53 protein-coding genes, 7 tRNA genes and 1 pseudogene (2 of these 61 running past the window's edge) are annotated in these 56,206 nt (G+C 60.4%); 29 read left to right on the top strand and 32 right to left on the bottom strand.

The window, feature by feature from the left end:
• Together amt and R2E40_RS19360 are read right to left on the bottom strand one after the other, a co-directional pair.
• Window positions 1-910: the 5' portion of an ammonium transporter gene (gene amt, locus R2E40_RS19355; protein ID WP_016351995.1), read on the bottom strand. The gene continues 527 nt to the left of window position 1, outside the view; the window shows 910 of its 1,437 coding nt (coding positions 1-910); the start codon lies at window positions 908-910; its stop codon lies off the left edge, out of view.
• Window positions 911-1,363: 453 nt separating this feature from the next.
• Window positions 1,364-1,449: transfer RNA gene (locus R2E40_RS19360), tRNA-Leu, on the bottom strand.
• Between the two features lie 143 nt (window positions 1,450-1,592).
• Between R2E40_RS19360 and R2E40_RS19365 the strand changes: the two genes are divergently transcribed.
• Window positions 1,593-2,114, top strand: coding sequence for an RDD family protein (locus tag R2E40_RS19365; protein ID WP_016352039.1), 522 nt, complete (start codon window positions 1,593-1,595; stop codon window positions 2,112-2,114).
• Between the two features lie 166 nt (window positions 2,115-2,280).
• On the opposite strand, the gene lptG is transcribed toward R2E40_RS19365, so the two are convergent.
• Window positions 2,281-3,351 (bottom strand): LPS export ABC transporter permease LptG, encoded by a 1,071-nt coding sequence (gene lptG, locus R2E40_RS19370; RefSeq protein ID WP_318164166.1) that lies wholly within the window; start codon window positions 3,349-3,351, stop codon window positions 2,281-2,283.
• Window positions 3,352-3,492: 141 nt separating this feature from the next.
• Window positions 3,493-4,605, bottom strand: coding sequence for an LPS export ABC transporter permease LptF (gene lptF / locus R2E40_RS19375; RefSeq protein ID WP_318164167.1), 1,113 nt, complete (start codon window positions 4,603-4,605; stop codon window positions 3,493-3,495).
• A 172-nt stretch (window positions 4,606-4,777) separates the two neighbouring features.
• Here lptF and pepA point away from each other — a divergent pair, with 172 nt between their 5' ends.
• From pepA to pbpG, 6 genes are all read left to right on the top strand, one after another.
• Complete coding sequence (pepA, locus tag R2E40_RS19380) at window positions 4,778-6,286, top strand: leucyl aminopeptidase (protein WP_011707422.1); 1,509 nt, start codon at window positions 4,778-4,780, stop codon at window positions 6,284-6,286.
• Between the two features lie 162 nt (window positions 6,287-6,448).
• Complete coding sequence (locus R2E40_RS19385) at window positions 6,449-6,904, top strand: DNA polymerase III subunit chi (RefSeq protein ID WP_029304802.1); 456 nt, start codon at window positions 6,449-6,451, stop codon at window positions 6,902-6,904.
• A 69-nt stretch (window positions 6,905-6,973) separates the two neighbouring features.
• A complete protein-coding gene (locus R2E40_RS19390; RefSeq protein ID WP_318164168.1) occupies window positions 6,974-9,826 on the top strand; it encodes a valine--tRNA ligase in 2,853 nt (950 codons plus the stop codon).
• 186 nt (window positions 9,827-10,012) lie between these two features.
• The gene (locus tag R2E40_RS19395; protein WP_029302168.1) at window positions 10,013-11,305 is read left to right on the top strand and encodes a hemolysin family protein; all 1,293 of its coding nucleotides are present in this window, start codon (window positions 10,013-10,015) and stop codon (window positions 11,303-11,305) included.
• Between the two features lie 18 nt (window positions 11,306-11,323).
• Entirely contained in the window at window positions 11,324-11,989 is a 666-nt protein-coding gene (locus tag R2E40_RS19400) for a DedA family protein (RefSeq protein WP_016352045.1), read from the top strand.
• A gap of 139 nt (window positions 11,990-12,128) precedes the next feature.
• Window positions 12,129-12,956 (top strand): D-alanyl-D-alanine endopeptidase, encoded by an 828-nt coding sequence (pbpG, locus tag R2E40_RS19405; RefSeq protein ID WP_011707427.1) that lies wholly within the window; start codon window positions 12,129-12,131, stop codon window positions 12,954-12,956.
• 348 nt (window positions 12,957-13,304) lie between these two features.
• Here the strand turns inward: pbpG and R2E40_RS19410 are convergent.
• From R2E40_RS19410 to R2E40_RS19465, 12 genes are all read right to left on the bottom strand, one after another.
• Window positions 13,305-13,381 (bottom strand) — tRNA-Arg (locus R2E40_RS19410).
• A 28-nt stretch (window positions 13,382-13,409) separates the two neighbouring features.
• Window positions 13,410-13,486, bottom strand: a tRNA-Arg gene (locus R2E40_RS19415).
• 28 nt (window positions 13,487-13,514) lie between these two features.
• Window positions 13,515-13,591 (bottom strand) — tRNA-Arg (locus tag R2E40_RS19420).
• 26 nt (window positions 13,592-13,617) lie between these two features.
• A tRNA-Arg gene (locus tag R2E40_RS19425) sits at window positions 13,618-13,694 on the bottom strand.
• A 99-nt stretch (window positions 13,695-13,793) separates the two neighbouring features.
• A tRNA-Arg gene (locus R2E40_RS19430) sits at window positions 13,794-13,870 on the bottom strand.
• Window positions 13,871-13,873: 3 nt separating this feature from the next.
• Window positions 13,874-13,966 (bottom strand) — tRNA-Ser (locus tag R2E40_RS19435).
• 214 nt (window positions 13,967-14,180) lie between these two features.
• The gene (gene csrA / locus R2E40_RS19440; RefSeq protein ID WP_005305164.1) at window positions 14,181-14,369 is read right to left on the bottom strand and encodes a carbon storage regulator CsrA; all 189 of its coding nucleotides are present in this window, start codon (window positions 14,367-14,369) and stop codon (window positions 14,181-14,183) included.
• Between the two features lie 93 nt (window positions 14,370-14,462).
• Entirely contained in the window at window positions 14,463-15,710 is a 1,248-nt protein-coding gene (locus tag R2E40_RS19445; protein ID WP_011707428.1) for an aspartate kinase, read from the bottom strand.
• Window positions 15,711-15,726: 16 nt separating this feature from the next.
• A complete protein-coding gene (alaS, locus tag R2E40_RS19450; protein ID WP_043127213.1) occupies window positions 15,727-18,351 on the bottom strand; it encodes an alanine--tRNA ligase in 2,625 nt (874 codons plus the stop codon).
• A gap of 472 nt (window positions 18,352-18,823) precedes the next feature.
• Window positions 18,824-19,324, bottom strand: a complete 501-nt coding sequence (locus R2E40_RS19455) for a regulatory protein RecX (protein ID WP_201355295.1) — start codon at window positions 19,322-19,324, stop codon at window positions 18,824-18,826.
• 41 nt (window positions 19,325-19,365) lie between these two features.
• Window positions 19,366-20,430 carry a recombinase RecA gene (gene recA / locus R2E40_RS19460; RefSeq protein ID WP_011707431.1) on the bottom strand — a complete coding sequence of 355 codons (1,065 nt, stop codon included), beginning with the start codon at window positions 20,428-20,430 and terminating at the stop codon, window positions 19,366-19,368.
• 79 nt (window positions 20,431-20,509) lie between these two features.
• Window positions 20,510-21,001, bottom strand: coding sequence for a nicotinamide-nucleotide amidohydrolase family protein (locus R2E40_RS19465; RefSeq protein ID WP_318164169.1), 492 nt, complete (start codon window positions 20,999-21,001; stop codon window positions 20,510-20,512).
• Between the two features lie 233 nt (window positions 21,002-21,234).
• Between R2E40_RS19465 and mutS the strand changes: the two genes are divergently transcribed.
• The gene (mutS, locus tag R2E40_RS19470) at window positions 21,235-23,817 is read left to right on the top strand and encodes a DNA mismatch repair protein MutS (RefSeq protein WP_318164170.1); all 2,583 of its coding nucleotides are present in this window, start codon (window positions 21,235-21,237) and stop codon (window positions 23,815-23,817) included.
• Between the two features lie 93 nt (window positions 23,818-23,910).
• Here the strand turns inward: mutS and R2E40_RS19475 are convergent, their stop codons facing one another.
• Complete coding sequence (locus tag R2E40_RS19475; protein ID WP_318164171.1) at window positions 23,911-25,509, bottom strand: BCCT family transporter; 1,599 nt, start codon at window positions 25,507-25,509, stop codon at window positions 23,911-23,913.
• Window positions 25,510-25,518: 9 nt separating this feature from the next.
• Complete coding sequence (locus tag R2E40_RS19480; protein WP_187268889.1) at window positions 25,519-26,046, bottom strand: hypothetical protein; 528 nt, start codon at window positions 26,044-26,046, stop codon at window positions 25,519-25,521.
• 163 nt (window positions 26,047-26,209) lie between these two features.
• Here R2E40_RS19480 and R2E40_RS19485 point away from each other — a divergent pair, with 163 nt between their 5' ends.
• Entirely contained in the window at window positions 26,210-26,689 is a 480-nt protein-coding gene (locus R2E40_RS19485) for a MarR family winged helix-turn-helix transcriptional regulator (RefSeq protein WP_011707436.1), read from the top strand.
• Window positions 26,690-26,737: 48 nt separating this feature from the next.
• Here the strand turns inward: R2E40_RS19485 and R2E40_RS19490 are convergent, their stop codons facing one another.
• A complete protein-coding gene (locus tag R2E40_RS19490; protein WP_076361854.1) occupies window positions 26,738-27,319 on the bottom strand; it encodes a YjaG family protein in 582 nt (193 codons plus the stop codon).
• A gap of 162 nt (window positions 27,320-27,481) precedes the next feature.
• Here R2E40_RS19490 and R2E40_RS19495 point away from each other — a divergent pair, with 162 nt between their 5' ends.
• Entirely contained in the window at window positions 27,482-28,426 is a 945-nt protein-coding gene (locus R2E40_RS19495) for a D-2-hydroxyacid dehydrogenase (RefSeq protein ID WP_318164172.1), read from the top strand.
• Between the two features lie 66 nt (window positions 28,427-28,492).
• On the opposite strand, the gene mepM is transcribed toward R2E40_RS19495, so the two are convergent.
• Complete coding sequence (mepM, locus tag R2E40_RS19500) at window positions 28,493-29,830, bottom strand: murein DD-endopeptidase MepM (protein WP_318164173.1); 1,338 nt, start codon at window positions 29,828-29,830, stop codon at window positions 28,493-28,495.
• A gap of 260 nt (window positions 29,831-30,090) precedes the next feature.
• Here mepM and R2E40_RS19505 point away from each other — a divergent pair, with 260 nt between their 5' ends.
• Window positions 30,091-31,383 (top strand): LapD/MoxY N-terminal periplasmic domain-containing protein, encoded by a 1,293-nt coding sequence (locus R2E40_RS19505; RefSeq protein ID WP_318164174.1) that lies wholly within the window; start codon window positions 30,091-30,093, stop codon window positions 31,381-31,383.
• Window positions 31,383-32,324: a TAXI family TRAP transporter solute-binding subunit gene (locus R2E40_RS19510; protein WP_045525528.1), complete on the top strand. Its 942-nt coding sequence runs from the start codon at window positions 31,383-31,385 to the stop codon at window positions 32,322-32,324. Before R2E40_RS19505 ends, R2E40_RS19510 begins: the two co-directional genes overlap by 1 nt.
• Here R2E40_RS19510 and R2E40_RS19515 read toward each other — a convergent pair.
• Together R2E40_RS19515 and znuA are read right to left on the bottom strand one after the other, a co-directional pair.
• Window positions 32,319-32,993, bottom strand: coding sequence for a transglutaminase-like cysteine peptidase (locus R2E40_RS19515; protein ID WP_042064729.1), 675 nt, complete (start codon window positions 32,991-32,993; stop codon window positions 32,319-32,321). The two genes, R2E40_RS19510 and R2E40_RS19515, sit on opposite strands and share 6 nt — an antisense overlap.
• A gap of 85 nt (window positions 32,994-33,078) precedes the next feature.
• Entirely contained in the window at window positions 33,079-33,993 is a 915-nt protein-coding gene (gene znuA / locus R2E40_RS19520) for a zinc ABC transporter substrate-binding protein ZnuA (protein WP_318164175.1), read from the bottom strand.
• Window positions 33,994-34,087: 94 nt separating this feature from the next.
• On the opposite strand from znuA, the gene znuC reads away from it, so the two are divergent.
• Together znuC and znuB are read left to right on the top strand one after the other, a co-directional pair.
• Window positions 34,088-34,852: a zinc ABC transporter ATP-binding protein ZnuC gene (znuC, locus tag R2E40_RS19525; RefSeq protein ID WP_017411255.1), complete on the top strand. Its 765-nt coding sequence runs from the start codon at window positions 34,088-34,090 to the stop codon at window positions 34,850-34,852.
• 21 nt (window positions 34,853-34,873) lie between these two features.
• Window positions 34,874-35,653, top strand: coding sequence for a zinc ABC transporter permease subunit ZnuB (gene znuB, locus R2E40_RS19530; protein WP_318164176.1), 780 nt, complete (start codon window positions 34,874-34,876; stop codon window positions 35,651-35,653).
• A 90-nt stretch (window positions 35,654-35,743) separates the two neighbouring features.
• Here the strand turns inward: znuB and R2E40_RS19535 are convergent, their stop codons facing one another.
• Window positions 35,744-36,661 carry a LysR substrate-binding domain-containing protein gene (locus R2E40_RS19535; RefSeq protein ID WP_318164177.1) on the bottom strand — a complete coding sequence of 306 codons (918 nt, stop codon included), beginning with the start codon at window positions 36,659-36,661 and terminating at the stop codon, window positions 35,744-35,746.
• 91 nt (window positions 36,662-36,752) lie between these two features.
• Here R2E40_RS19535 and R2E40_RS19540 point away from each other — a divergent pair, with 91 nt between their 5' ends.
• The gene (locus R2E40_RS19540; RefSeq protein WP_124252060.1) at window positions 36,753-37,610 is read left to right on the top strand and encodes a DMT family transporter; all 858 of its coding nucleotides are present in this window, start codon (window positions 36,753-36,755) and stop codon (window positions 37,608-37,610) included.
• Between the two features lie 10 nt (window positions 37,611-37,620).
• On the opposite strand, the gene R2E40_RS19545 is transcribed toward R2E40_RS19540, so the two are convergent.
• Window positions 37,621-38,202 carry a uracil-DNA glycosylase family protein gene (locus R2E40_RS19545; protein WP_318164178.1) on the bottom strand — a complete coding sequence of 194 codons (582 nt, stop codon included), beginning with the start codon at window positions 38,200-38,202 and terminating at the stop codon, window positions 37,621-37,623.
• 102 nt (window positions 38,203-38,304) lie between these two features.
• On the opposite strand from R2E40_RS19545, the gene rarD reads away from it, so the two are divergent.
• Entirely contained in the window at window positions 38,305-39,213 is a 909-nt protein-coding gene (gene rarD, locus R2E40_RS19550) for an EamA family transporter RarD (RefSeq protein ID WP_201887141.1), read from the top strand.
• On the opposite strand, the gene R2E40_RS19555 is transcribed toward rarD, so the two are convergent.
• A complete protein-coding gene (locus tag R2E40_RS19555; protein WP_318164179.1) occupies window positions 39,195-39,929 on the bottom strand; it encodes an ABC transporter substrate-binding protein in 735 nt (244 codons plus the stop codon). The two genes, rarD and R2E40_RS19555, sit on opposite strands and share 19 nt — an antisense overlap.
• A gap of 44 nt (window positions 39,930-39,973) precedes the next feature.
• Between R2E40_RS19555 and R2E40_RS19560 the strand changes: the two genes are divergently transcribed.
• Window positions 39,974-40,375 (top strand): GIY-YIG nuclease family protein, encoded by a 402-nt coding sequence (locus R2E40_RS19560; protein WP_318164180.1) that lies wholly within the window; start codon window positions 39,974-39,976, stop codon window positions 40,373-40,375.
• 223 nt (window positions 40,376-40,598) lie between these two features.
• Here R2E40_RS19560 and pspG read toward each other — a convergent pair whose 3' ends face one another.
• The 4 genes from pspG to R2E40_RS19580 all read right to left on the bottom strand — a co-directional run bounded on the left by pspG (window position 40,599) and on the right by R2E40_RS19580 (window position 42,666).
• Window positions 40,599-40,817, bottom strand: a complete 219-nt coding sequence (gene pspG / locus R2E40_RS19565; protein WP_010636066.1) for an envelope stress response protein PspG — start codon at window positions 40,815-40,817, stop codon at window positions 40,599-40,601.
• Window positions 40,818-40,859: 42 nt separating this feature from the next.
• Complete coding sequence (locus tag R2E40_RS19570) at window positions 40,860-41,066, bottom strand: PspC domain-containing protein (RefSeq protein ID WP_318164181.1); 207 nt, start codon at window positions 41,064-41,066, stop codon at window positions 40,860-40,862.
• A 2-nt stretch (window positions 41,067-41,068) separates the two neighbouring features.
• Window positions 41,069-41,731, bottom strand: coding sequence for a phage shock protein PspA (gene pspA, locus R2E40_RS19575; RefSeq protein WP_017782532.1), 663 nt, complete (start codon window positions 41,729-41,731; stop codon window positions 41,069-41,071).
• 206 nt (window positions 41,732-41,937) lie between these two features.
• Window positions 41,938-42,666 carry a 1-acylglycerol-3-phosphate O-acyltransferase gene (locus tag R2E40_RS19580; protein WP_017411262.1) on the bottom strand — a complete coding sequence of 243 codons (729 nt, stop codon included), beginning with the start codon at window positions 42,664-42,666 and terminating at the stop codon, window positions 41,938-41,940.
• A 176-nt stretch (window positions 42,667-42,842) separates the two neighbouring features.
• Here R2E40_RS19580 and R2E40_RS19585 point away from each other — a divergent pair, with 176 nt between their 5' ends.
• The 12 genes from R2E40_RS19585 to R2E40_RS19640 all read left to right on the top strand — a co-directional run bounded on the left by R2E40_RS19585 (window position 42,843) and on the right by R2E40_RS19640 (window position 52,736).
• A complete protein-coding gene (locus R2E40_RS19585) occupies window positions 42,843-43,223 on the top strand; it encodes a hypothetical protein (protein WP_060390766.1) in 381 nt (126 codons plus the stop codon).
• Window positions 43,224-43,277: 54 nt separating this feature from the next.
• On the top strand, window positions 43,278-45,320 hold the full coding sequence (locus R2E40_RS19590; protein ID WP_318164182.1) for a protein-disulfide reductase DsbD family protein: 2,043 nt from the start codon (window positions 43,278-43,280) through the stop codon (window positions 45,318-45,320).
• 10 nt (window positions 45,321-45,330) lie between these two features.
• Complete coding sequence (locus R2E40_RS19595) at window positions 45,331-46,086, top strand: DsbA family protein (protein ID WP_318164183.1); 756 nt, start codon at window positions 45,331-45,333, stop codon at window positions 46,084-46,086.
• A gap of 11 nt (window positions 46,087-46,097) precedes the next feature.
• Window positions 46,098-46,250, top strand: coding sequence for a hypothetical protein (locus R2E40_RS19600; RefSeq protein ID WP_016352072.1), 153 nt, complete (start codon window positions 46,098-46,100; stop codon window positions 46,248-46,250).
• Window positions 46,251-46,253: 3 nt separating this feature from the next.
• Window positions 46,254-46,781 (top strand): protein disulfide oxidoreductase, encoded by a 528-nt coding sequence (locus R2E40_RS19605; protein ID WP_318164184.1) that lies wholly within the window; start codon window positions 46,254-46,256, stop codon window positions 46,779-46,781.
• Window positions 46,782-47,060: 279 nt separating this feature from the next.
• Entirely contained in the window at window positions 47,061-47,345 is a 285-nt protein-coding gene (locus R2E40_RS19610) for a DnaJ domain-containing protein (protein ID WP_005305278.1), read from the top strand.
• A 23-nt stretch (window positions 47,346-47,368) separates the two neighbouring features.
• Window positions 47,369-47,911: a cold adaptation protein AtcA gene (gene atcA / locus R2E40_RS19615; protein ID WP_318164185.1), complete on the top strand. Its 543-nt coding sequence runs from the start codon at window positions 47,369-47,371 to the stop codon at window positions 47,909-47,911.
• 12 nt (window positions 47,912-47,923) lie between these two features.
• Window positions 47,924-48,691, top strand: a complete 768-nt coding sequence (gene atcB / locus R2E40_RS19620) for a cold adaptation protein AtcB (RefSeq protein WP_005335887.1) — start codon at window positions 47,924-47,926, stop codon at window positions 48,689-48,691.
• Between the two features lie 11 nt (window positions 48,692-48,702).
• On the top strand, window positions 48,703-49,605 hold the full coding sequence (atcC, locus tag R2E40_RS19625; protein WP_318164186.1) for a cold adaptation protein AtcC: 903 nt from the start codon (window positions 48,703-48,705) through the stop codon (window positions 49,603-49,605).
• 236 nt (window positions 49,606-49,841) lie between these two features.
• Window positions 49,842-50,093, top strand: coding sequence for a hypothetical protein (locus R2E40_RS19630; protein ID WP_026080289.1), 252 nt, complete (start codon window positions 49,842-49,844; stop codon window positions 50,091-50,093).
• Between the two features lie 58 nt (window positions 50,094-50,151).
• On the top strand, window positions 50,152-50,526 hold the full coding sequence (locus R2E40_RS19635; protein WP_318164187.1) for a hypothetical protein: 375 nt from the start codon (window positions 50,152-50,154) through the stop codon (window positions 50,524-50,526).
• A 653-nt stretch (window positions 50,527-51,179) separates the two neighbouring features.
• Window positions 51,180-52,736 carry a HEPN domain-containing protein gene (locus R2E40_RS19640; RefSeq protein WP_318164188.1) on the top strand — a complete coding sequence of 519 codons (1,557 nt, stop codon included), beginning with the start codon at window positions 51,180-51,182 and terminating at the stop codon, window positions 52,734-52,736.
• Between the two features lie 48 nt (window positions 52,737-52,784).
• On the opposite strand, the pseudogene R2E40_RS19645 reads toward R2E40_RS19640, so the two are convergent.
• From R2E40_RS19645 to parC, 3 genes and pseudogenes are all read right to left on the bottom strand, one after another.
• Window positions 52,785-53,025, bottom strand: a pseudogene (locus tag R2E40_RS19645) (DNA topoisomerase IV subunit A); the annotation flags it as partial.
• Between the two features lie 387 nt (window positions 53,026-53,412).
• Window positions 53,413-54,180, bottom strand: a complete 768-nt coding sequence (locus tag R2E40_RS19650) for a dienelactone hydrolase (protein ID WP_318164189.1) — start codon at window positions 54,178-54,180, stop codon at window positions 53,413-53,415.
• A 122-nt stretch (window positions 54,181-54,302) separates the two neighbouring features.
• Window positions 54,303-56,206, bottom strand: the 3' portion of a protein-coding gene (parC, locus tag R2E40_RS19655; RefSeq protein ID WP_318164190.1) for a DNA topoisomerase IV subunit A. It continues 391 nt past the right edge of the window; the window shows 1,904 of its 2,295 coding nt (coding positions 392-2,295); its start codon lies beyond the right edge, outside the window — the gene reads right to left on this strand; its stop codon occupies window positions 54,303-54,305.

Raw genomic sequence — 56,206 nt, forward strand, 5'->3', positions numbered from 1 at the left:
CCGCCGGAGCCACCCAGGTATTGATGAAGGCCAATGCCGCCGTGCCGTTGGCTTCCAGCGCGGAGCCGGCGTTGAAACCGAACCAGCCGAACCAGAGCAGGGAGGCCCCGATCATGGTCATGGTGAGGCTGTGCGGGGTCATGGGGTCACGGCCATAGCCCAGGCGTTTGCCCACCAGGTAGGCACCGACCAGACCGGCCACCGCCGCGTTGATGTGCACCACTGTGCCGCCCGCAAAATCCAGCGCACCGTGCTGGAACAGATAACCGGCGGTCGCGGTGGCCGCTGCCGCGGCATCGGCCGTGGTATAGGCATCCGGACCAGCCCAGTACCACACCATGTGGGCCAGCGGGATATAGGCGAAGGTGAACCAGATCACCGAGAACAGCAGCACGGCGGCAAACTTGATGCGCTCGGCGAAGGCCCCCACGATCAGACCGCAGGTGATGGCGGCGAAGGCGCCCTGGAACACCACATAGATGAACTCGCTGATCCCGACCCCCTTGCTGAAGGTGGCAGCGATGGAATCAGGGGTGACTCCCTTGAGCAGCGCCTTGCTGAAGGAGCCATAAACGCTGTTGCCCTCGGTAAAGGCCAGTGAATAGCCGTAGAGGATCCACAGCACGCAGATGAGCGAGAACAGGGTGAACACCTGCATCAGCACGCTCAGCATGTTCTTGCTGCGCACCAGGCCGCCATAAAACAGGGCCAGGCCCGGAATGGACATCAGGATCACCAGGGCTGCCGACAGCAGCATCCAGGTATTGTCCCCCTTGTTGATGGTCACTACTGCCGGGGCCGCAGCCTGCACGACCTCGGCCGAGGCGGCCACTACCTCTTCAGCCCAACTGGGGGCGGCCAGCAAGGCGGCAAGCGCCAACAGGCCAGTCATCACGAGTCTCTTGAGCATACAGCCATCTCCTTCCCTGTCGTCCCGGCTCCCGGCCGGGTCCATTTCCTGATATGAACATCGAAACCGACGATTCACGCACATCCACATTCGCTACACACTGGTGACCGCCCCGCCCATCATTCCTCGGATGAGCGGCATCATGGCGACATAAGTGCTTCAAAGCACAAAGCAGGCCAACTTAATAAATAGTTTTAAATCATTGAGTTATGCTTACCTCAGCGAAGTAATGCACCAGATTGGCGCACGAGACGCGCTAACTTGAGCAAGTGCGCACTTCCGCTGTGCACACACATACTGCCGCACCGAAATAGCGCAGAAGGACCCCATGCGGGACATAGACGAGCAGCCGGCTTGTCGATATCAGCCAGAAAACGGAAGAGCGATGAGAAAGGGGAAAAGCGGAAAAACAAAAGGCCATCATTGCTGATGGCCTTTTGTCTTGGAATTTGATGGTGCCCGGGGTCGGACTCGAACCGACACGGTTATTCACCGGCGGATTTTGAATCCGCTGCGTCTACCGATTTCGCCACCCGGGCAACTGCGAGGGATTATACGAATGGCGCTTGGGCATGCAAGGTGTTTTTCTTGCTCTCACAGTTGTTTGCTCATTTATTCAACGCCTTGCCGATGCTGGGTCAGTTACATAGAATGCCCGCATCATATTAATGGAATAAAAACGATGGCCAAGCGTAAATCCGTCCAACCGACACCGACCCCTCCCGCGACTGCGCGCTACCCTTCTGCCGGCCTGCTGCGCCGGCTCGGCGCCCTGCTCTATGACTATCTGGTGGTCATCTCATTGCTGATCATCGCCGGCTTTATCGGGATGGGGGTGGCACACTTGCTGCTGGCAACCGGCATGGCGACCGTGCCCGAAGGCAAGGACGCCGCCTGGCTGCTGACCAGCCCCATCTACAGCGCCTGGCTCGCCTTCATCATCTGCGGTTTCTACACCTGGTTCTGGACCCGCGCCGGCCAGACCATCGGCATGCGGGCCTGGCGTCTGCGCATCCAGAATGCCGACGGCAGCAACATACGCATCACCCAGGCCCTGATCCGGCTGGCCACGGCGGCCTTCGGCCTCGGCAACCTGCTCTGCCTGTTCAACCACAAGTCACCCCGCGCGTTTCAGGACATCTGGTCCGAATGCGAAGTGGTGGTGCTTGGCAAACAGGAGAACCTGGAACAGCTCAATCGCTGATCCTGTGGCAGCAACGAAAAAGGGCACCCCTAGGGTGCCCTTTTTGCTGGCCGATGCACTTACTGATTGCGACTCAGGATAAGGAGATGCCGCCGAACAGCAGTGCAGCAGGAGCGATGGCCGCCTTTTGTCAGCAGCGCCACCGCCCTCACCGCCCTTCAGGCAGCTACTGCTTGCGACTCAGGATATAGAAGGAGATACCGCCAAACAGCAGGCTCGGCGCGATGGCTGCCAGGATCGGCGGTACCGCATACACCAGGCTGATGGGGCCGAATACCCGATCGCTGACGTAGACGGCGAAGCCGGTCATGATCCCCATCAGCATCCGTGCCCCCATGCTGACCGAGCGCAGCGGGCCGAAGATGAAGGAGGAGGCCAGCAGGATCATGGCCACCACCGAGAGCGGTGACAGCAGCTTGCGCCACATCTCCAGCTTGTAGCGCCCGGCATCCTGCTTGTTGGCATCCAGATAGCCGATGTAATCCAGCAGTCCCTCCACCGGCAGGTTTTCAGGATCGATGCTCACCACCCCCAGCTGTTTGGGCGTGAGCTCTGAGCTCCACTCCATCTGGAGCTGAGCCTCGCTCATGATCTGCTTGGGGTCATCGAAGCGGGTCACTCGTACCTGCTTGAGCAGCCAGTGATGCTGCTCGAACACCCCCTCCTGCGCCTGCAGGATATCGATCAGCTTGCGCTCCGGGGTGAATCGGTAAAGGGTGATGCCGGTCAACGCGCCATCGTTGCGCACCCCGTTGATATTGACGAAGTTGTTGCCATCGCGGGCCCACACCCCGTAAGCCGACACGGTCAGCCGCCCCTCAGAGAGGGCGCCTGCCTTGATGTCATCCGCCATCCGCTTGGCGATGGGGGCCACGTACTCCCCCATCAACCCCACCAGGATCATCAGCGGGATGGCGGTCTTGAGCGCCGCCATCACGATGCTGATCTTGGAGCGGCCCGCCGCCTGCATCACCACCAGCTCGGAGCTGGTCGCCAGCTGGCCCAGACCGATGAGGCCGCCCAGCAGGGCCGCCAGCGGGAAGAAGAGCACCGCCTCTTTCGGCATGGAGAGCAGTACATAGTAGAGGGCGCTGAGCATGTCGTAGTTGCCTTCTCCTACCGACTTCAGCTGCTCCACGTACTTGATGAGCGCCGCCAACCCGACCAGGGTCAGTTCGCACAGCAGGACCGACATGAAAATAACCCGGCCGATATATCTATCGAGAATGCCAAACATCAGCAGAGACCCCCCTGTTGCAGCATCATGCTGATTTTTTCCTCAAATACAGACGCATGGAGCGGGGGCGACATCAAAATGACCCGGTCGCCATGTCTATCGAGAATGCCAAACATCAGTAGAGACTCCCAGATGGCAACATCATGCCGATTTTCTCTTGAAATAGAGGGTCTTGACCCCGTTCCACCAGCTGGTGCCCTGCAGGTTGAGCGGCAACCCGATCAGCAGCAGATAGACCAGCGGCACCAGGAACATGCCGGGCCAGTGCGGCAGCCGGCCGCTGTCGATGGCAGAGCGGGCGGCACTGAGCAGCAGGAAGTAGGAGAGGTAGAGCAGGATGGCCGGCAACAGCTTGGCATAGCGGCCCTGACGGGGGTTGACCCGCGCCAGCGGCACCACCAGGAAGGTCAGCACCAGAATGGAGAGCGGCAGTGACAGGCGCCACTGCAATTCGGCCATCAGCTGGTTGTCCTGCGTACCCAGCAGCTCCATGGTCGGCTTGGCCGCCGCCTTGCGGTTGGATCGCTCCATCTCCTGCTGGCGGATCACCAGGCTGTACTCGTCGAATTCGGAGATCTGGAACTGGCGGGTATTGAAGTGCCCCTCGTAGCGGGAGCCATCCTTCAGGGTCAGCCACTGCAGACCGTTGCTGTCGACCGTGACCACCCCTTCGGTCGCCACCACCACCGACGGCGGCTTGCCATCCTGGGAGCGCTGCAACACGAAGATTTTCTGCAGTCTGGAGCCCTTGTCGTTGAGGTCCTGGATGTAAGCCACCAGGCGCCCCTTGTCGAGCTCCATGAAGCGGCCGGCCTGCAGGAAGGAGATCCCCGGATCGGCCTTGAACTCGTCGATCACCTGGTACTCGCGCTCCTTGGCCTGCGGGGCTACCCAGCCGGTGTTGAAGGCGGCGACGGCCGCCGTCAGCAAGGCCAGCACCATGGCGCTGCGCATCACGAAACGGTGGCTGAAGCCCACCGCATGCATCACCGTCATCTCGCTTTCGGCGTAGAGGCGCCCGTGAGCGAACAAGATGGCCAAAAACAGGCTGATGGGCAGCATCAACAGGGCCATGTTGGGCAGGTTGAGCAGCAGCAGGGTGGAGACCAGGCGCGTCGGCACCTCACCATCGGCGGCATCGCCGATGATCTGGATGAATTGCTGGCTGACGAAGATGAGCAGCAGCACGAATAATACCGCCAGCTGGGTTTTCAGGGTTTCCCTGAACAAATATCGGAAAACGATCACAGTCATTCCCAAGTAAACTTGTGTTTTTAGTCGAATGCCTGAAAAATAGGGCCGTATATTGGATTTTTACCAGTTTGAACTGCGGAGCCAGTGCCTGTTCGCTCCGCCTCTGATACCCCAACAAGCACCGCATTATTCAATAAAAGGTGCCTTTTGTCTTTAGGATGTAGGAGATTCCATGGAGTTCAGTGTAAAGAGTGGCAGTCCTGAGAAGCAACGCAGTGCCTGCGTCGTGGTCGGCGTATTCGAGCCGCGTCGCCTCTCTCCGGTTGCCGAACAACTGGACAAGATCAGCGATGGCTACATCAGTTCGCTGCTGCGCCGTGGCGACCTGGAAGGGAAACCAGGCCAGATGCTGTTGCTGCATCAAGTACCGGGCGTGCTCAGTGAGCGCGTGCTGCTGGTCGGTTGTGGCAAGGAGCGGGAACTCGACGAACGCCAGTACAAGCAGATCATCAACAAGACCATCACCACCCTCAACGAAACCGGCTCCATGGAAGCGGTCTGCTTCCTGACCGAGCTGCACGTCAAGGGACGGGATACCTATTGGAAGGTGCGCCAGGCGGTGGAAACCACCAAGGCGGGCCTCTACAGTTTCGACCAGTTCAAGACCAACAAGGCCGAGCCGCGCCGTCCGCTGCGCAAGCTGGTATTCAACGTGCCGACGCGTCGGGAACTGACCATTGGTGAAAAAGCCATCGCCCACGGCCTGGCCGTGGCGAAAGGGGTGCGCGTCTGTCGCGACGTGGCCAACATGCCGCCCAATGTCTGCAATCCGGCCTATCTCGCCTCCCAAGCCCGTCGTCTGGCCGATGCCTTCGACAACATCACCACCAAGGTGATCGGAGAGCAGGAGATGGCCGAGCTCGGCATGAACTCCTATCTGGCGGTGGCCCGCGGCTCCGACAACGAAGCCATGATGGCCATCATCGAGTACAAGGGTCATCCGGATGCCAAGCCCATCGTGCTGGTCGGCAAGGGACTGACCTTCGACTCTGGCGGCATCTCCATCAAGCCGGCCGAGGGCATGGACGAGATGAAGTACGACATGGGTGGCGCCGCCTCCGTGCTCGGTACCATGCACGCCCTGGCCCAGCTGCAGCTGCCCATCAACGTCATCGGCGTGCTGGCGGGCTGCGAGAACATGCCGGGTGGCAACGCCTATCGCCCGGGCGACATCCTCACCTCCATGTCCGGCCAGACCATCGAAGTGCTCAACACCGATGCGGAAGGCCGCCTGGTGCTGTGCGATGCGCTGACCTACGTGGATCGTTTTGATCCGGAAACCGTGATCGACGTGGCCACCCTGACCGGTGCCTGCATCATCGCCCTGGGTCACCACACCACGGGCCTCTTGGCCAACCACAACCCGCTGGCCCACGAGCTGCTCAATGCTTCCGAGCAGGCCGGTGACCGCGCCTGGCGTCTGCCGCTGTTCGACGAGTATCAGGAACAGCTGGAGAGTCCGTTTGCCGACATGGCCAACATCGGTGGCCGCCCGGCCGGTACCATCACCGCCGCAGCCTTCCTGTCACGCTTCACCAAGAAGTACAACTGGGCCCACCTGGATATCGCCGGGACCGCCTGGAAGAGTGGCAAGGAGAAAGGCTCCACCGGGCGTCCGGTGCCCCTGCTGACCCAGTTCCTGCTGAACCGGTCAGGGGTGGTCATCGAAGAGAAGGAGTAACCCTTTTATCCCGTTCGATGCGTGCATCAAACGGGATGGCGTTACCCTGAATCACAAGGAAGAGGCCCGCCTCTTCCTTGTTTCATTGAGGGTGGGCAGGAATATCCCCTGCCCGTCCTTACCGGCGGTCAATAGTCCGTCACCGCAAACGGGATCAACCTGATGAGCCAAGTGACCTTTTACCTGATGAGCGAGCAAGATGACGCGCAGGCTTCGGCCGTCGAACGCCTCGCCTGCCAACTCGTAGCCGATAGCTGGGGGGCGGGCCATATCTACCTGCTGTGCGACGACGAAGCGCAGGCCCTGCGCCTCGACGAGCTGCTGTGGCAGCTGCCGCCGGAGCGCTTCGTGCCGCACCAGCTGCAGGGCGAGAGCGGTCAGGCACCGGTGGAGATCGGCCATCAGCCGCCACGGCGACGCTATGCCCGCCTCATCAATCTGGCCAAACAGACACCTTTGTTTGCAGGACACTTCGCTCAAGTGGTAGATTTTGTCCCCACTGACGAAACGCAAAAGCAGCAAGCCCGCGAGCGCTACAAGCACTATCGCCAGGCAGGCCACGCCCTCGAGATGAGGGATCAGCCCGTCCTTGCCGCACCGGATCCGGCGCAGCCCTGACTGTGCCACCCTCGATCCACGACGAATCAACACCAGAATCCATCCATCCATCCAGAATACGGCGAGACCATGGAAAAGACTTTTAATCACAACGCCATCGAACAGGCGCTCTATCAGCACTGGGAAGCCCAGGGTTACTTCAAGCCCCACGGCGACACCAGCAAAGATTCCTTCTGCATCATGATCCCGCCGCCGAACGTCACCGGCAGCCTGCACATGGGTCACGCCTTCCAGCAAACCCTGATGGATACCCTGATCCGCTACAACCGCATGCAGGGCAAGAACACCCTGTGGCAGGCGGGTACCGACCACGCCGGTATCGCCACCCAGATGGTGGTTGAGCGCAAGATCGCCGCAGAAGAGGGCAAGACCCGCCACGATTACGGCCGGGAAGCCTTCATCGACAAGATCTGGCAGTGGAAGGAAGAATCCGGCGGTACCATCACCCGCCAGATGCGCCGTCTGGGTGACTCCGTGGATTGGGAGCGCGAGCGCTTCACCATGGATGAAGGCCTCTCCGCCGCCGTGCAGGAAGTGTTCGTCCGTCTCTACGAAGATGGCCTGATGTACCGTGGCAAGCGTCTGGTGAACTGGGATCCCAAGCTCAACACCGCCATCTCCGATCTGGAAGTGGAAAACCGCGAGATCAAGGGCCACATGTGGCACCTGCGCTACCCGCTGGCCAACGGCGCCAAGACTGCCGAAGGCCAGGATCACCTGATCGTCGCCACCACCCGTCCGGAAACCATGCTGGGTGATACCGCCGTCGCGGTAAACCCGGAAGACCCGCGCTACAAGGCGCTGATCGGTCAGCACATCCTGCTGCCGCTGGTGAACCGCCTGATCCCCATCGTCGCCGACGAACACGCCGACATGGAGAAGGGCACCGGCTGCGTGAAGATCACCCCGGCCCACGATTTCAACGACAACGAAGTGGGCAAGCGCCACAACCTGCCGATGATCAACATCTTCACCCTGGACGCCCACGTGCGTGCCGAGGCCGAAGTGGTCGACAGCAACGGCAACCCCAGCACCGCCTATGACGCCGCCCTGCCGATCGAGTTTGCCGGGATGGAGCGTTTCGCGGCCCGTAAGGCCATCGTCGCCAAGCTGGACGAGCTGGGCCTCTTGGCCGAGATCAAGGATCACGTGCTGCAGCAGCCTTACGGCGATCGCGGTGGCGTGCCCATCGAGCCGATGCTGACCGACCAGTGGTACGTGCGCGTGGCGCCGATGGCCAAGACCGCCATCGAGGCGGTGGAAGATGGCCGCATCCAGTTCGTGCCGAAACAGTACGAAAACATGTACTTCTCCTGGATGCGCGACATTCAGGACTGGTGCGTCTCCCGTCAGCTGTGGTGGGGTCACCGCATCCCGGCCTGGTATGACGATGCCGGCAACGTCTACGTAGGCCGCAACGAAGACGAAGTGCGTGCCAAGCACAGCATCCCGTCCGTGACCGTGCTGCGTCAGGACGAAGACGTGCTCGACACCTGGTTCAGCTCCGCCCTGTGGACCTTCTCCACCCTGGGCTGGCCGAACAACACCGAGGCGCTCAAGACCTTCCACCCGACCGACGTATTGATGAGCGGTTTCGACATCATCTTCTTCTGGATTGCCCGGATGATCATGATGACCATGCACTTCATCAAGGACGAAAACGGCCAGCCGCAAGTCCCGTTCAAGACCGTCTACATCACCGGCCTCATCCGTGACGAAGAAGGCCAGAAGATGTCCAAGTCCAAGGGCAACGTGCTGGACCCGCTCGACATGATCGACGGCATCTCGCTGGAAGATCTGCTGGATAAGCGTACCGGCAACATGATGCAGCCGCAGATGGCCGAGAAGATCGGCAAGCGTACCGCCAAGCAGTTCCCGGAAGGGATCGAAGCCCACGGTACCGACGCCCTGCGCTTCACCCTGGCGGCGCTGGCCTCTACCGGGCGTGACATCAACTGGGACATGAAGCGCCTGGATGGCTACAACAACTTCTGCAACAAGCTGTGGAACGCCTCCCGCTACGTGCTGATGAACACCGAAGATCAGGATTGTGGCTTCAACGGTGGCGAGATGCAGTTCAGCCTGGCGGATCGCTGGATCCAGTCCCAGCTGCAAGTGGCCATCCGTGACTTCCGTACCGCCCTCGATACCTACCGCTTCGACATCGCGGCGGGCGTGCTGTACGAATTTATCTGGAACCAGTTCTGTGACTGGTATCTGGAGCTGACCAAGCCGGTACTGACCAAGGGTTCCGAGGCCGAGCAGCGCGCTGCCCGCCACACCCTCGTCAGCGTCCTCGAAACCCTGCTGCGCCTGGCCCACCCGATCATCCCGTTCATCACCGAGACCATCTGGAAATCGGTCGCCCCGCTGGCCGGCGTGCACGCCGACACCATCATGATTCAGGCCTTCCCGGAGTTCGACGCCGCCAAGGTAGACGAAGCCGCGATGGCGGATCAGGAGTGGGTGAAGGAGTTCATCGTCAGCATCCGCAACATCCGCGCCGAGATGAACGTGGCGCCGAGCGTGCCCCTCAACGTGCTGCTCCAGTGCGATGCCAAAGATGCCCAGCGCGCCGCCGACAACGAGGCCTTCCTCAAGTCGCTGGCCCGTCTGGAGTCCATCCGCGTGCTGGCGGACGGTGAAACCGCCCCGTTGTCAGTGAAGAAGCTGATCGGCGCCACCGAGCTGATGATCCCGATGGCCGGTCTCATCGACAAGGATGCCGAGCTGGCCCGTCTGGCCAAAGAGGTTGCCCGTCTGGTGGGTGAGTGCGGCCGCATCGAAGGCAAGCTCGGCAACGAAGCCTTCGTCGCCAAGGCGCCGGAAGCGGTCATCATCAAGGAGCGCGAGAAGCTGGAAGATTACCGTCTCCAGCTGACCAAGCTGGAAGCCCAGCAGGCCGAGATCGCCGCGCTGTAAGCCGGATTTGACTTGGTAGAAGCCCCCTCCTGCAGGGGGCTTTTTATTGCCCGCCCGCCGCCACCCCGCGCTTTTTGCGCTTCTTCATGCAAAATTAGCGAGCCAAATCACCCGCTTTCACAAGCGCATCGCCCCCAAATTCATTACACTGCCAGCGATCTTTTCTACTCGGAGTGCTGTTGCTGTATGGAAATATTGATCCTGTTTGGATTGATTTTGCTTAATGGCGTCTTCGCCATGTCGGAAATCGCCATCGTCACCGCGCGCAAGGCCCGCCTCAGCAAGATGGTCAGCGAAGGAAGCCGCTCTGCCGCCATCGCCCTCAAACTGAGTGAAGATCCGACCCATTTTCTCTCCGCGGTGCAGATCGGCATCACCAGTATCGGTCTGCTCAACGGTATCTACGGCGAATCCCTGCTGGCCCAGCCGCTGGCGCTCTGGCTGCAGGAGTGGGGCATGGCCCCCAAGAGCAGCAGCCTGCTCGCCACCGTGCTGGTCATAGTCGTGGTCACCTATCTCTCCATCGTCATCGGCGAGCTGGTGCCCAAGCGGCTTGGCCAGCTCAGCGCCGAGCGCATCGCCTGCTTGGTAGCCCGCCCCATGATGTGGCTGGCGGCCCTCACCCGCCCCTTCGTCTGGCTGCTATCGGCTTCCACCAAGGCCAGCCTGCGCATCCTGCGCGTCAGCCAGGACGGTGGCGCCAACGTGACCCAGGAGGAGATCCACGCCATGCTGGTGGAAGGCTCCGAGGCCGGGATCATCGAGGATCATGAACACACCATGCTGCGCAATGTGTTCCGCCTCGACGAGCGCAGCCTCTCGTCACTGATGGTGCCACGCAGCGACATCCGCTATCTCGACCTCGCCCTGCCGCTGGAGGTGAACCTGCAGCGACTGGTGGAGTATCGCCACAGCTTCTTCCCAGTCTGTGACGGTAGCCTGTCGGAACTGGTGGGCATCATCAACGTCAGCAAGGTGCTGCACGCCTACATCAAGGGAGAGCCCATCGATCTGGCGGCGCTGACCCAGGATGGCAGCCTGCTGCCGGAGACCCTCAACGGCCTCGAGCTGCTCAACCACTTCCGTACCCACTCCGAGCACATGGTGCTGGTGGTGGACGAATATGGCGAGCTGCAGGGGCTGGTCACCCAGCAGGATCTGCTGGAGACCCTGGCCGGCGACTTCCAGCAGGAGGACGGCGACGACAACTGGGCATTCCAGCGTACCGACGGCAGCTGGCTGCTCGACGGCCTCATTCCGCTGCCTGAGCTGAAGGACTGTCTGGGACTGGTTCGGCTACCGGAAGAAGAAAAACATCACTATCACACCCTAGGAGGGCTTATCATGCTGCTCCTTGGCCGCGTTCCCCAGACCGGAGATCTGGTCACGCTGGAACAGTGGCAACTGGAAATTGTTGACATGGATGGTCTGCGCATCGACAAGGTGCTGGCCATGCCCTTGCTTGATCAACCCAGCTAACCTGCGGAGTTTGCAACTATGGAGCAGTTTTACCAACTGGCTCACGCCTTTATGCATCAGGATCTGGTGACGCTATCCGATCCCAAGATGGCCTTCATGGTCTGCGGCGTGTTATTGACGTTTCTGGTGCTGGAGAATGGCTTCATCCCCACCGCCTTTCTGCCCGGCGACAGCCTGTTGATCCTGACCGGCGTGCTCATCTATCAGGACGTGCTCTCCCTTGGGGTGATCCCGCTGCTGATCCTGGCCACCTTCGTCGGCACCTGGCTCGGCTACATGCAGGGGCGTTTCCTGGGCCACACCCAGCTCTACCACCGGCTGCTATCCCATGTGGAAGAGAAGCACCAGCAGAAGGTGTACTACCTGCTGGACAAATACGGCATCGTGACCCTGATCACCGCGCGCTACATCGCCTTCGTGCGCACCGCCTACCCCTATATCGTCGGCGCGACCGAACTGCCGCAGGGGCGCTTTCTCATCGTCAATCTGGTCAGCTCCATCATGTGGATCTGCCCGCTGGTCGGCTTTGGCTACTTCCTGAGCCACACCAAGCTGGCGTCCGAGTATCAGTCCCAGTTCCTCAGCATCATTCTCTGCCTGCCGATCGTACTGCTGGTCGGCGGTCTCATCGCGCTGATCTGGCGCTGGCTGAGCAAACGCAAAGCCAGTGCACCACGGGATTGAGACAAATACACAGGGCCATCGCAAGATGGCCCTTTTTTTAGCTAAATAATGGCGATTTACCCGCTGGCGCTCTTGTCAAGCGAGGGTAAAAATGAGTGAATCTAGCGCCTTTTTTTTCGACGTGAATGGAGTCGGTAGTATGCGGTGTCGGGTTAGCGCTATGGCGCTGGTTTATGCATTGGTTGGACTGCTGGGATTGCCAGCAGCATTGGCTGCCCCCAACCCGGCCAAACTGCAGCTGCAATCAAGCAGCGCGCTGGTGATGGATGTCGGTACGGGCAAGACCCTGTACCAGAAGAATGCCACCCGGGTGCGCCCCATCGCCTCGATCACCAAGCTGATGACGGCACTGGTGGTGCTGGATGCCCGCCAGGATCTCGGCCAGACCCTGACCATCGATCAGAACGACAGAGACGCCATCAAGCACACCTATTCGCGGGTGCGCATGGGCACCCAGGTATCACGCCGCGATGCCCTTCACCTGGCACTGATGTCGTCGGAGAACCGGATGGCCTCGGCGCTGGCCCGTCACTATCCCGGTGGGCGCCCTGCCTTCGTGCGGGCCATGAACAACAAGGCCAAGCAGCTGGGCATGCGCAACAGCCGCTTCTATGACTCCACCGGTCTGTCGACGCGCAACGTCTCCACCGCCCAGGATCTGGCCAAGCTCATCGCCGCCGCCTATCGCCAGCCGTTGATCCGCGAGTTCACCCAGGACACCAGCAAGGACATGCGCTTTCGCACCCCCGCCTACAGCCTGATGTTCAACAACACCAACCCGCTGGTGAAGAACCCGGACTGGGATGTGCGCCTCTCCAAGACCGGCTTTACCGACGAGGCGGGCCGCTGCCTGCTGATGCGCGCCAAGCCGGACAACCGCGAGCTGGCCATCGTGCTGCTCAACTCGGTGGGCAAACGCACCCCGGTCGGCGATGCCAACCGCATTCGCAAGTGGCTGAAAAGCTGATCCCGTACCACGGGGATGAAAAAGGATGCTGCGGCATCCTTTTTTATTGCCCGCAAATCGCCCCTGCGCCCATCTGGGAACCGTAATCACAAAGGAGGATAAAGGGTTGCCTCAGTCAAGGAGACAGCCATACGACGCGATACCGTGAGCGTGAGGGGGAGAAGATGGCAAGGGAGCGCGTCATGCAGGCAGAGGAGCCTTCGTCACGCGGTTGCTGGCCTGAGGGCAAGACGGATGACGGCTGCCGAGCCAAACGGGAGGGGACCAAGAGCTGAGCCGTGTCAGCCCTTCCGGTGGCATGGTCATATAAAAAAACAGCCCCGACCGAGGTCGAGGCTGTCTTCTATATGGTGCGCCCGAGAGGATTCGAACCTCTGACCACCTGGTTCGTAGCCAGGTACTCTATCCAGCTGAGCTACGGGCGCTCATCAACTTTTGGTACTGCTTTCAATATGGTGCGCCCGAGAGGATTCGAACCTCTGACCACCTGGTTCGTAGCCAGGTACTCTATCCAGCTGAGCTACGGGCGCTCACAAACTTTTGGTACTGCTTTCAAAATGGTGCGCCCGAGAGGATTCGAACCTCTGACCACCTGGTTCGTAGCCAGGTACTCTATCCAGCTGAGCTACGGGCGCTCATAAACTTTTGATTTTGCTTTAAATGGTGCGCCCGAGAGGATTCGAACCTCTGACCACCTGGTTCGTAGCCAGGTACTCTATCCAGCTGAGCTACGGGCGCCCTGATTTAAAGCGATAAAAAAAGCTTACTCAACAGTAAGCCTTTTTCAGGTGTACCGGCTTGCTGACTGCCAGTACATGACTCATCGTGAGTCTAATATGGTGCGCCCGAGAGGATTCGAACCTCTGACCACCTGGTTCGTAGCCAGGTACTCTATCCAGCTGAGCTACGGGCGCAAATGGCGGAGAAGGGGGGATTCGAACCCCCGATGCGGGTATAAGCCGCATACTCCCTTAGCAGGGGAGCGCCTTCAGCCTCTCGGCCACCTCTCCGTTTGCGGGGCTGATAATACTTCACAGGGATTTTTAGTCAAACACTTTTTTGGAGAAAAAAGCGCGTTCGCTCAGCATTTGGTCAAAGCGTGGAATATTCAAGCAATATCGACACTTATCCCGCTCTTTTGCTCCCTGCAGCACGATTTTCAGCACCCCAGAAAAACAAAAGGCGACACATGAGGTGTCGCCTTGTCACAGCCATTAACGCCGCTTAGAAGCCGGATTGGCCCGGAACTTTCTCGGCCTGGATGCGCTGGTAGATCTCTTCGCGGTGTACGGAGACCTCTTTCGGTGCGTTCACACCGATACGAACCTGATTGCCTTTTACGCCCAGTACGGTGACAGTCACTTCGTCACCAATCATCAGGGTTTCCCCTACACGACGAGTCAAAATAAGCATTCGCTTGCTCCTGTATCCTGTTTTGTATTTATATCGATATGCGACATTATCTTACAAAGATACCGATATGGTAAATGGTTGAAACTAAATCAATCAGGGATTGTTTCCCAAGGGCTGCTCATGAGGCTCCTGATCCAGCCCAAAAGCGGAGTGCAAGGCACGCACTGCCAGCTCCAGGTACTTCTCGTCAATCACCACGGATATCTTGATTTCAGAGGTGGAAATCAACTGCATGTTGATCCCCTCCTCGCCCAATACCTTGAACATGGTGCGGGCGACGCCAGGATGGTTCCACATCCCGACTCCGACGATGGAAACCTTGGCGATCTCACCGTTGCCCTGCACGCAGGCGGCCCCCAGCTCGCTGGCGGTCTCCTCCAGCAGGGCGCGCGCCCGGCGATAGTCATCGCGATTCACCGTGAAGGTGAAGTCGGCGGTCCCATCGCCCAGCGTGTTCTGCACTATCATGTCGACATCAATGTTGGCGTCGCTGATCGGATTCAGGATCTGCGCGGCCACGGTGGGCCTGTCCGGCACACCCAGAATGGTCAGGCTCGCCTCGTTGCGATTGAACGCTATCCCGGATACCAGGGGAGCTTCCATCCTCTCACCTCCATATGTGATTAAGGTTCCCTCTCCATCGACAAAGCTCGACAGCACCCGCAGCGGTACGCGGTACTTGCCCGCGAACTCCACCGAACGGATCTGCAGCACCTTGGCGCCGAGACTGGCCATCTCCAGCATCTCCTCGAAGGTGATGGTATCGAGACGGCGCGCCTTGGGCTCGATGCGCGGATCCGTGGTATAGACCCCATCCACATCGGTAAAGATCTGGCATTCATCGGCCTTGATGGCCGCCGCCACGGCAACCGCCGTGGTGTCAGAGCCACCGCGGCCCAGCGTCGTGATGGCATTGTGCTCGTCACGGCCCTGGAAGCCGGCGATCACCACCACCTTGCCCGCGCCCAGTTCGGCCTGAACCTGCTCGGTGTCGATGTGGGTGATGCGCGCCTTGCCATAGGCGGAATCGGTATGAATGCGAACCTGATCGCCGGTCATTGAGACCGCAGGACAACCGCGTTTGTTCAACGCGATCGCCAGCAGCGCTATGGTGACCTGTTCACCAGTGGAGACCAGCACATCCATCTCGCGCCGGTTGGCATCAGGATCCAGCTGCTGGGCCATGCCCAGCAACCGGTTGGTTTCGCCCGACATGGCGGAGACAACCACCACCACGTCATGTCCCTGGGCGCGGGTCTGCTCGACCCGCTCAGCTACCGCCTCGATCCGCTCCAGCGTGCCGACCGAGGTGCCGCCGTACTTCTGTACATAGAGTGCCACAGATCACCTCGCCCGATTACAGGCGCTCTTCCAGCCAGGAGTGTACGGATTGCAGGGCTGCCGGCACCGCCTCGGGCTGGGTACCACCCGCCTGAGCCATGTCGGGACGACCGCCGCCCTTGCCGCCCACCTGCTGGGCGACCAGATTGACCAGCTCACCGGCCTTGACCTTGCCGGTCAGGTCGTTGGTGACGCCCGCGATCAGGTTGACCTTGCCCTCGCCGCTGGTGGCCAGCAGCACGACACCGGACTTCATCTGGTTCTTCAGTTCGTCCAGCATGCCGCGCAGGGATTTCGGATCGGCCCCTTCCAGCGCTGCAACCAGCACCTTCTGCCCCTTGATCTCGATGACCTGACCCAGCAGGTCGTTACCGGCCTGAGCGGCCAGCTTGGCCTTGAGCTGCTCCAGCTCGCGCTCCATCATCTTGGCCTTATCCAGTACCTGACGTACCTTGTCGGCGATGCAGAACTGGTCGCCTTTCACCAGTGCAGCAGCCTCTTCGATCTGCTCACCGACCTGATGCATGAAGTCGATGGCGGCCTTGCCGGTCACCGCTTCGATACGGCGCACACCAGCGGCGATGCCGCTCTCGGCGATGATCTTGAAGAAGCCGATGTCTCCGGTGCGCTTGGCGTGAGTACCGCCGCACAGCTCGGTGGAGTAGTCGCCCATGCGCACCACGCGCACGTCGTCTTCGTATTTCTCGCCAAACAGCGCCATGGCGCCGGCCGACTTGGCGGCTTCCAGATCCATCAGCTGGGTGGTGATTTCGTGGTTGGCGCGGATCTGGTTGTTGACCAGCTCCTCGACCCGGCGAATGGTCGCCATGGTCATCCCCTCGAAGTGGGAGAAGTCAAAGCGCATGCGCTCGGCACCCACCAAAGAGCCTTTCTGGGTCACGTGCTCACCCAGCGCCTGACGCAGGGCAGCGTGCAGCAGGTGGGTCACGGAGTGGTTCAGAGCGATGGCCTGGCGACGCTCGCCATCGACCACGGCTTCGACCTCGGCCCCTTTCTCCAGGGTGCCCAGCTCCATGTAGCCCTTGTGGATGATCGCCTTGCCCGCTTTGACGGTATCGGTCACGGCAAAGATGCCGTCATCCACTTTCAGGGTGCCGCTGTCGCCGATCTGGCCGCCGGACTCGGCGTAGAAGGGTGTTTGCTCCAGCACGATGACCGCTTCGTCACCAGCGATAAGACCGCTCACCTCGTCCACGCCCTTGTAGATGCCGACCACACGGGTGCGCTCGGTCAGGGTCTTGTAGCCAGTGAAGGGGGTCTCGAAGTCGAGCTTGAGCATCTCGTTGTAGTTCACGCCGAAGCTGGAAGCCTCTTTGGCACGAGCACGCTGCTTCTCCATCTCGGCCTTGAAGCCCTCTTCGTCGATGCCGATTTCGCGCTCACGCACCACGTCGGCAGTCAGGTCGGCCGGGAAGCCGTAAGTGTCATACAGCTTGAACACCACCTCGCCCGGAATGACCTTGGCATCGCCGAGATTGGCCAGCACGTCTTCCAGCAACAGCAGGCCTCTGTCCAGAGTACGGACGAACTGCTCCTCTTCGATGCGCAGCACGCGCTCGACCAGCGGCAGCTGGGCGATCAGCTCGGCGGCGACATCCTTCATCTGTGCCGCCAGCTCGGCTGCCAGTTTGTAGAAAAACACTTCGGTGGCACCCAGCTTGCGACCGTGACGCACGGCGCGGCGGATGATGCGGCGCAGCACGTAGCCGCGACCTTCGTTGGACGGCATCACGCCATCTGCCACCAGGAAGGCGCAGGAGCGAATGTGGTCCGCGATGACGCGCAGGGACTGGTTGCTCAGATCGGTGGTGCCGACGATCTCGGCCGCTTTCTTGATCAACGCCTGGAAGATATCGATTTCGTAGTTGGAGTGCACACCCTGCATGATGGCGGAGATACGCTCCAGACCCATGCCGGTATCCACGGACGGACGGGGCAGCGGCTCCATGGTGCCGTCAGCCTGACGGTTGAACTGCATGAACACCACGTTCCAGATCTCGATGAAACGGTCGCCATCCTCTTCCGGTGAGCCCGGACGGCCACCCCAGATATGATCGCCGTGATCGTAGAAGATCTCGGTGCAGGGACCGCACGGACCGGTATCGCCCATCGCCCAGAAGTTGTCAGAAGCGTACGGTGCGCCCTTGTTGTCACCGATGCGCACGATGCGATCGGCCGGCACACCGACCTCTTTTTCCCAGATGTCGAAAGCTTCATCGTCAGTCGCGTAGACGGTCACCAGCAGGCGCTCTTTCGGCAGTTGCAGCACCTCGGTCAGGAAGCCCCATGCAAACTTGATGGCATCCTGTTTGAAGTAGTCGCCGAAGCTGAAGTTGCCCAGCATTTCGAAGAAGGTGTGGTGACGAGCGGTATAGCCGACGTTTTCCAGATCGTTGTGCTTACCACCGGCACGCACGCAACGCTGGGAAGTCGTCGCGCGATTGTAGGCACGCTTGTCTGCGCCAAGGAACACGTCCTTGAACTGGTTCATACCCGCGTTGGTAAACAACAGGGTCGGGTCGTTATGCGGTACCAGCGAGCTGGAGGAGACAACCTGGTGCCCCTGGGAACGGAAATACTCGAGAAACGCGGCGCGAATCTCTGACGTGGACATATACATGGAAAATCCTGCTTGATTCGAATACGGACTTTTAACCGCATTAATGTAAGTTTTCTGCGGGGTAAAGTAAAACGGACAGGGCCGCCACGGGTGAAAAAGCGCGCATAAATGGGGGCTGGGAGAAAAGGGAGACAAACCGGGGCGTTTTCAGCCATGGTTTGGGCCGATGGCAGCGGAAAATCGGCCTGCCGCCGAGGAGCCTTCCACCGCCTCCGCCACCAGGATACAAGTTGTTGAATCCACAGACACCAGAGGCAAAGGGCATGCCACCATGTCCATGGCGGCGACGGGAAAGACGATACGGACAACCCAAGCAAAAGGCATCATGCGAGATACAGAACTGCGCCATGACAATCTTGGGTGCTGGGTGTTTGGTATTTGGTGTTGGGGCTAGGTAGCAAGGACGCTACCATCCCCCCCTGCAGGTCATCAGCAGGCTGAGACGACTTGCAGGAGAGCACAAACGGGGTAGTTACAGCTCGCGCTCCTGCAAGGCGCTCAACGCATAGCGTCCCTGCTCCTGGGTAAAGCCGCGTCCCAGCAGGTATTTGAGCCACTTCATCCGCAGCTTGAAATCGGCAAGGTCGGCCACGTTGGCTCGCCGCGCCAAAAGATCCAAGGCCAGTTCAAACCAGTCCAGCTCCGGCTGCTCGAAGGCGGCATCAATCTGGTTGTCATCCAGCCCCTTGCGGCGCAGCTCGAAACGGATCTTGATGGGACCGTGCCCCTTGGCCGCCCCGGCTCTTACCGCCATGGCGCCATAGCGCTCGTCGTTGACCCAGTTGTAACCCCGGCAATAATCGACGACCGCCTCGATCACCTCTTCCTGATAGCCCTGCTGGCGCAGCCGTCTGGCCAGTTCGGACTCGGCGCTTTCGCGGCGAGCAAGACTGCGCATGGCAAAGGCGCGGGCCGCCGCCAGTTGCTCTTCAAAGGTGAGTTCGACCGATTTGTCAGCAGATTCATCAACCATAAATAACAAGGCCGGGTATCAACCCGGCCTTCCTTTGTTCCTTATTCGAACTCTTGTTCGCTTTCGGCATCGAACTCTTCTGCCTCAACCGGTGCAGCCTTGTCATCGACAGGTACGGCACCTGAGAGCAGCAGCTCACGCAGGCGGGCTTCCACTTCGCCAGCCATCGCCTTGTTCTCGGCGAACAGCTTCATGACGTTGGCCTTGCCCTGACCGATCTTCTCGCCGTTGTAGCTGTACCAGGCACCGGCCTTGTCGATCAGCTTGTGCTTGACGCCAAGATCCACCAGCTCGCCCTCTTTGGAGATACCGGCGCCGTAGAAGATCTGGAATTCGGCCTGCTTGAAGGGCGGAGCCACCTTGTTCTTGACCACTTTGACGCGAGTCTCGTTACCGACCACTTCGTCACCTTCCTTGATGGCGCCGATACGACGGATATCCAGACGCACGGAGGCGTAGAACTTGAGCGCGTTACCACCCGTGGTGGTCTCCGGGCTGCCGAACATGACGCCGATCTTCATCCGGATCTGGTTGATGAAGATGCACAGGCAGTTGGCGTTCTTGATGTTGGCGGTCAGTTTGCGCAGCGCCTGGGACATCAGACGGGCCTGCAGGCCGACGTGGGAATCACCCATCTCGCCTTCGATTTCCGCTTTCGGGGTCAGGGCCGCCACGGAGTCGACGATGATGACGTCAACGGCGTTGGAACGCACCAGCATGTCGCAGATTTCCAGCGCCTGTTCACCAGTATCCGGCTGGGAGATCAACAGGTCATCGACGTTGACGCCCAGCTTGGCGGCATAGATGGGATCCAGCGCGTGCTCCGCATCGACGAAGGCACAGGTCTTGCCCTTCTTCTGCGCTTCGGCGATCACCTGCAGAGTCAGCGTGGTTTTACCGGAAGATTCCGGGCCATAGATCTCGACGATACGACCGCACGGCAGGCCACCGATGCCCAGTGCCACGTCCAGGGAGAGGGAGCCGGTGGAGATGGCTTCGATATCCATGGTCTTGCTGTCGCCCAGACGCATGATGGAGCCTTTGCCAAACTGCTTTTCGATTTGACCCAGCGCAGCCGCCAGTGCCTTCTGTTTGTTCTGATCCATGCCAATCTCCGCTGGAAATCGTGAGTAAAAATGAAGTTGGGCTAAGTATACTGTCTATTCATACAGTATCAAGCCCAATTTATCTGAGCAGGGCCAACAGACCCGACAAGGCCTGTCTCACCGCCTGCTGGCGCACCTGCCGGCGATCCCCGTCGAAACGGGCCAGCAGGGAATGATGACGGCCAGATCGGTCCGCCCAGGCGAACCAGACGGTGCCGACCGGTTTGCCCGGTGTTGCGCCGCCAGGGCCGGCGATGCCGCTGATGGCGACACTGATGGCGGCAGAGGAGTGCGCCAGCGCACCACGGGCCATCTCCAGCACAACCACCTCGCTCACCGCGCCGTGCTGCTCAAGGCTCTCGCCGCTCACCCCCAGCATCTGCTGCTTGGCTTCGTTGGTGTAGGTGACAAAACCGCGATCGAACCAGCCGGAGCTGCCCGCAATGTCGGTAATAGCCGTAGCCACCCCGCCGCCAGTACAGGATTCGGCAGTCGCCGCCAGCCAACTGCGCTGACCGAGGGCCTTACCCAGCTCGATGGCGAGGTGCTCTATCTCTGCGTCCAGTTTCATCACGGCTCCTGCTGATTCGTTGAAGAGGCACATTATGCGATCCCGTCACTGCCGCCCGCAACCGCCGGGCAGACCCCACCGACATCGATGTGCAGCACCAAGACCCGCTCAGCCAGAGACAACCCCGGAACCCGACCTCCCCCGCCGCGCTGCTTATGTGTAGAATGGCGCCATCAAGTTCAAGGCTCATCACCGCAGACACTGGCCCGCAGAGGCCCCTTCTGGAATCGCACATGACCGCACAACACCAAGCTACCGGCACCGCGTCTGGCGCCAATCTCAGCGCCCACACGCCCATGATGCAGCAGTATCTGACCCTCAAGGCCGAGAATCCGGAGATCCTGCTGTTCTACCGGATGGGCGACTTCTACGAGCTGTTCTATGACGATGCCCGCAAGGCCTCCCAGCTGCTCGACATCTCCCTGACCAAGCGCGGCCAGTCGGCCGGCAGCCCTATCCCGATGGCAGGCGTTCCCTATCACGCCATCGAGGGCTATCTGGCCAAGCTGGTGCAGCTCGGCGAATCGGCCGCCATCTGCGAACAGGTAGGGGATCCCGCTACCAGCAAGGGGCCGGTGGAGCGCAAGGTCATTCGCATCATCACCCCGGGTACCGTCTCCGACGAGGCGCTGCTCAGCGAGCGACAAGACAACCTGATCGCCGCCGTTTATCACGATGGTCGCCGCTTCGGCTACGGCACCATGGACATCGGCTCCGGCCGCTTCTTCATCAACCAGTTCGAGAAAGAAGAGACCCTGCTGGCGGAACTGCAGCGCACCAATCCGGCCGAGCTGCTCTACCCCGAATCATTCGCCTTCCTGCACCATGTCGAGGGGCGCCGCGGTCTGCGCCGCCGCCCGGAGTGGGAATTTGAGCTCGGCACCGCCCGCAAGCTCTTGTGCCAGCAGTTCGGCACCCAGGATCTGGTGGGCTTTGGCGTCGAGCAGAGCGAGACCGCCCTGTGCGCCGCCGGCTGCCTGATGCAATACGTGAAAGACACCCAGCGCACCGCCCTGCCCCACATTCGCAGCGTGCGCCTCGAACAGCCCGATCATGCGGTCATCATGGATGCCGCCACCCGCCGCAATCTGGAGCTGACCCAGAATCTGGCCGGCGGCCACGACAACACCCTCTCCGCCGTGCTGGACTGCACCGCTACCCCCATGGGCAGCCGCTTGCTCAAGCGCTGGATCCACCAGCCGATCCGCGATCGGGTGATCCTGAAAGGTCGCCAGAGCACCATCAAGGAGCTCATCGAGCAGAACCTCTATGACGAGCTGGGTGGCCTGTTGCGCCAGGTCGGCGATGTGGAGCGGGTGCTGGCGCGCCTGGCCCTGCGCTCGGCCCGTCCGCGCGATCTCACCCGCCTGCGTCAGGCTTTCGCCCAGTTGCCCGAATTGCAGCGCCTGCTGGCGGAGAGCGAGCACGAGGCGGTGCAGCAGCTGCGCGAACGCGCCAGCACCTTCCCCGAGCTACTCGACCTGCTGGAGCGCGCCGTAATGGAGGTGCCGCCGGTGCTGATCCGCGATGGCGGCGTCATCCGTGACGGCTTCAACCAGGAGCTGGACGAACTGCGGGATCTGGCCAACGGCGCCACCGCCAGCCTCGCCCGCATCGAGGAGCGCGAGCGGCTGCTGACCGGCATCAACACCCTCAAGGTGGGCTACAACAAGGTGCACGGCTTCTACATCGAGGTGAGCCGCGCCAACAGCCACCTGGTGCCGGCCCACTACATCCGCCGCCAAACCCTCAAGAACAACGAACGCTACATCATCGACGAGCTTAAAAAGTACGAGGACAAGGTGCTCACCGCCCAGGCCCAGGCACTGGCGCTGGAAAAACGCCTCTACGAAGAGCTGCTCGATGCCCTGCTGCCGCACCTCGGCGATCTGCAGGAGTCCGCCGCCGCACTGGCGGAGCTGGACGTGCTGGCCAACCTGGCGGAACGGGCCGAGACCCTGGACTACCGCTGCCCGACCCTCATCGATGAAGATCAGATCCTGATCGAGGCGGGCCGCCATCCGGTAGTGGAGCAGGTGATGACAGACCCCTTCATCGCCAATCCCATCCGGCTGGAGCGGGAGCGACGGATGCTGATCATCACCGGTCCCAACATGGGCGGTAAATCCACCTACATGCGCCAGACCGCGCTGATCGTGCTGCTGGCCCACATCGGCGCCTTCGTGCCGGCCGACAGCGCCCGCATCGGCCCCATCGACCGTATCTTCACCCGCATCGGGGCGTCGGATGATTTGGCATCGGGAAGATCCACCTTCATGGTGGAGATGACCGAGACCGCCAACATCCTCAACAACGCCACCGCCCGCAGTCTGGTACTGATGGACGAGATAGGCCGTGGCACCAGCACCTACGATGGCCTCTCGCTGGCGTGGGCCTGCGCCGAGCAGCTGGCAAGCAAGATCGGCGCCTACACCCTGTTCGCCACCCACTACTTCGAGCTGACCCGTCTGCCGGAGCTGATGGAAGGGCTGGCCAACGTCCACCTCGATGCGGTGGAGCACGGCGACACCATCGTCTTTATGCACGCGGTGCAGGAAGGGGCGGCCAGCCGCTCCTACGGCCTGCAAGTCGCGGCGCTGGCGGGGGTACCTAAATCGGTGATCCAGCAGGCCCGTCACAAACTGCACGAGCTGGAAAGCGCCACCCAGGTGGCAGCCGGCGAATCTCGTCCGGCCCCGGTGCCCATGGCGCCCCAGAGCCATCCGGTGGTCGATGAGCTGGCAGCGGTGCGCCCCGACGAGCTCACCCCCCGTCAGGCGCTGGATCTGCTCTATCGCCTCAAACAGATGCTGTGACCAGCGGCAGCTGATCAGCCATGAAAAAGGGGAACCGCGAGGTTCCCCTTTTGTTTGGCTGCTTGATGGCGGCCTCAACAGGATGAAGCAACGTCAGGCCGGCCCGATCCGCTCCAGCAGGCTCATGTGGGTTGAACCGTCGTGGCGCTTGAGCTTTTGCCGGTATTCGAACTGGTGCTGGCTCTCCTGCTTGAGGCCCAGCATCAGCGAGTAGCACATGGCCAGCATGATCACCGAGAAGGGCAGCGCCGCTATGATGCTGGCGGCCTGCAGGGCGGCCAGCCCGCCGGAGACCAGCAGGATGGCGGCAACCAGCCCCTGACCCAGCCCCCAGATGGCGCGGTGCAGCACGGGAGGATCCTGATCGCCGATGGAGAGCAGGGTCGTGATCACCAGGGTGCCCGAGTCGCTGGAGGTGATGAAGTAGGTACAGATCAGCAGGGTCAGCACGCCCTTGGCGATCCAGCCGAAGGTCTCCCAGTGCAGCAGTTCCACCGTCTGGTAGAGCGCCAGGGTCACGTCCTGATTGACCGCGGCCACCACGCCGCCACCGCCGAACAGCTCCAGATTCATGGCGGTACCGCCGAACACGGTGAGCCAGAACATGCCGAGCAGCGAGGGCACCAGCAGCACGCCGAGCACGAATTCGCGGATGGTACGCCCCTTGGAGATGCGGGCGATGAACATGCCGACAAACGGCGCCCACGCAATCCACCAGCCCCAGTAGAAGGCGGTCCAGTTCGACTGCCAGGCCGAGGTGCCGTTGGCCTCGGTGTTGGTCCAGAAGCTCAGCTTGACGATGTTCTGCAGGTAATCACCTATGTTCTGCACATAGGCGTTGAGGATGTAGGTGGTCGGCCCCAGCACCAGGAAGAGGCCCAGCACGAACACGCTCAGCCAGATATTGAGCTCGGAGAGCAGCTTGACCCCCCGCCCGACCCCGGAGACCGCTGACAGGGTGGCGATCAGGCTGATGCCGCCGATGAGCCAGAGCTGGTTCGCTTGCGATACTTCCATGCCGAACATCTGGTTGAGGCCGGTGTTCATCTGGGAGACGCCGAGGCCGAGAGACGTGGCCACCCCGAACACGGTGCCGAACACCGCCAGCACGTCGGCCGCGTGGCCCCAGAAGCCGTAGATGCGATCCCCGAGGATGGGATAGAGCACGGAGCGGATCGCCAGCGGCAACTTGCGTCGGTAGCTGAAGAACGCGAGCGACAGGCCGACGATCACATAGATGGCCCAGGGGTGCAGACCCCAGTGGAAGAAGGTGAGGCGCATGGCGATCTGGGCCGCCTCCGGCGTCATCCCCTCGGTGATGAAGGGGTTGGCCTGCAGGTGATTCATGGGCTCGGCGATGCTCCAGAACACCAACCCTATGCCCATGCCGGCGCTGAACAGCATGGAGAACCAGGCGAAGTAGCCGAACTCCGGTACCTGGTCGTCGTCGCCCAGCCGGATGCTGCCAAAGCGGCTGAACATCAGGTAGACAGCGAAGAACAGGAACAGGGCGACCACCAGAATGTAGTACCACTTGAACCCGGCAATGATCTGATCCTTGGCGCCGACAAACCAGCTGGCGGCGGTTTCGGGGACGAACACCCCGAACAGCAGGAACAGGGTGATGACGGTGAGCGCCGTCATGGCCATGGTCGGGTTGAGGCCTTTGAATAGCCCTTTGTTTGCTCTCATCTGGCCTCCTTAGTCGTTGTTGAAAAAGTCTTCACCCACGTGATCGCCGGCACCGCCGATGGCACGGTAGACCAGCTTGCCGGCCGTCTGCCCCCGGTGGTCCACCAGACTGACCGAAGGCTGGCCATTCACCGCATGACGCTTGCCGAGGAAGATGGCCATGGGTACGCCCAGGTTGGAGATGCCGCTGGTGATCCAGAGCCGGTTGAAGTCGTAGGAACCGCCGATGAACTCCAGCTGGGCCAGACCGGTATCAAGGCCGGTCAGATAGAAGTTCATCGCGCTCTCGTCCGGGAAGAGGTGCACCAGCACATAGGCGTAACGCAATTCATTCACCAATTCCTTTAGGTTAAAAGAACCAGTCTCGCTGCAGGAGAGAGGCAGCTCACCATCGTAGTGGTGCACCTTGAGGTTGTTGGGGTCTTCGTCATAGGCAGGCTGGTAACGCACGAAAGCCGAGGTATCAGGCAGTTCATAACGCACTCTGACCACCCGAAGGTCGGCCGCCAGCGACTTGATGTCCAGTTCGTCACTCATCATCTTGCTCCTCAAAGGTCGGGTCAAAATTCGGAAAATGCCCGCTAACCTAACACAAAAATAGTTAGAGCAGAAATCATTACAGTAAAAACCATATTGACCTTGTGACGAATTAGGCGGAGAATTTTGCGCCTCTCAACAGCCCCTCGACGATTCGTTCCCCATGGAAAAACATGATGAAGTGCTGGTCGCCCTGCGCCAGATAATTCGTGCCATCGACATGCACTCCAAGCGCTTGATCAAGGAGGCCGGCCTGACCTCGCCCCAGCTCTTGCTGCTCAAGGGGATCGACGAGCTGGGCCAGATCTCCATGCGCCAGCTGGCGGATCACACCAACATGAGCCAGGCCACCGCCACCACCATCATGGACCGCCTCGAGAGCCGCCAGCTGGTGCAGCGCATCCGCAGCGAAACCGACAAGCGCAAGGTGCATGCGACGCTGACTGACGCAGGACGCGCCCTGCTGGCCCAGGCGCCCACCCCGCTGCAGGAGCGCTTCATCCAGCGCTTTCAGGCACTTGAGGTCTGGGAACAGACCCTGTTGCTCTCTTCCCTGCAGCGCATCTCGGCCATGATGAATGCCGACGAGATAGACGCGGCCCCGGTGCTGAGCGTCCGGCCCCTCACCGAGGAGCGGGCATAAAAAAAGCTCCCATTCGGGAGCTTTTTTTATGGGCCGGGGAGTGTGCGATCACTCTTCCAGGCTGATGCCGATATTGGAGACGCCATCCTGGGCCGCAAAGGTACGGATAGCCAGAATGCGGTCGCTGTCGCGCTCATGGGCAACCCGCTTGAGCAGCTCGACCTGGAACTCCAGCTCGGCTTCCATGTATTCGTGCTCGTAGAGCTCCTCGTCGGTGAGGTCGCGCTCTTCCAGCATCTCGATGAAACCGGCGACCGTACCGACCGACGCATGGCTGGCATCGTTGGCCTCTTCACCCACCCGGCAGATCACCGAGTTGTAGGCACAGCCCAGCGCCACGCAGGCATCCAGCGCTGGATAGGCGCCGTAGGATTCGAACTTGCTGGGTTCCGGAATGTAGACTTCGAACGCTTCCAGAATCGCCCCCAGATTGACGCGGGAACCCTTCACCGTCAGGTAATTCCACATCTGATCCAGGGCGTGGCGAAATGCCTTCGCATCCCCGAAACCGGAGGCCTGGGAAAACAGCGCATAGTTGGGGTACATGCGCTCTGCCAGCGCCAGGGTGTAGACGGTCTGTTGCCAAGGCTGTAGCTCGGCCAGTCGCTTATAAAACTTGTCACCAAACACTGGGGTCGGATCCTTTGCAAAATGTGGGGCAGATTGTAGCCCACGAGGGGCCGTGCGAAAACGAAAAAGCGCCCTGGTCGACTATGTTGGCCGGTCAACTCGGGTAAGATGAGGGCAGAGCGGCCTCTCTCCCGCGCCGCAAATCTGATAAGGAACAAGAGTATGAGTCAACGTACCCTTCTTTTGCTCAGCCAGGACAATGCCCACTACGAGCGCCTGCTCAAGGCGGCCCACCTTCCCCATTTGCGCATTCTGCGGGCCGACAACCAGGGCGATGCCGAAAAATTGATCGGCGAAGCCCACATCCTGATGGCAGAGCCGGCGCGGGCCAAGCCGCTGCTAGCCAAGGCCGGCAAGCTCAGCTGGCTGCAGTCCACCTACGCCGGGGTCGACGTGCTGCTGGATGCCAGCTGCCGCCGCGACTATCAGCTCACCAACGTGCGCGGCATCTTCGGCCCACTGATGAGTGAATACGTGTTCGGCCATCTGCTCAGCCTGATGCGCCAGCTGCCGCTCTATCGGGAGCAGCAGAAGCAACGGCTGTGGCAAAGCCACCCTTATCACGGCCTCAAGGGACGCACCCTGCTTATCTTGGGCACCGGCAGCATAGGCCAGCACATAGCCCACACCGGCAAGCACTTCGGCATGAAGGTGCTTGGCATCAGCCGCAGCGGCCGCGAGCGAGCTGGCTTCGACCAGGTGTATCAGCTGCCGGCCCTCAACAAGGTGCTGGCGCAGGCTGATGTCATCGTCAGCGTCCTGCCCGCCACCCGCGAGACGCATCACCTCTTCACCGCTCCCCGTTTCGAACACTGCAAAGCGGGCGCCATCCTGTTCAACGTCGGGCGCGGCAACGCCATCCACGAAGGTGACCTGCTCACGGCACTGCGCACCGGCAAGCTGGGCATGGCGGTGCTGGACGTGTTCGCACAGGAACCGCTGCCCGCCGACAGCCCGCTCTGGGGCCAGCCCAATCTCATCATCACGCCGCACAACAGCGCCTACAGCTTCCCCGAGGATGTGGCCCAGATCTTCGTGCGCAACTACATCCGCTTCATCGACGGCCAGCCGCTGGACGGCAAGATAGACTTCGACAAGGGCTATTGATGGCCATTAGCCAATAAAAAGGCCCCGCCAGAGTGGCGGGGCCTTTTTGTTTCGGCGACAGAGGCATCAACCGGCCTCCATCTCCTTGCGATAGCTCTTCACCTTGGCGAGGAACTGGCGCTTCTCCTTGCCGGAGAGCGGTTCCGCCATCGGCAGCTTGACCTTCATGGCATCGACCGGACGGTTGTTGATCCGCACCTCGTAGTGCAGGTGCGCACCGGTGGAACGACCGGTGTTGCCGGAGAGCGCAATCTTGTCACCCATCTTCACCTTCTGGCCCGGCTTGACCAGCAGCTTGCTCAGGTGCAGGTAGCGGGTCATCAGGGTACGACCGTGCTTGATCACCACATAGGTGCCGGCCAGCGGGTGACTGGTCGCCTTCAGCACCACGCCGTCGCCGGTTGCCATCACGGGAGTACCGACCGGCAGGGCAAAGTCGGTGCCCTCGTGGGGGCGCACCTGGCCGGTGATCGGGTGACGACGGTTCGGGTTGAAGCTGGAGCTGACCCGGTAGCGGCTGTGGGTCGGATAACGGCGGAAGCCGCGCTCCAGGCTGTTGCCCTGGCCATCGTAGTAGTTGCCATCTTCAGACAACCAGGCAGACACGCTCTGGCCCTGGCTGAACACTTCCACCCCCAGCAACTGGGTATTGCCGGTGCTCTTGCCCTCGACCGTCTCCTGGCGCACCAGCACCTTGAACTTGTCGCCCTTTTTCAGATCCTTGGCGAAGTTGAGCCGCCACTGGAACAGGTTGGCAATCTTCTGGATGTGGTTGGCCGGGATCCCCGCATTGCGGGCACTGACGTAAAAACTGCCGTTGATGACCCCGTCATACCCCTTCTTCTGCCACTCCACCTCTTCATTGAGCATATTGGCGCTGTAGGTGTCGTCGGTGCGCTCCAGAATCAGGGTCTGCTTGATACTCAGACGAATCTTCATCTGCTGCAGTATGTTGTCCTGATCGATCAGCAGCTCGATGGTTTGACCGGGCTTGAGACGTGCCAGATTGTTCTTGGTATCGGCATCCAGCACCTTGTAGAGGGTGGTGGTGGAGAGACCCAGGTTGTTGAAGATGGTGGTCAGGTTTTCGCCGTTTCGTACCCGATAATCCTGCCACTGGGGGGTGGCATCGGTCGGGATGTCATCTTCCGGGGTCGCGGCCTCCACCAGCTCGTGATCCGGGATGTCGTTGAAGTCCGTATTGTCTTCGTTGGTTGCGGTGCCGTTGGTGGCAATCGGCAACTCCAGACGCAATGGCCGCTCCAGGATGTCACCCGGCGCTGGCAATATGGCTACCGCAGACAGCGTCATCGCGGTCAGCAATAGCATGGCGTAAAAGTGTTTGCGGGGAACCGGGGGTTCCCAATTGGCAGCCTGCGCTACCAAGGGACGGAGACGTTTCATCCGCTATCCTGTCATTAGATCTAAGGGTGTTAGTGGTCAGTTTGTTTGTTATGAAACCGTATAAAACTGATTGTTTGACCTAAATACTCACAATTAGTTCATAGCAATCTGCATGAACCTCACATTTTATGCATAACATTCCTTTATGGGCAGAAATGATCGTCTTTTTTAACCATTTTTTTCCTATTTTTAAGAGCCGGGTCCGCTCGCATCAGACCTAAGGTTTCAGCATGTTGCGATAACTTTTCCATGGAGTGGATATGTCGTTAGCGAAACTGTTAAATCGAATCATCCTGATCTTGTTCCTGGCCGGGGCCATCCTGCTGTTCATGCTGGAGGTCACCACGGTACGTCAGTCCATCCTCGATCAGATGTCTGCCAATCTGGAAACCGCCATCACGGCCCTCGGCCTGGTGCTGCAGGGCACCCTGCTCAACGATGACAAGGTACTGGCCGAAACCATCGTCAACGCCATGTTCGACGGCGGCTTCGTCAGCGCAGTCACCCTGCTGGATCCCGATGGCCAGGTGCTGTTTCAGAAGATCTTTCATACGGCGCAGCAAAACGTGCCGACCTGGCTCCCCTCTGTTATCGACATGCCGCCGGTAAAAATTGAGCAGGAGCTGACCGATGGCTGGCGCATGCTGGGCACCCTCACCCTGGAAGGGCACACGGGTTATGCCTACCAGCACCTGTGGAATGCCATCAGCCGTACCGGTACGGCGCTGCTGGCCGGTCTGCTGGTATTCACCCTGGTGATCTCCTGGGTCTGCAACCGGCTGCTGCGCCCGCTCGAGCAGATCAACCAGCAGTTGGTGAAGATCCGCAAGCGCCAGTTCAGCGGCAATCTGGCCTCCCCCTGGCTGCAGGATCTCAAGGAGCTGGTTGCCTCGGTCAACCAGCTGGTGTCCGAACGAAAACGGGATCTGCTGCAACAGCGGCTCAAGATCAGCCAGCTCAGCAAACAGGTCGCCATATCAAATCAGCCGCTGCAAACCTTGGCGGAGGCGGGAGAAGGTCTGCTGCAACAGCATTTCTTCTCAACCCAGGGCAGCATTCGCCTCTACAGCCGCCTCATTCCAGAGGTCACCCCCTCGCTGGACAGCTCGCCGGACGAGATCCGGCACCTGCTCGATCTCTGGTTGCACCACACGGTCGAAGGACTGCAACTGCCGCTCAGCCTGCTCGGCCACACTGACTGGATGCAATTTTCCCCCTTGCTGGCCAAGGGCAGAGGCAAGACCCTCGACTGGCGCTGGGATCAGGAACATGTGCCGCCCCTTGCCCAGGAGCGGCTGGCCGCCTTGCAGGCACAGGGCGTGGAGATGGCCTTCAGCGCCATCCCGATGACCAACGAGACCTTCAATCAGCTCGACCCCATCAACCCTGTCTTCATCAGCTGCCAGCCGACCCAGGCCCCGCTCTACTGGAATCTGGTGGCCCAATGCCTGCACAGCGCGGGCTACACCCTGCTGGCGGAGGCCGGCGACATTCAGGATATCGATACCCTGCGCAACTGGGGCATCGATGGCTACGCCAGCAAGGAGGCATGATGAACAAGACCGGATTGTTGCTCGCTCTGCTGTGCCCACTGCCGCTGCTGGCCGACACTATGACCATCGCCACCGGCGGTGAGCAGGGGATCTATCACCAGATCGCCAAAGAGTTCTGCCGGCTGGCCAACAAGAGCGATGCCGGATTGCAGTGCAAGCTGCAGGCGACCTCGGGCTCCATCGAAAATCTGCGCCAGCTGAAGAGTGGCGAGACCCGCTATGCGCTGGTGCAGTCGGACTGGCTTTATCAGGCCAGTCACGGTCTGGGTCCGTATGCCAGCCAGCCGCAACCAGAGCTCAGAGCCATCTTCGCCACCCACGCCGAGCCTTTCACTATCGTGGTAAGGGCCGACGGTGATATCACCAGCCTGGAGCAGCTCAAGCTGGCCCCCATCGACATGGGGCTCAAGAGTTCCGGCACCCGCCAGACGGCGCTCGCCCTGTTCAACGTACTGGGCACCAAGGAGCAGGATCTCGATCTCAAGAGCGTGGCCAATCTGGCCGAGTCGCTGTGCAGCAAGCAGATCGATGCCTATGGTCTGGTGATGGGCCACCCCAACCGCATCGTGCTGGATACAGCCAAACGCTGCGCCGTGCGTTTTCTGCCGATCGAGGGAGCAACCCGGGATCAGTTGCTCAAGGGGGTGAAGTATTACCAGCGCAGCCAGGTGCCTGCGCGCATCTATCCGGGCAACCTCAAGGCGACGCCGACCTTTGCCATCGCCGCTACCCTGGTCACCACCGCCAGCACGCCGGAGGCCGATGTTTACCGCCTGACCAAGGCCATGCTGGCCCAGCAAACCAAGTTCAATGAGCAGACCTACGGCTACGCCAACCTGTTCCACCAGGCACGCAATAAGACCGGCCCGGTGCTGAGCATCGATCAGCATCCGGGCGCAGCCAAATATTTCGAGGAGTTGAAAACCGCGGGCAAGCTATAGCTCGCGGCGGGGGGAGCGCAGTTGCTCGCTGGAGAACCGGGTCTTCATCGACGTCCACTGCGCCAACCTGTCGGCACTGCCTGCCAGCGTCCCTTCACGGCGGGACTTCATGATCCAGATGCTTTTGGCATCAAAGCTGTAGACGGGGATAAGGTCGGTTCGCTTGCTGCCGGGCAGGATCCGGCTGTTGATGTTGTCGAGTACCAGCGGATCCGACTTGGGGGTCGCGAAGTAAAGCGTCACCATGTGGAACTGGTTGTAACGCACCGCCTTGACGTAGGCCAGCCGCAGTTTCTTTTCGTCCACCCCCAGCTCCATCAGGGTGTAGTACTTGGAGATGCTGTAATCCTCACAGTCGCCACCGCGGGCACCGATGAACTCCAGCGGATTGGCCCAGTAATCCGTTTCTCCCCACAACCTGGGATCCTCGCTATAGGTCAGGTTGTTGAAGTAGTTGTTCACCAGCTCGATCTTCTGCTGATCCGTGGTACCGGCTCTGGGCGTGAGCAGGCGAGAGAATGCCTCGGCCCGCTGAATGGCACGACCACCATACACTTCCTGCAATTTTGCCCGCAACTCGGGGCTGGCGATGTATTCGGAGAGGCGGGATGCCTGCACGCTGGCACAGCATAGCGCCAACGTGCAGGTGGGAACGAGCAACCATTTCATACCAGACACTCCCTGTCAGATGCTGGAGGTCAGTATAGTTGGCTGTGCTCGCCCCATCGATGAGCACGACGGCTCAACGGGTCTGTCAGCGGCACTCGGCGAAAGCGTCGGCCAGTTGCTGCATGAACCGGGGATAGCCATCCGGGCCGAGCGGCACCTGCTCACCCACTTCGTCCAGCAGCAGCACCTTGGCACCGGTATTGCGGGCCACCGACTCGATCACCGCCGGCGAGAATTGCGGCTCGGCATAGATGCAGCTCGCCTTTTTCTCTTCCAGCGCCTTGCGGATCTCCACCAGGGTCTTGGCGCCAGGGCGTCGCTCCGGGCTCACGGTAAAGTGGCCCTTGGAGCTCATGCCGTAGTGGCGCTCCCAGTAGCCATAGGCCTCGTGAAACACGAAGTAGCCCTTCTGATTCACCGCCTTCATCTGCTCGGCAATCACCTTGCCCTTGGCCTCTACCTTGGCCTTGAACGCCAGCAGGTTGGCGCGATAACGCTCGGCGTTGGCCGGATCCTGAGCGCTCAGGGTTTCGCTCAGGGCATTGGCAATGACCAGCGCTTGGGTCGGCCCCAGCCAGATGTGGGGATCGATGCCCTCGTGGTGGTGCCCCTCATGACCATCGTGATCATGACCTTCATGCCCCTCGTCAGCATGTTCTTCGTGACCGGCCTGCTTGCTGTAATCGAACAGCGGCATCCCTTCGACCCGGGTCAAGGTCAACACATGGGGATGCTTGGCCAGCGGTTTGGCCATGAAGCCTTCCAGCTCGGGGCCGACCCAGACCACCAGATCGGCCTCATTGATGCTGCGAATATCGGAGGGGCGCAGGGAAAAATCATGGGGCGAGGCGCCGGTCGGCAGCAGCACCTTGGGCTCGCTTACGCCGTCGGTGATGGCGGCCGCGATGAAACCCAGCGGCTTGATGGTGGTCAGCACCTCGAGGGCACGGACAGGCAGACTCACCGCCAGCAGGGCAGTGATCAGGGCAAGAATTCGCATAGAGATCTCGTCAGGAAGTGTGTGTGTGATAATATAACAAACCAACGTTATTGTTATATTATAACTCTCACAGGCTGTAAACCCCGGAGCTGTCATGACCCAACTGGTGGAGCTGAAAGAGGTCTGTCTTTCCTTTGATGGACGATCCGTGCTCGACAAGGTCTCCTTTACCCTGAACAAAGGCAAAATCACTACCCTGGTCGGCCCCAACGGAGCGGGCAAGAGTACCTTGAGCAAGCTGGTACTGGGCCTGCTCACGCCGGATTCGGGCCAAATCACCCGCAGCCGTGACCTGAGGGTCGGCTATGTGCCCCAGCGCCTCTATCTGGATCCTACCCTGCCGCTGACGGTGCGCCGCTTCCTGCAACTGGGCAAGAATGGCCGCCTCTCCATCGAGGAGGCGCTGAACCGGGTCGGTGCGGAAGATCTCTTGGACAACCGGATGCAGAAACTCTCCGGCGGCGAGATGCAGCGGGTGCTGCTGGCCCGCGCCCTGCTGGTCAAACCCGAGTTGCTGGTGCTGGACGAACCGGTGCAAGGGGTGGACATCAACGGCCAGATCGAGCTCTACGCCCTCATCAGCCAGCTGGCCGCCGAGTTCAACTGCGCCGTGCTGATGGTCTCTCACGATCTGCACCTGGTGATGGCCAGCACCCACGAGGTGATCTGCCTCAACCGCCACGTCTGCTGTCACGGCGAACCGGAGAGTGTGGCCCGCCACCCCGAATTTGCCCGTCTGTTCGGCCGACCGGAGCAGGAGGTGCTGGCGGTCTACACCCACCATCACCACTGCGACGGCGAACACCATCATCATGAACCGCAGGCCCCCGTCATTCGCCTGCCCTCCCGCAATCAATAACGTACCCGACAGGATCATCAAGTGGACAGCTTTCTGTTATACGCCCTCGCGGCCGGCCTCGGCATCGCCCTGCTGGCCGGCCCCCTCGGCAGCTTCGTGGTGTGGCGCAAGATGGCCTATTTTGGCGACACCCTCTCCCACGCCTGCCTGTTCGGCATCGCGCTCGGCATCCTGCTGCAGGTGGATCTCACCCTGGCGGTGGTGGTCTGCTGCCTCGCCATGGCGATGCTGCTGGTGATCATGAGCCGCAACCAGCAGGTCGCCACCGACACCCTGCTCGGCATCCTGGCCCACAGCGCCCTGTCGCTCGGTCTGGTTACCTTGAGCTTCATGGACAACGTGCGAGTGGATCTGATGGCCTACCTGTTCGGCGACCTGCTCTCGGTACAACCGATGGACCTGCTCTGGATCTATGGCGGCGGCACCCTGGTGCTGCTCACCCTGTGGCGGCTGTGGGATCCCCTGCTCTCCATGACCATCTCGGAAGAGCTGGCGCGGGTGGAAGGGGTAAGGGTCGATGTACTGCGCTGCGTGCTGATGCTGCTGATCGGGCTGGTGATCGCGGTGGCGATGAAGTTCGTCGGGGCGCTGATCATCACCTCCTTGCTGATCATCCCTGCGGCAACGGCCCGCCGCTTCAGCCGCACGCCGGAACAGATGGCCGGCTTTGCCGCCCTCATCGGCTGCCTTGCCGTACTCGGCGGACTGCTGCTCTCCTGGTATCAAGACACCCCGGCCGGCCCTTCGGTGGTAGTCTGCGCCACCAGTCTGTTTATCTTAAGCCAGTTCAAGAAAGCCTGAACCTAAGTGGCCTGAGCCTTGCTGTCAGGCCACTCCATATCTCGACTCTTCCGTGGATCTCCGCCGCCAACTTGCTCGTGCTGAGCCGATTCAAACGCGCCTGAGCGGCTCATTCTCGCCTGGGCGCAGGCTGGCTTGCGCCTCCTGCCAGAGCCACTGGCGCAGCCGGCTGATGGCGGGCTCATGGACACGCGAGCGCTTGCAGACGAAATAGAAGTTGTCCCCGGTCTCCAGTGCATGCAGCGGCAGTCGCACCAGACCGGGATCCTCCGGCTGCAGCATGTAGTCGTTGATGAGCGCCACCCCCTGATCCCAGTTGGCCGCCTCCAGTGCCAGCAGAATGTGGCTGAAATGGTGCATCCTCGCCTCGGGGGCGATCGTCAGCCCGCCCACGTCGGCCCAGCGCCGCCAATCCTCCCCTTTCTCCTTGTAGATCGCCTGGATGGAGAGCAGCGGCAGTTGCCACAGGGCCGAAGGCCACTCCCCCTCCACCTGCTGCCACAGCCGCCGGCTGCACACCGGCATCAGCCGCTCCCGATAGAGCAGATCGTGCATATAGCCGGGCCCCTTTGGAGAGACTGTGATGAAGCAGTCCGCCACCCGATCGGAGAGTTCGGGATCCTCCGCCACCATCTCCAGGCTGAGATCCAGCTCGGGATAGAGCTGACGCAGCCCCGCCAGCCTCGGGATCAGCCACTTCACCGCAAACGAGCTGTAGACCGCGAGCCGGATCCGCATTTCGCCGCCGCCGCGCAGCTGCTCGCTGCTCTGGGCAATCTGGCCGAGCCCGGCGGAGATCCCCTCGAAATAGACCTCCCCCTGCGCCGTCAGCGACAGCAGCCGGCCCTGGCGCAGCAGCAACCGCTCCCCCAGAAAATCCTCCAGCAGGCGGATCTGGTGACTGACCGCACTCTGGCTGACGTTGATCTCAACCGCGGCGCGAGAAAAGCTGAGCAGGCGGGCAACCACTTCGAAGTATTGAACGGCACGCAGGGGAGGTAGCTTCATTATCCAAAATTCTCATGCATGGTGATTTTTTATCATTTTACTGGATAACGGAGCGCGGGCTACCCTTCCCTCATCAAACATAGGAGGTGGTATGAATGCAGTGGGGATCGGCATCCTTTATCTGGTGCTGGGCAATATGGTGGCGGTCTTTTCCGACGCGCTGGTCAAGGTGCTGGAGCCGGACCAGCCGGTGTTCCAGTTCGTCTTCTTCCGCCAGCTCTCCGCCGCCATCCTGCTGGCCCCCTGGCTGCTCTGGTCATGGCGTCGCAACCCGCCGGTGGCGCTCAAGTGGCATCTGCTGCGGGCCCATATCTGGGCGGTCGGCGTCTGCCTGATGGTGATCGCCCTCACCCGACTGCCGCTGGCCACCGCCAACGCCCTCTTCTATGCCGCGCCGCTGATGATGGTGCCGCTGGCGGTGTGGCTGGCGGGGGAAGCGATCTCGCGCCAGAAGGTGCTGACCGCCTTCATCGGCTTTGTCGGGGTGCTGATCGTGCTGCGCCCCACCGAGGTGAACTGGGCAGCGCTGGCGGCGCTCGGGGTCGCGCTCTCCATGGCGCTCAACAATCTGCTGATCAAGCGGATCCCGCTCCAGCAGCCCATCGCCCAGACCCTGTTCTTTACCAACGTGCTGAGCATGCCCTTCATCATGGCGCTGGCCTGGTGGGAAGGGGGCGACTGGCAGTGGCAGATGTGGTGGCCCGCCTTCGGCTCTTCGGCGCTGATCATGGTCTATGCGGGGTTGTGCGTGGTGGCCTATCGCAAGGCGGAGGCGAGCAAAATAGCCTCCGCGGAGTACACCGGCCTGCTGATGGCGGTCGCCATCGGGGTATGGCTGTTCGATGAACAGCCGGGCCTGCCGCTGCTGCTGGGGTGCCTGTGCATCATACTGCCGCTCATCGCCATGGCCCGCAGCAAACCCAAACCTCAGGTCGAACCGGCGATCTAATCAACGAGGGTCATCCCAGCAGTGGGGCGACCCTTTGTTGCAGATGGGGGATCATATCCTGCTCGAACCAGGGGTTCTTCTTGAGCCAGAAGGTGTTGCGCGGTGACGGGTGCGGCAGCGGCAACCAGGCCGGGCCGTAGTTCGTCCAGCTGCGTACCGTCTCGGTCAGCGACCCTTTCGCCGCATCCCGCAGGTAGTAGGCTTGCGCATACTGGCCGATCAGCAGGGTCAGCTCGATGTTGGGCAGCAGCATCAGCACCTTGTCGTGCCAGGTGGGCGCACATTCGGGGCGCGGCGGCAGATCTCCCGACTTGCCCTTGCCGGGATAACAGAGCCCCATCGGCATGATGGCGATGCGAGATTCATCGTAAAAGGTGGCCTTGTCCACCCCGAGCCACTGGCGCAGGCGATCGCCGGAGGGATCGTCCCAGGGGATGCCGCTGGCATGTACCCGGGTGCCGGGCGCCTGGCCGATGATCAGCATACGGGCGCGCTCGCTGCCACGGATCACCGGTCTGGGCCCAAGCGGCAAGTGTGCCTCGCATAGGCGGCAGGCACGGATCTGTTCAAACAAACTGTCGAGTCGGTTCATGGGCCCGATAGTAGCAGAGTTTTCCGCCGGATCCTGCTTGTGAAAGATTCAGCAGATACTTATCATGCAGCCACATTTGTTTAATTTAATAAACGGAGCGAGATGAAGAACTGGATGGGCACCGGCAGCGCGGCCCTCTCATTCGTGCTGTGGGGCATGCTGCCCCTCTATTACCAGTTCATGCCCGCGGTCAACATGTGGGAGCTGCTCTCTCACCGGGTACTCTGGTCGGCGGTGCTGCTGGGCGTCCTGTTCCTCCTCATCGGCTACCGGGTGCCCTGGGCGCGACTGCGCAGCGAACCGCGCCAGCTCGGCCTCATCCTGCTGGCCGGCCCCGTCATGTCCATCAGCTGGTGTATGTTCACCTGGTGCCTCACCACAGGCCAGGTGCTGGCCACCAGCCTCGCCTTCTTCATGACGCCGCTGTTCAACATCGTGTTTGCCGTGTTGTTCCTCAAAGAGAAACTCACCCTGCAAAAACACCTGGCGGTGGCGCTGGCGCTGGCCGGGCTGGCCTACATGCTCTTTTCTTACGGCCAGCTGCCCTGGTTCTCCCTCATCATGGGGGCTAACTTCGCCCTCTACGGCCTGCTCAAGAAGAAGGTCCACTATGACGCCGGCGTCAGTCTCTATCTCGAGGCGCTGGTGCAGTTGCCTGTCGCCCTGCTGATCATCGGCGCTCTGGCGGTGAGCGGCGCCAGCCAGTTCGTGGCCGGTGACTGGACCGAGCGTCTGCTGCTGATGGGCAGCGCCCCCGCCACCCTGCTGCCGGTGGGGCTGTTCTGCTACGGCATGATGCGCACCCGTATGAGCACTGTGGGTCTGTTGCAGTACATAGAGCCCAGCCTCGCCTTCCTGCTCGCCATCTTCTGGTTTGGCGAGACGCCGGATCCGGTGAAATCGGTGGGGTTTGCCTTCGTCTGGGCCGGCCTGCTGGTGAGCCTGCTGCCGCTGCACAAGCTTGGGCGCCATCTGCGCCGCAACGCCGACGCTCAGGGTTTGCCGCGGTAGGACTCCAGGATGGCGTGCCACTTGGGATCCCTGTCCATCTGCTCGGCGATGTCATTCAGCCGGCTGTGCAGTGCGCTGCGGGATTTTGGCAATAGGATGTGGCGGGTATAGCTGGACTGGGCAAAGGGCGAGACGAACAGCTTGCCCTCGAAGGCCGGGTCATGGGTGAAGAAGGTGAGCGCCGAGCCCGGCACCAGGGTCACGTCGATGCGACCGCGCACCAGCAGGCTGAAGTTGGTCTTGACCTTCTTGGCATCGACCCGCACCAGATCGCCCCTGGCCGCCGCCTCGTCGATGCCCTGATAGCGATACCCCTCGATGCCGCCGAAGGTCATCCCCTTCAGTGAATCGGGCCCGCGATAGATGACCGGCCTGGCGACGCTGGAGATGAGCTCGTTGGTATCGCGCATGATGGGAAAGCTCCAGAGGTAGAGCTCGCGCTGGGGATCCCCCACCCAAGCGGGATTGACCCAGGCCACCAGGCCATCGAAATCGGGATCCGACATCTCCAGCGCCAGTCTGGCCCGATTCACCAGCCAAAGTTCCAGCCTGGGTTCTCCGCCAAGCTTTTCATTGAGATACTTGACCAGATCCCGGCTTAGACCGGTCTGCTCCCCGGTCATGAAGGGGGGGTGCTGATGATAGTCGTAGAGACGCAGCGTCTCGCCATGAGCCGATATCGACAGCAAACACCACAACCACCACCACGCTCGCATCGCACCTCCTTGAGCTGCTCTTGAGTGTGGCACAGAGAGATCGAATGAGAGAACCCGCTCCCGGCGCCGAACCGGCGGCCAGTCCGCCCGCCAGCCACTGGTTTATCTACATGGTGCGCACCGCCAGCGGCCTGCTCTATACCGGGATCAGCACGGACCCAGTCCGCCGCCTGCGCCAGCATCAGAACGGCAAGGGATCCCGCGCCCTGCGTGGCAAGGGGCCGCTGACCCTGGCGTGGCAGCAGGCCGTCGGCGAGAAAGGGGCGGCGCTGCGTCTCGAATACCGGCTCAAGCAACAGAACAAGGCCTTCAAGGAGCAGTTGATCACCCAGCCGGAGCGCTGGCTCGCCTGCAGCCAGTCATGGCTGGCCGACACCTGCACACAAAAAAGGCCGCTGCACGCAGCGACCAAGGAAGGATCCGGTAACAGGGAGTGTCAACGGTAGGTTGGTTAACCTGCTTGCGCCGGCGGCTGGAATCAGCACACCACCAGCAGACACAAAAAAGGCCGCGGTACGCAGCGACCAAGGAAGGATCCGGTAACAGGGAGTGTCAACGGCAGGTTGATTAACCTGCTTGTGCCATCTGCTGAAACCAGCACACAACCACCCAGACACAAAAAAGGCCGCGGTACGCAGCGGCCAAGGAAGGATCCGGTAACAGGGAGAGTCAACGGTAGGTATTGGCCTGCTTGCGCCGGCTGCTGATGAACCAGCACACCACCAGCAGCACCAGCAACCAGGGCGCCAGCTTGATGATGAGGGCAAACATGCCGGCCAGGGCGCCAAACAGCACGAAGACGCCGCTCACCAGCAGCATGGCCAGCACGGTGAACCCGGCCAGCGCCATGCCGACCAGTACCAGCATCAAGACGATAAATTCCAGCATGTGTTGCTCCTCACTGGGTTAATGTGGCTGAGTGACCCGGGGTCAATCCAGCCAGCGCTTCAATTCACGACGGGGCGGCATGATCAATACCGCCAGCAGATAGGCGGCCAGCGCCAGGGGCGGCATCAGGATCAGCGCCATCAGGGCCGCGATCCGCACCGTCCCCCTGGAGAGCCCCAGCCCGTTGGCGATGCCGGCACAGACGCCGGTCAGCTTGCGATGGGCAAGATCCTTCGGCCAGGGCGTCATGGTTATGCCTCCACCTTTTGACCCTTGAGGCGGGCCAGCTCCCGTTCAATCTCGTCGTTCAGCTCCAGCTCGCGGAACTGGGCCTCCAGCGAGGGGTTCTGCCCCAGGGTTGCCGCCTCCAGCTGGGCTTCCAGCTGATCGACCCGGCCCTGAAAGCCGTCAAAACGGGCCATCAGCTCGTGCATGCGCTGGTTGTCCACCTGGGCACGGGCCCGCAGCCGGCTGTGAGCGGTCTGCTCGCGCAGGGTCAGCAGCTTCTGCTTCTCGCGCGCCTCGGTCAGCTTGGCGGCCAGCCGCTCGCTGTCGGCGGTGAGCTGGGCCAGCACCTCGGCGACCCGTGCCTTGTCCTGTTCCAGCTGTTCGCATTTTTTGACCTCAGCCAACTTCTCGGTCAGCGCGGCCCGAGCCAAGTCCTCGCGCCCCTTCTGGATGGCGAGCTCGGCCTTGGCCGACCACTCCAGGATCTGGTGCTGCAACGCCTGCTGATGACGCTCCAGCTGCTTCTGTTCGGCAATGACGCGGGCGGCCTGGGTTCTCATCTCGACCTGGACCTGCTCCATCTCTTCGATCATCAGCCGCAGCATCTTCTCCGGCTCTTCGCTCTTGTCGAGCAGGCTGTGCAGGTTGGCATTGATCACGTCGGTCAGGCGGCTAAATACGCTCATGGTCTGGCTCCTTGTTGATGGGATGGCTATCTCTTCCCATGACACTACAAGAGCCGTGCCAAGATAATTTCTCCTTTACTTACATATAGATGAGGTTTCATCAGGTATTTTCAATATCGTCTTGGTGGCGAAAAATACCGATCTAGTGGTGATTTTCACCAATAAAAAAGGGAGCCGGCGGCTCCCTCATGCAATCAGTGGCGTACTCAGGCGGCCCGGGAATGACCGAGCTTGCTGTCCAGCTCAGCCAGCTTGGCCTCCATCCGCGCACGGCAGGTATCTGAGAGGTCGCGAATGCCGGCGGCGCCGTGCTCCTTGCTGCAGACCGGGGCCATCACTTCCAGCAGCACCTCGCCGTTGTCCCAGCGGTTGAGATCGATCTGGCCGAAGTAGCTGGAGCAGACGATGGGCACCACCGGCACCTCTGCCTGTACCGCGGTGTGGAAGGCGCCCGCCTTGAACGGCAGCAGGCCACGTCCCTTGGAGCGGGTCCCCTCCGGGAACATCCAGATGGAGGTGCCGCGATGCTTGATGCGCTCCACCACCTGGCCGATGGTGCCGATGGCGCGGGAGCGGTTGGAGCGGTCGATCAGCACATTGCCGGAGAGCCAGAAGATGAGGCCGAAGAAGGGCAGCCACAGCAGGCTCTTCTTGCCCACTGCCACCACGCCTGGCTGCACCGCGCCGGTCACGGTGAAGATGTCGTAGTTGCTCTGGTGGTTGCAGACGTAGACCGCCGGCCCCACCGATTTGACCTCGTCGGCCACCGTCACCCGGACCTTGAGCCCGATCAGTGGGCAGACAGCATGGTACATGCGGGCGAAGACATAGACGTTGTTGGGATGGCGCGGACGCACCAGGCAAAGCAGCAGACCGAACAGGAACCAGAAGATGAGCAGCAGACCAAGCAGCAGCACACGGGCAAGTTTGAGCATCGAACACCTCGGATTTTGACTCGGCGCAGTATACTGGTCCCCCTTTTAGCGAACAAGCGTTCGCCAAACAGAACCGACCACCCCTGCCGCCCGCCCCTCTGCCTTAAAACGGACGGCGGCTTGCCCCACCCGGCGTTGGCCGTTAGGATGTGGCCATCTTGATGAACGGGGCGAGCATGATTCACCAACAACGCGTGGCGAAACGACTCTTGCTGCTGGTCTGCCTGCTGGTGCTCAATTGCGCTGCCCAGCCGCTGGCCCGGCTGGCCCTGCTCGATCACGCTCTCAGCTGTCAGGCCCTGCCCTCCTTCGTCACGGCCGACGACAAGGCCGACAAGGGCACGCCCGCCAGCCCGCAGCCCAACAGCTGCCAGCTCAACGGCAAGTGGCTGAGCGCCACCACCCTGCTCTGCCTCGAGCAGTTGTTCTTTGCGGTGGCGCTGCTCATCGCGCTGCTGGCCCCGCTCTGGCGCTACACGCCGCCACTGCCACCACCACGGGCCGTGTCGCCCCCCGAACGACGACTTCACCTCACCCTCTGTGTCTGGCGGGAATGAGTTCAGCCGCGCTTTCTAAGCCTGCTGTCATTCATTTTTTGCGAGACAACATTTATGTCAACTCTCTTCAAGGCGAGCCTGCTGCTGGGCTGCCTGCTGTGGCAATCCAGCGGATTGGCCAGCGATACGGGCTGGCTCACCAGCCCCCAGAACGATCACGCCAAGGTCAGGCTGCAAGCCGACCGCAGCGCCCCTGACCACACCCGCATCCTGCTCGAGGTGGTCCTCGAATCCGGCTGGAAAACCTACTGGCGCAGCCCGGGGGAAGGGGGCATAGCACCCCAGATCCTGTGGGATCAGCCGGTCGGCGACTTCCAGTGGCACTGGCCCACGCCGCGCCCCTTCGAGGTGGCCGGGCTCAGCACCCAGGGTTATCAGCAACAGGTGCGCTTCCCTCTGAGCCTCGACTACCCGGCCGGGCAGCCGCTCAAGGGCACCTTGCGCCTCTCCACCTGCAGCAACGTCTGCATCCTGACCGACTACCCCTTCACCCTGGCGGTGGATGGGCAGGCGCCGGCCGGTTTCGACTTCGGCTGGGCCCAGGCCATGAGTACCTTGCCGCAGACGCTGCCCGCCGGCACCCGGGTCGAGCTCGGCTACCAGCAAAACCAGCTGCAGCTGCGCGCCGAGCGGGCAGAAGGCTGGCAGGCGCCTGCGCTCTTCATCGATGCGCTGGAGGGGGCCGAGTTCGGCAAGCCCGCGCTCGAGGTGAGCGGCAACACCCTGATTGCCCGGGTCCCGGTCAGCGATGGCTGGCAGGGGGATGCGCCTGACTTGCGCGGCCAATCCCTCAGCCTGTTGCTTGGCAGCGGCGATGAGGCCTGGCAGACCCGCGCCACCATCGCCGATCCCCTCGCCTTGCCAGCCCCAGGCCAGCCTCTCATCTGGCTGCTGGGGGCGGCGCTGCTCGGCGGTCTCATCCTCAACCTGATGCCTTGCGTGCTGCCGGTGCTGGCCCTGAAACTGGGTACCGTGCTGCAGCAGCAGGAGAGCGAACAGCGACAGGTGCGCAAGCAGTTCCTCGCCGCCAGCGCCGGGATCATTGCCTCCTTCTGGGTGCTGGCGACCATGAGCAGCCTGCTGCGCGCCACCCAGGGGGCTGTCGGCTGGGGGATCCAGTTCCAGAGCGCCGGCTTCATCGGCTTCATGGTGGCGGTGACCCTGCTGTTTTGCGCCAACCTGCTGGGGCTGTTCGAAATCCGTCTGCCCAGCAATCTCAGCACTCGCCTCGCTACCAGCGGCGGCAAGGGTCTCGGCGGCCACTTCCTGCAGGGGAGCTTCGCCACCCTGCTGGCGACCCCCTGCTCGGCCCCCTTCCTCGGCACCGCAGTGGCCTTTGCACTGGCGGCGCCGCTCGGCCAGCTCTGGCTCATCTTCACGGCGCTCGGCCTTGGCATGAGCCTGCCCTGGCTGCTGGTGGCGGCCCTGCCGCGCCTCGCCCTCTGGCTGCCCAAACCGGGCCGCTGGATGGGGCGACTGCGCATCCTGCTCGGGCTGATGATGCTGGGCTCCAGCCTCTGGCTGGCGAGCCTGCTTGGCAACCATCTGGGCAGCACGGCCACCGGCTGGCTGATGGCCGCCATGCTGCTGGCACTGCTGATTGGCATCCTCTGGCGTTATGGCATGCGCGGTTTCACGCTGGCCCTCTCCCTCTCTGCACTCATCGGCGGCGCCCTGCTGCTGGGGGGCGCCCTCACGGCGCAGGGGTCGGGCAGCGTCGATCGCATTGCCTGGCAGCAGCTCTCCGAACAGGCCATCGTCGATGCGCTGGCCCAGCGCAAGCGGGTCTTCGTCGACGTCACCGCCGACTGGTGCGTCACCTGCAAGGCCAACAAGTACAACGTGCTGCTGCGTGACGAGGTGCAGAGCGCCCTGTCGGCCCCGGACGTGGTGGCCCTGCGCGGCGACTGGAGCCGGCCGAGCGATGCCATCTCCGCCTTCCTGCGCCAGCGCGGCGCCGCCGCCGTCCCCTTCAACCAGATCTACGGGCCCGGCCTGCCAGAGGGAGAGATCCTCTCGCCCCTGCTGGACAAGGCCGACTTGCTCGACGTGTTGCACCAGGCCGGCCTCGTCCAGGCCGATGCCCCCCACTTTTAAGGAGAATCCCATGACTCTGCGTACCCTGAAACTGCGCACCCTTACCCTCTGCACCGCCCTGGTTGCCGGCACCCTCTGCGCCCCCTTGCTGCAGGCGGCCCCCTTCACCCCGGAGCAGGAGGCCCGCATCAAGGAGCTCATCCGCGAGACCCTGGTACAGAACCCCAAGATCCTCGATGAGGCGGCCGAATCCTGGGAGAAGCAGAACGCTGCCGCCCAGGAGGCTCAGCTCGGCGACTTCATCAAGGGCAATCAGGATGTGCTGTTCAACAGCGCTACCAGCCCGCGCCTCGGCGCCAAGCACCCCAAGCTGACCCTGGTGCTGTTCACCGACTACAACTGCCCCTACTGCAAGCAGTTCGACCCCCAGCTGACCAAGCTGCTCAAAGCCTATCCCGACGATCTGGGGCTGGTGATCAAGTTGCTGCCGTTCAAGGGGCAGAGCTCCGCCAAGGCGGCCCAGTACAGCCTGACCCTGTGGCAGCAGGAGCCGGCCCGCTTCCTCGCCCTGCACGACAAGCTGATGAGCAAGCAGGGGATGCTGACCGAGGCGGACATCAACAAGGCGCTGGCGGCCACCGGCAACACGGCCCTCAAGCCCGATGCCAAGGCCACCGAGGAGCTGCGCAATAGCCTTCGCATCGGCACGCTCCTGGGGGTGCAGGGCACTCCGGCGACCCTGATCGGCAACCAGCTGGTGCCGGGTGCCGTGCCCTATGACGAGCTGGAGCAGCTGGTGAAAGCCGAGCTGGCCAAGCGGGCATGAGGAGGCCAGTGATGGATCTGCGACCACACCGACTGCGCATCGGCACCCTTCTTGGCGTGCAGGGCACCCCGGCGACGCTGATCGGCAACCAGCTGGTGCCGGGTGCCGTGCCCTATGACGAGCTGGAGCAGCTGGTCAAAGCCGAGCTGGCCAAGCGGAGCTAAACCATGGCGGAAGATGCAGTCGTAAAGGCACCCCGCTGGCGCCGCTGGAGCAAGGAGGCGCTCTGGCTGCTGCTGATGGCGCTGGTCATCTCTACCCTGCTGGATCTGTGGCGCAGCCCCACCCTGCCGGCGGGGGCCATGGCGGCCCCCTTCACCCTGCAGGATGGCACCACCACCAGCCTGGCCGAGCAGAGCCGCGGCAAGCCGCTGCTGGTCTACTACTGGGCCAGCTGGTGTGGCGTCTGCCGCTTCACCACCCCCACGGTGGAGCAGCTCTGGCAGCAAGGTGAAAACGTGCTGACGGTGGCGCTGCGCTCCGGCAGCGATGACCAGTTGCGCGCCGGGATGGCGAAGAAGGGGCTCGCCTTTCCCACCCACAACGATGAGCGGGGGGATCTGGCCGCTCGCTGGCAGGTGGGGGTCACCCCCACCTTCCTCATCATCAGGGATGGGAAGCTGGTGAGCAGCACCACCGGCTGGAGCTCATGGCTCGGGCTCAAGGCCCGCCTGCTGTGGGCCCGCCTGCGCTGACCCATGACCTCGACGCCCGGCCAGTCCGGGCGTTTTTTCAACCCCTGTCACACATGGGTCACCATGGAACTGACAAAATAGTCACAAACGGCCCCAAACCTCCCTTGACGAGGCCCCGCACGACGCTACCCGCACACCCATCTGTTCGCTTCCTATCCATGGCGATGGCGGCCTGTTTGCGTTAAAATGTCGGGTTTTTGCCGAGCCTGGTTTGCCAAGAGCCCCGCCGCCAGGCCAGCGCAGGGTCAATTCCACGATGCCAGTGAGGCAGGATCCGTCATGAACAACTACTTCCGGGTGTTGGGTGTCAAGTCCAACGCCAGTGAAAACGACATCAAGAAAGCCTATCGACGGCTGTCGAACCAGTACCACCCCGACAAGCTGCACGGGGCGAGCGAAGAAGAGAAAGAGCAGGCAGCCCTCAAGCTGCACCAGGTAAAGCAGGCCTATGAAGTGCTGTCCGATCCGAAACAGCGGGCCGCCTTTATCAAGGATTTCAACAACGTCATCGTGACCGATCCCGCTGCTGCCATGCAGGAGATGTGGGACCAGTTCTACCCCTGAGCCACCAGGCAAGAAGAGCGACTATGCAAAATAAATGGGACCAGGCACGGCTCAAGGCCCTGCAAAGCGATGCCAGTGAAAACATCGAATCCTACCGGGATCAGGACGACCCCAAGGGGCTTGAGCAGTTCACCGACCAGATGAAGGCCCTGCTGCTGGCCGACATGAGCATGCTGGAGTTCATGCCCGAATACCTGCCGCTCGCCCTCTATGGCCGGGTGCAGTTCCCGGCCAAGGCCAAAGGGCAGTGGAACAAGTGGCTCGCCAGCGGCGAGCAGCCGAGCTGGGACGAGTTCAAGGTGAGTGTCGGCTTCAACAACGCCGTCCTGCCGCTGGTCAAGGCGGTGCGGGCCCAGAGCGAAGATCAGCTGATGGAAGCCTGCGCCGTGCTGTTCCTGCTCGACAACCCGCTGCCGCGCGGCAGCCACCGTGCCGATGACGACTATGAGCTGCGCGATGAAGAAGAGGAAGACGGGGAAGATGCCGACGCCGATTACCACGGCGGCAGCGACCGCTATGGCGACGACCAGGGCGAGCAGGATATGTACGACGAAGTCCGTTTCTAATTGGGGCAAGGCATGAGCAACAGTCTGATAGAAATTACCGCCATCGAGATCAAAGAGCTGGCCGTCATCGAGCCGAAGCAGGCCAGCGAGAAGTTCGAGCTGATCGCCAAGACCATGTCTGACGACCAGCTGGCAGAAGTGATTGAAAACATTGATATCGTTACCCTGACCCAGATCAACGGCCAGCACGACATCTCCTTCCCCTCCATCATCTCCGAGCTGATGACCCCGGAGCGGATCCGCGACATCGTCTGCCAGCAGCCGCTCTACTGGGAAGAGGCGATCAAGAACAACGCCGACGAACTGCAACAGCACACCTTCGACTTCCTCAACTACCTGATCCGCACCCAGGATAGCGAAGCCAAGCAGCGGGAGATCCTCGAGTGCGTGGCCGAGGACCCGGCTGGCCTCTTCTACCTCGCCATCCCCTTTATCGAGTTCTATCGCGGCGATCGCTATGAAGAGGACGAAGGCTATCGCGACGTGCTGCACGCCGAAGAAGAAGATCTCGAAGAGTCTCTGCGCTACAGCGAGCGCCAGCAGAGCGAGGATGTCCACGACTACGCGCTGGACGACCCGAGAAGCCTCTTGATGCTCATTCGCGAGCTGGCCCCCGAGGTGGAGAAAGCCATCAAGGCGCTGCTGCGCAACGAGCACTCGACCTGGGACGGCATCATCAACAAGTTTGCCGCCGAGCTGGTGATGCAGGCCAAGGAGAAGAACAAGGTCGAGGAAGACGAATACGGCGACGTCGACGACATGTTCAGCTTTCTGGATTAAGGAGCCCATTCATGCAGTTAGTCATTCGCGATGCCAACCAGGGCCCCTTTCTGACCCAGGTGCTGCGCTTTGGCCGCGACAATGAACGTTTGACCGAGCAACAGCTGGCCGCCATCAAGGGCAAGGCGGTACTGATGAGCCTCAAATTCGCCGACAAGTACTACAACAAGTACAAGATGCACCTGCTGGAGCAGGCCGCCCACGACGTCATCGGCGTAGTGAGCCTCGGCCTGCAGGAGCTCTCGGCGCGGGATCCGGCCAAGGCACTGGCGCTGCTGCAGGCGCCGGAAGGCCCCATCAAGCCGTTCCAGAAGGGCTGGTCGATGCTCATCACCGTCAGCCCCAAGCAGGCTGGCAACAGCCTCTACGGTGACGTGGATGCCCGCCTGCTGGACAAGATCTCGAGCCCGCCCGATGTGGAGGAGTGGCAAGGGTGGCAGGAGTACGAGAAGGCGCTGACCGAGCACAACAAGAGCCGCCTGATGGAGCTCATCGACCAGCACTTCTTCGCCTGCGAGAGCGACCACCCCACCATGGAGGACAAGCTGGCCGAAGCGCTGCTCTACCGCATCCTCTGCGGCAAGGGCAGTGGCGCCGCCCCGCTCAAGGTGAAGCAGGATCTCAAGCGCAAACTGGCGCGGGAGATTGAGCTCGACGAGCGCTGGTACAATACCGACTACCTCGCCGCCCAGCTCACCCTGATGCTGAACGCGCTGCCCGCCGACATGGCCGCCGCCCTGCGTCAGGAGCTGAGCCCGGGCTTTGTGCCGAACCTGCTGCACACCCTCGGCTTTGTGCGCCAGTACCAGCTGCTGCAAAAAGAGAACGCCTCGCCGGAGAAGCTCGACAACATGGAGATGCGCGCCGGTCTCAAGCACCCGCTGCTCGGCTGGCCGCTCTATCACGACTTCTAAGGGGCCATGCCCCCTTGCAGGACGGCCCCGCCGCTCCTCCCCACAACGCCCGGCTTGCCGGGCGTTGTGCTATTAGTCATCCCACTGGCAACAGAAACCCTTGTCATGGCCGCCGCCCTTGGCAGAAAACTACCCCGTAAGCGTCATTGGCCCCATTTTTGGCAGGGATATAATGACTCCCCCATACCAGAGCCGGGGAACGAGCAGTGAACAGAAAGCCGGACCGCATTACCGCGATGCAGCAGATCATCGACGCCGTGAAGGCGGAATTTCCGCTCTATCAACCGGATACCTTCAAATGCGGGCCGGACAACACCTGCATCGGCTGCCCCAAGAAGCTGATGGAGCTGGTGGATACGGACCTCTGCTACTGGCAATATCAGATCGATCGCGGCATTCCGCCCTCCTTCGACGAGATCCAGCGCTTCGGCAAGATGTGCAAAAACATCCGCCGGGCGCTGGTGCGCAATGGCCGCATCCCCGCCTGAGCGCCCCATCGCAGCCACGGGAGAAGCACCCGCCGGCAACCCCCGAGAGGAACAGTTTATGACCCAGGAAAAGATCCAGACCCGCTACACCCTGAATGGCCCCCTTGCCAACCACGCTGAGCTGGAACAGGCCATCGCCCGGGCGATAGAGGCCCACAAGCAAGACTTCTTCCCCCTGCTGGAGCGGCTGGTGGATGTGGGTGACAGCCGGGTCAAGCTCAGTCAGAAAGAGCCACTGCGAGTACTGGGGGTGGAGCTCGACCGGGCTCACACCGGCGGCAGTGCGCGCCTCAGCTACGAATCCAACTTCGCCGAGAGCTGCCGGCTTATCGATGAATATGACCAGCACCAGACCAGCGTGGCCTTTCGTCTCGACGGTGATCAGCTGATATTCGATCTTGAGCTGCCCATACAGTGGAATTTCGACAACTGATTTGCGGCGCTGCCATTCCCCTGGCTTGTTGTTGCCAACTGCGACTTCCCCTCACCCTGACCCTCTCCCACGGGGAGAGGGGACTGTATCGCGCCACCATGGTGCCCTCGCCGTCTTTATCCAAGCCGCACATCTCTCAGCCCCCTAATACCACCGTCATCAGCTACAGCTGAAGTCTGTGCTCCCTTCTCCCACTCTTTGTCATAAACAAGGGGAGAAGGGTCTGGGATGAGGAGGGAGCAAGCCATCGACAAGCCGCAGAGCGTTAAATCAAGCAGGAGCGCGTAGGGTCGATTAGCGAAGCGTAATCGTCCGCACCGCAATCTCTGTGGCTATGGACATAGAGAAGAGATCAGCTGGAGCACCAGCAGAATTGTGGCAACCGGTTTTCGCGATCGTCTGATTACGCTTCGCTAATCAGACCTACGGCCCTGCGTGGCTATGGGTGCATATAGAGAGCAGCTAAAATTCCTACAGAATGGCGACAACTGGTTTTCGTGAACGTCTCATTACGCTTCGCCCATCATGCCTGCAGTCCTCATAACCAAAATTTAGTCTTGGCATAAGATAATAATCCTCCTAATTATGATAACCTGTAAACCAATCTGATTAAGAGTCAACTTCAATAATCGCTTCTTTACTTGGAAAAGAATATGGACGTTAATCACAAGATAAGACTAATAGTAAGTTACATTGGACCAAGGTTGTTAACCTATAGCCTTGCCATTGATTCTGAGAAACCTGAAGAACTAGATAAAATCGCAGCATCATTATCAGAGGTTCAGAATGAGGTTGTTCATTTTCTAGCGAAGAAAATTGAAGAGATTAGGATTAGACAAGCAACGGAAGGGGTAATAGGAGATAGTATATCCCTTTCACTATCCTCATTAGAAATAGATGGAAAAAACATTTTTGATTTTTTCAGAAAACATTGTGGCGGTAGTTACCCACAGTATAAAACAGATGACCCTATATTATCCTTGCTAGTGACTACATGTATTTCTGAGTATCCAATATTGATGTTGAGACATTCGCAGGGCAGTCATGATGTAGGTATGTATATAAACACCAACCATGCCAATATAATTAAGTTCATTTCCTTGGTTAAAAGTGACATTCTTAACAAAATAACCAATCAAAAGGATGGTTTTGACTACTGTTTTTCTGTGAGGTTGGATAACGGCACTGAGTTTTCCACTCAAGTATATTCTGCATTCAACACTATTATTATCAGATCATTTCAAAATGCCTGTAACAAAATGGCATATTCATTATCTGATGTATTAAAAGAAATTGATATAAATCTAAATTCACTTAGGGAGTTAGCTAGCAACGGTGAGATTGAGTATTCATATTTCATGGGAATTAGAGGTATGAACTTTGATGGGTTTACAGATATTGAGCTTGATCAAAATACCTATCTACGGCAATTTGACTCACCGTCTAATCCAAGTGCTCACTCTCTAACTACGATATCTCACAACTTCAGTGGCGAAAGTAACTACATTTCAGGCCATGTTTTAGAGATAAAAGAAAGAGCACGTCTGATTGATACAAATGCTAGCATGACGTGTGCAATGGGTGTGCATTGCCATAAAAAAACATCTCATATTATCGACACTCTAAAGTTATCGTTAGCTTTCGCTTTAAGAGAGGACAGAGGAATATCTCATGGTTTCTCTGAAAGTGGATTTCCTTTGTTGATTCCAGGGAATTACTCGCTTAGCAGTACTCCTCCTAGCAAATATCTTACCGTCAATACAGACAACATAGAGCCAATGAAGAATTGGTTTAAACAATTTTCAGATGTGAATTTAGAATACATTAATATTCCTTTGCAAAGACTAAAAAATGCGATTTTTGAACGTTCACATCCTGAAGATGCGATTGTGGATGCAATAATTGCTTGGGAAGGAATGTTCAGTGAAGCTTTCGAAACATCATTCAAAGTCACCGCTAGTATAGCAAAATATTTGGCAGAGCCTGCAGATAGAGATGAGTTTTATCAGAGGCTACGTAAACTGTATGCTTTACGCAGTGATATTGTCCACGGTAAAAAAAGCAAACTCATGAATCCTGATAATATTGATTCATTGAGAAGTGAGGTAATTGACATTGGTATCCGCTGCATAACAAAATTAATATCAGATCATGACATACTCCCCAAGTCATCAGGTGAGAGAGTCAAAGAAATTCTTGTTAATCGCTAGCTAATATCAGAATTAGATGAAGGGCGCTTTCGCGCCCATCTGTATTAATTACCCTTCCTGATTTTCCCCTGCCACAGTCTCGCCGGCGACGGTTTCAATCTCGATACGATCGACCCGCTGCAAACCGCGGGGCAGCTTGGCACCGCGGCGGCCGCGCTCGCCTGATCTTGCGCTTGCCGGAAAACAGGGTAACCGACTGGCCCTGCGGGATGACGGCGGCCATCACCACAAACTCCTCCCGCGCCTTGACCCGTGCCGAGGGGATGCTGGTGAGCTTGTTGCCCTTGCCGAGCGCGTAGGGTCGATTAGCGAAGCGTAATCGTCCGCACTGCAATCCCGGTGGCGATGGACATAGAGAAGAGATCAGCTGGAGCATCAACAGAATAACGGCAACCTGTTTTCGCGATCGTCTGATTACGCTTCGCCATCAGACCCGCGGCTCTTTCACTTTAAGCCACGCTCTGCTGAGAAATTCAGATATTTTACTGTTAATTACCGCATGTATATTCTCTCTATTTATACCTGGTGCATCATTACAAATAGCTGGTGCCATTTCATTTAATTCAGCAGAGCATGGAGAGAGAAAAACAAAATGACCGGCATTGTGTATTACCTGAAATTCTTTTTCTGCAGCCAATGTGTTAGCTAGATCTCTGGCATTTTCTTCCCAAGAAAGTTATTCATCCTTATCACCAGTAAAAATAAGGCTAGGAGCAATCACTCTTCTGAGTGAACCGTGAGAGAATGCCATACTCACCGGAGCCATGAAAACCCATGCCTTTATCCTAGAATCGGGGGGTACAACTAGACCAGGATGATCATTTATTATCACCCCTTTGTTTGAACATATGGCATTCATGTCATATTTACGACAATAATTTCCATAGCGTCCTGCATCAATATCCCCTCCTCTCAACAACAATCCTGTTGCTCCACCGGCAGAGAAACCAACAAACGCTATTTTATCTTTATCAATATATTTGGCTAGTTCAACATCATTGGTCGCAGCAGTAATGACGGCAGATATTTGTAATGGACGACCATACCAGGAGCTAATGGCCCCAGCCCCTGTCTGATCCTTGTAGTTGTCACCAGGATGCGTGAGGGTAATAACAATATTTCCCTGCAGAGCCAGAGTCGTGGCAAGGTCATGATGACTCCATAAACTACCGGCGTTGCCATGTGAGATCACTATGACTGGATAGCGTCCTGGTACTATATTCAGCGCCTTTTGTGCCGCTATTTGATAAGGACCTATCGTACTTGGTGTCTTTTCTGCGGCCACACCGGGATAAAAATATACGGCATCCATAGGCTTTCCACCTACAGGATCAGTCACTATGAGACGCTTAAACCCTGTATATTCAGCGGATACGACGAAGGATGGCAAGGCACTGCACGTACATATTGCACAAAGTAAAAAATAACGAAAAAGAAGCCTCATCAGATATCCTTTCTGATCCAATCGACATGGGGACGACACGCTACCACTATCCCCATGAGGAGTCATTTTTCACAAAAAAATGGGAGCGAATAATTCGCTCCCATCTTGTATAGATCCGTTGACTACCCTTCCTGATTTTCCCCAGCTGCCGGCTCGGCGCTGGCGACGGTTTCAATCTCGATACGATCGACGCGCTGCAGACCGCGGGGCAGCTTGGCGCCGCGGCGGCCACGCTCGCCGCGGTAGTAGTCAAGGTCAGATGGCTTGAGGGTAAGCTTGCGCTTGCCGGCAAACAGGGTCACCGACTGCCCCTGCGGGATGACGGCGGCCATCACCACAAACTCCTCCCGCGCCTTGACCCGCGCCGAGGGGATGCTGATGAGCTTGTTGCCCTTGCCCTTGCCGAGCACCGGCAGGGTATTGAGCGGGAACAGCAACATGCGCCCCTCGTTGGAGATGGCCATGCAGAGATCCGTGTCCGGCGCACCTATCTTCTGGGGTGCCATCACCAGGCCCCCTTCCGGCACTGTGAGCAGCGCCTTGCCGTTCTTGTTCTTACCGATCAGGTCGTCATATTTGCAGACGAAGCCGTAACCGGCGTCGGAACAGATCAGGTACGGCTCACCCTCGTTACCCATCACCAGATGGCGTACCTCTTCACCGGCCCCCAGCGCGAAGCGACCGGTGAGCGGCTCGCCCTGACTGCGGGCGGAAGGCAGGGTGTGAGCCTCCAACGAGTAGGTTCTCCCCAGAGTGGAGAGGAACACCGCCTGCTGGTTGCTGCGGCCATGAGCGTGGGCGAGGTAGTTGTCCCCCGCCTTGTAGGAGAGACCCTCCACATCCACGTCGTGGCCCTTGGCGGCGCGCACCCAGCCCTTGTCAGAGAGGATCACGGTAACCGGCTCACTCGGGGTGAGTTCCTTTTCGGTCAGGGCCACGGCGGTGGCACGCTCCACCAGCGGGGTGCGGCGATCGTCGCCGTACTTCTCGGCGTCCGCCAGGATCTCTTTCTTCAGCAATGTGCTGAGACGGCGCTCCGAACCCAGGATCAGTTCCAGCTTGTCGCGCTCTTCGGCCAGTTCGTTCTGTTCGGCGCGCAGCTTGAACTCTTCGAGCTTGGCCAGGTGGCGCAGTTTCAGCTCGAGGATCGCCTCGGCCTGGGTCTCGCTGATGTTGAAGCGCTCCATCATCACCCGGCCCGGCTCCTCTTCGGTGCGGATGATCTCGATCACCTCGTCGATGTTGAGGTAGGCAATGAGCAAGCCTTCGAGGATGTGCAGGCGGGCCAGCACCTTGTCGAGGCGATACTGCAGGCGGCGGCGCACCGTCTCACGGCGAAAGCTCAGCCACTCGGTGAGAATGGTCTTGAGGTCTTTCACCTGGGGACGGTTGTCCAGACCCAGGATGTTGAGGTTGACCCGGTAGTTCTTCTCCAAGTCAGTGGTGGCGAACAGGTGGGCCATCAGCCCCTCCACGTCCACCCGGTTGGAGCGCGGCACTATCACCAGACGGGTCGGGTTCTCGTGGTCCGACTCATCGCGCAGATCGGTAACCATGGGCAGCTTTTTCGCCACCATCTGGGCGGCAATCTGCTCCATGATCTTGGCGCCGGAGGCCTGATGGGGCAGCGCTGTGATGACGATGTCGCCATCTTCTTCGCTCCACACCGCCCGCTGCTTGATGGAGCCCTTGCCGGTCTCGTAGATTTTGCGGATGTCGTCGCGCGGGGTGATGATCTCGGCGTTGGTCGGGTAGTCCGGTCCCTGCACATGGGCCATCAGGGCATCCAGGCCAGCATTGGGGTTATCCAGCAGTTCCACGCAGGCGTGGGCCACTTCCCGCGCGTTGTGGGGCGGGATATCGGTCGCCATGCCTACCGCGATGCCGGTCACCCCGTTGAGCAGGATGTGCGGCAGGCGGGCGGGCAGCACCACGGGCTCTTTCATGGTGCCGTCGAAGTTCGGCGTCCACTCCACCGTGCCCTGGCCGAGCTCGGAGAGCAGCAGCTCGGAGAAGCGCGACAGCC

It is taken from the genome of Aeromonas sp. CD (genome assembly GCF_033349375.1).
In the GTDB taxonomy this organism is placed as follows: domain Bacteria; phylum Pseudomonadota; class Gammaproteobacteria; order Enterobacterales; family Aeromonadaceae; genus Aeromonas; species Aeromonas hydrophila.

What these genes read in the sequence shown, in the direction of transcription:
- R2E40_RS19365 (WP_016352039.1), top strand. Translation starts at nt 1,593, where the DNA reads ATGGCCAAGCGTAAATCCGTCCAACCGACACCGACCCCTCCCGCGACT.
- lptG (WP_318164166.1), bottom strand. Translation starts at nt 3,351, where the DNA reads ATGTTTGGCATTCTCGATAGATATATCGGCCGGGTTATTTTCATGTCG.
- lptF (WP_318164167.1), bottom strand. Translation starts at nt 4,605, where the DNA reads ATGACTGTGATCGTTTTCCGATATTTGTTCAGGGAAACCCTGAAAACC.
- pepA (WP_011707422.1), top strand. Translation starts at nt 4,778, where the DNA reads ATGGAGTTCAGTGTAAAGAGTGGCAGTCCTGAGAAGCAACGCAGTGCC.
- R2E40_RS19385 (WP_029304802.1), top strand. Translation starts at nt 6,449, where the DNA reads ATGAGCCAAGTGACCTTTTACCTGATGAGCGAGCAAGATGACGCGCAG.
- R2E40_RS19390 (WP_318164168.1), top strand. Translation starts at nt 6,974, where the DNA reads ATGGAAAAGACTTTTAATCACAACGCCATCGAACAGGCGCTCTATCAG.
- R2E40_RS19395 (WP_029302168.1), top strand. Translation starts at nt 10,013, where the DNA reads ATGGAAATATTGATCCTGTTTGGATTGATTTTGCTTAATGGCGTCTTC.
- R2E40_RS19400 (WP_016352045.1), top strand. Translation starts at nt 11,324, where the DNA reads ATGGAGCAGTTTTACCAACTGGCTCACGCCTTTATGCATCAGGATCTG.
- pbpG (WP_011707427.1), top strand. Translation starts at nt 12,129, where the DNA reads ATGCGGTGTCGGGTTAGCGCTATGGCGCTGGTTTATGCATTGGTTGGA.
- csrA (WP_005305164.1), bottom strand. Translation starts at nt 14,369, where the DNA reads ATGCTTATTTTGACTCGTCGTGTAGGGGAAACCCTGATGATTGGTGAC.
- alaS (WP_043127213.1), bottom strand. Translation starts at nt 18,351, where the DNA reads ATGTATATGTCCACGTCAGAGATTCGCGCCGCGTTTCTCGAGTATTTC.
- R2E40_RS19455 (WP_201355295.1), bottom strand. Translation starts at nt 19,324, where the DNA reads ATGGTTGATGAATCTGCTGACAAATCGGTCGAACTCACCTTTGAAGAG.
- recA (WP_011707431.1), bottom strand. Translation starts at nt 20,430, where the DNA reads ATGGATCAGAACAAACAGAAGGCACTGGCGGCTGCGCTGGGTCAAATC.
- R2E40_RS19465 (WP_318164169.1), bottom strand. Translation starts at nt 21,001, where the DNA reads ATGAAACTGGACGCAGAGATAGAGCACCTCGCCATCGAGCTGGGTAAG.
- mutS (WP_318164170.1), top strand. Translation starts at nt 21,235, where the DNA reads ATGACCGCACAACACCAAGCTACCGGCACCGCGTCTGGCGCCAATCTC.
- R2E40_RS19475 (WP_318164171.1), bottom strand. Translation starts at nt 25,509, where the DNA reads ATGAGAGCAAACAAAGGGCTATTCAAAGGCCTCAACCCGACCATGGCC.
- R2E40_RS19480 (WP_187268889.1), bottom strand. Translation starts at nt 26,046, where the DNA reads ATGAGTGACGAACTGGACATCAAGTCGCTGGCGGCCGACCTTCGGGTG.
- R2E40_RS19485 (WP_011707436.1), top strand. Translation starts at nt 26,210, where the DNA reads ATGGAAAAACATGATGAAGTGCTGGTCGCCCTGCGCCAGATAATTCGT.
- R2E40_RS19495 (WP_318164172.1), top strand. Translation starts at nt 27,482, where the DNA reads ATGAGTCAACGTACCCTTCTTTTGCTCAGCCAGGACAATGCCCACTAC.
- mepM (WP_318164173.1), bottom strand. Translation starts at nt 29,830, where the DNA reads ATGAAACGTCTCCGTCCCTTGGTAGCGCAGGCTGCCAATTGGGAACCC.
- R2E40_RS19505 (WP_318164174.1), top strand. Translation starts at nt 30,091, where the DNA reads ATGTCGTTAGCGAAACTGTTAAATCGAATCATCCTGATCTTGTTCCTG.
- R2E40_RS19510 (WP_045525528.1), top strand. Translation starts at nt 31,383, where the DNA reads ATGAACAAGACCGGATTGTTGCTCGCTCTGCTGTGCCCACTGCCGCTG.
- R2E40_RS19515 (WP_042064729.1), bottom strand. Translation starts at nt 32,993, where the DNA reads ATGAAATGGTTGCTCGTTCCCACCTGCACGTTGGCGCTATGCTGTGCC.
- znuA (WP_318164175.1), bottom strand. Translation starts at nt 33,993, where the DNA reads ATGCGAATTCTTGCCCTGATCACTGCCCTGCTGGCGGTGAGTCTGCCT.
- znuC (WP_017411255.1), top strand. Translation starts at nt 34,088, where the DNA reads ATGACCCAACTGGTGGAGCTGAAAGAGGTCTGTCTTTCCTTTGATGGA.
- R2E40_RS19535 (WP_318164177.1), bottom strand. Translation starts at nt 36,661, where the DNA reads ATGAAGCTACCTCCCCTGCGTGCCGTTCAATACTTCGAAGTGGTTGCC.
- R2E40_RS19540 (WP_124252060.1), top strand. Translation starts at nt 36,753, where the DNA reads ATGAATGCAGTGGGGATCGGCATCCTTTATCTGGTGCTGGGCAATATG.
- R2E40_RS19545 (WP_318164178.1), bottom strand. Translation starts at nt 38,202, where the DNA reads ATGAACCGACTCGACAGTTTGTTTGAACAGATCCGTGCCTGCCGCCTA.
- rarD (WP_201887141.1), top strand. Translation starts at nt 38,305, where the DNA reads ATGAAGAACTGGATGGGCACCGGCAGCGCGGCCCTCTCATTCGTGCTG.
- R2E40_RS19555 (WP_318164179.1), bottom strand. Translation starts at nt 39,929, where the DNA reads ATGCGAGCGTGGTGGTGGTTGTGGTGTTTGCTGTCGATATCGGCTCAT.
- R2E40_RS19560 (WP_318164180.1), top strand. Translation starts at nt 39,974, where the DNA reads ATGAGAGAACCCGCTCCCGGCGCCGAACCGGCGGCCAGTCCGCCCGCC.
- pspG (WP_010636066.1), bottom strand. Translation starts at nt 40,817, where the DNA reads ATGCTGGAATTTATCGTCTTGATGCTGGTACTGGTCGGCATGGCGCTG.
- R2E40_RS19570 (WP_318164181.1), bottom strand. Translation starts at nt 41,066, where the DNA reads ATGACGCCCTGGCCGAAGGATCTTGCCCATCGCAAGCTGACCGGCGTC.
- pspA (WP_017782532.1), bottom strand. Translation starts at nt 41,731, where the DNA reads ATGAGCGTATTTAGCCGCCTGACCGACGTGATCAATGCCAACCTGCAC.
- R2E40_RS19580 (WP_017411262.1), bottom strand. Translation starts at nt 42,666, where the DNA reads ATGCTCAAACTTGCCCGTGTGCTGCTGCTTGGTCTGCTGCTCATCTTC.
- R2E40_RS19585 (WP_060390766.1), top strand. Translation starts at nt 42,843, where the DNA reads ATGATTCACCAACAACGCGTGGCGAAACGACTCTTGCTGCTGGTCTGC.
- R2E40_RS19590 (WP_318164182.1), top strand. Translation starts at nt 43,278, where the DNA reads ATGTCAACTCTCTTCAAGGCGAGCCTGCTGCTGGGCTGCCTGCTGTGG.
- R2E40_RS19595 (WP_318164183.1), top strand. Translation starts at nt 45,331, where the DNA reads ATGACTCTGCGTACCCTGAAACTGCGCACCCTTACCCTCTGCACCGCC.
- R2E40_RS19600 (WP_016352072.1), top strand. Translation starts at nt 46,098, where the DNA reads ATGGATCTGCGACCACACCGACTGCGCATCGGCACCCTTCTTGGCGTG.
- R2E40_RS19605 (WP_318164184.1), top strand. Translation starts at nt 46,254, where the DNA reads ATGGCGGAAGATGCAGTCGTAAAGGCACCCCGCTGGCGCCGCTGGAGC.
- R2E40_RS19610 (WP_005305278.1), top strand. Translation starts at nt 47,061, where the DNA reads ATGAACAACTACTTCCGGGTGTTGGGTGTCAAGTCCAACGCCAGTGAA.
- atcA (WP_318164185.1), top strand. Translation starts at nt 47,369, where the DNA reads ATGCAAAATAAATGGGACCAGGCACGGCTCAAGGCCCTGCAAAGCGAT.
- atcB (WP_005335887.1), top strand. Translation starts at nt 47,924, where the DNA reads ATGAGCAACAGTCTGATAGAAATTACCGCCATCGAGATCAAAGAGCTG.
- atcC (WP_318164186.1), top strand. Translation starts at nt 48,703, where the DNA reads ATGCAGTTAGTCATTCGCGATGCCAACCAGGGCCCCTTTCTGACCCAG.
- R2E40_RS19630 (WP_026080289.1), top strand. Translation starts at nt 49,842, where the DNA reads ATGCAGCAGATCATCGACGCCGTGAAGGCGGAATTTCCGCTCTATCAA.
- R2E40_RS19635 (WP_318164187.1), top strand. Translation starts at nt 50,152, where the DNA reads ATGACCCAGGAAAAGATCCAGACCCGCTACACCCTGAATGGCCCCCTT.
- R2E40_RS19640 (WP_318164188.1), top strand. Translation starts at nt 51,180, where the DNA reads ATGGACGTTAATCACAAGATAAGACTAATAGTAAGTTACATTGGACCA.
- R2E40_RS19650 (WP_318164189.1), bottom strand. Translation starts at nt 54,180, where the DNA reads ATGAGGCTTCTTTTTCGTTATTTTTTACTTTGTGCAATATGTACGTGC.